Origin of the sequence: Mycobacterium sp. GA-1841 (genome assembly GCF_001954135.1) — a bacterium.
Taxonomy (GTDB): domain Bacteria; phylum Actinomycetota; class Actinomycetes; order Mycobacteriales; family Mycobacteriaceae; genus Mycobacterium.
Genome location: NZ_MBEQ01000095.1, coordinates 1 through 57,671 on the forward strand (window position 1 = coordinate 1; position 57,671 = coordinate 57,671).

At 64.2% G+C, this 57,671-nt stretch carries 27 protein-coding genes (1 of these 27 running past the window's edge); 12 read left to right on the plus strand and 15 right to left on the minus strand.

The window, feature by feature from the left end:
* Positions 1 to 352: 352 nt before the first annotated feature.
* The 3 genes from A5740_RS22460 to A5740_RS22470 all read right to left on the minus strand — a co-directional run bounded on the left by A5740_RS22460 (position 353) and on the right by A5740_RS22470 (position 3,393).
* Positions 353 to 1,558: a cytochrome P450 gene (locus tag A5740_RS22460; RefSeq protein WP_076197729.1), complete on the minus strand. Its 1,206-nt coding sequence runs from the start codon at positions 1,556 to 1,558 to the stop codon at positions 353 to 355.
* Positions 1,555 to 2,235 carry an acetoacetate decarboxylase family protein gene (locus A5740_RS22465; RefSeq protein ID WP_076197731.1) on the minus strand — a complete coding sequence of 227 codons (681 nt, stop codon included), beginning with the start codon at positions 2,233 to 2,235 and terminating at the stop codon, positions 1,555 to 1,557. Before A5740_RS22465 ends, A5740_RS22460 begins: the two co-directional genes overlap by 4 nt.
* Before the next feature lie 114 nt (positions 2,236 to 2,349).
* Positions 2,350 to 3,393, minus strand: a complete 1,044-nt coding sequence (locus A5740_RS22470) for an LLM class F420-dependent oxidoreductase (RefSeq protein ID WP_076197733.1) — start codon at positions 3,391 to 3,393, stop codon at positions 2,350 to 2,352.
* A gap of 58 nt (positions 3,394 to 3,451) precedes the next feature.
* On the opposite strand from A5740_RS22470, the gene A5740_RS22475 reads away from it, so the two are divergent.
* From A5740_RS22475 to A5740_RS22490, 4 genes are read left to right on the plus strand one after another with little or no spacing between them, the layout of a single operon-like run.
* Positions 3,452 to 4,441: a Zn-ribbon domain-containing OB-fold protein gene (locus A5740_RS22475; protein ID WP_076197735.1), complete on the plus strand. Its 990-nt coding sequence runs from the start codon at positions 3,452 to 3,454 to the stop codon at positions 4,439 to 4,441.
* A gap of 8 nt (positions 4,442 to 4,449) precedes the next feature.
* A complete protein-coding gene (locus A5740_RS22480; RefSeq protein WP_076197737.1) occupies positions 4,450 to 5,511 on the plus strand; it encodes a thiolase domain-containing protein in 1,062 nt (353 codons plus the stop codon).
* Positions 5,512 to 5,513: 2 nt separating this feature from the next.
* On the plus strand, positions 5,514 to 6,698 hold the full coding sequence (locus tag A5740_RS22485) for a thiolase domain-containing protein (protein WP_076197739.1): 1,185 nt from the start codon (positions 5,514 to 5,516) through the stop codon (positions 6,696 to 6,698).
* A gap of 10 nt (positions 6,699 to 6,708) precedes the next feature.
* Complete coding sequence (locus tag A5740_RS22490) at positions 6,709 to 7,593, plus strand: TIGR03619 family F420-dependent LLM class oxidoreductase (RefSeq protein ID WP_076197741.1); 885 nt, start codon at positions 6,709 to 6,711, stop codon at positions 7,591 to 7,593.
* Here the strand turns inward: A5740_RS22490 and A5740_RS22495 are convergent.
* Entirely contained in the window at positions 7,590 to 8,114 is a 525-nt protein-coding gene (locus A5740_RS22495; RefSeq protein WP_076197743.1) for a gamma carbonic anhydrase family protein, read from the minus strand. The two genes, A5740_RS22490 and A5740_RS22495, sit on opposite strands and share 4 nt — an antisense overlap.
* A gap of 62 nt (positions 8,115 to 8,176) precedes the next feature.
* Between A5740_RS22495 and A5740_RS22500 the strand changes: the two genes are divergently transcribed.
* The 3 genes from A5740_RS22500 (at position 8,177) to A5740_RS22510 (ending at position 10,561) form a co-directional block, all read left to right on the plus strand.
* Positions 8,177 to 8,812 (plus strand): hypothetical protein, encoded by a 636-nt coding sequence (locus tag A5740_RS22500; protein WP_076197745.1) that lies wholly within the window; start codon positions 8,177 to 8,179, stop codon positions 8,810 to 8,812.
* A gap of 118 nt (positions 8,813 to 8,930) precedes the next feature.
* A complete protein-coding gene (locus A5740_RS22505; protein ID WP_076197747.1) occupies positions 8,931 to 10,085 on the plus strand; it encodes a Rieske 2Fe-2S domain-containing protein in 1,155 nt (384 codons plus the stop codon).
* Positions 10,085 to 10,561 carry a hypothetical protein gene (locus tag A5740_RS22510; protein ID WP_076197749.1) on the plus strand — a complete coding sequence of 159 codons (477 nt, stop codon included), beginning with the start codon at positions 10,085 to 10,087 and terminating at the stop codon, positions 10,559 to 10,561. The genes A5740_RS22505 and A5740_RS22510 overlap by 1 nt, the downstream gene beginning before the upstream one ends.
* A 77-nt stretch (positions 10,562 to 10,638) precedes the next feature.
* On the opposite strand, the gene A5740_RS22515 is transcribed toward A5740_RS22510, so the two are convergent.
* The 3 genes from A5740_RS22515 to A5740_RS22525 are packed head-to-tail and all read right to left on the minus strand — an operon-like array spanning position 10,639 to position 13,702.
* Positions 10,639 to 11,796, minus strand: a complete 1,158-nt coding sequence (locus A5740_RS22515) for a sulfotransferase (protein ID WP_076197751.1) — start codon at positions 11,794 to 11,796, stop codon at positions 10,639 to 10,641.
* A complete protein-coding gene (locus A5740_RS22520; RefSeq protein WP_076197753.1) occupies positions 11,793 to 12,572 on the minus strand; it encodes an SDR family oxidoreductase in 780 nt (259 codons plus the stop codon). Before A5740_RS22520 ends, A5740_RS22515 begins: the two co-directional genes overlap by 4 nt.
* A gap of 2 nt (positions 12,573 to 12,574) precedes the next feature.
* Positions 12,575 to 13,702, minus strand: coding sequence for a hypothetical protein (locus tag A5740_RS22525; RefSeq protein WP_076197755.1), 1,128 nt, complete (start codon positions 13,700 to 13,702; stop codon positions 12,575 to 12,577).
* Positions 13,703 to 13,802: 100 nt separating this feature from the next.
* Between A5740_RS22525 and A5740_RS22530 the strand changes: the two genes are divergently transcribed.
* Positions 13,803 to 14,714 (plus strand): IclR family transcriptional regulator, encoded by a 912-nt coding sequence (locus A5740_RS22530; RefSeq protein ID WP_076197757.1) that lies wholly within the window; start codon positions 13,803 to 13,805, stop codon positions 14,712 to 14,714.
* 7 nt (positions 14,715 to 14,721) lie between these two features.
* On the opposite strand, the gene A5740_RS22535 is transcribed toward A5740_RS22530, so the two are convergent.
* The 6 genes from A5740_RS22535 to A5740_RS22560 all read right to left on the minus strand — a co-directional run bounded on the left by A5740_RS22535 (position 14,722) and on the right by A5740_RS22560 (position 24,333).
* Entirely contained in the window at positions 14,722 to 15,045 is a 324-nt protein-coding gene (locus tag A5740_RS22535; RefSeq protein ID WP_139335300.1) for a hemophore-related protein, read from the minus strand.
* Between the two features lie 147 nt (positions 15,046 to 15,192).
* Positions 15,193 to 18,072, minus strand: a complete 2,880-nt coding sequence (locus tag A5740_RS22540; protein WP_076197759.1) for an RND family transporter — start codon at positions 18,070 to 18,072, stop codon at positions 15,193 to 15,195.
* A 28-nt stretch (positions 18,073 to 18,100) separates the two neighbouring features.
* The gene (locus A5740_RS22545; protein ID WP_076197761.1) at positions 18,101 to 20,989 is read right to left on the minus strand and encodes an RND family transporter; all 2,889 of its coding nucleotides are present in this window, start codon (positions 20,987 to 20,989) and stop codon (positions 18,101 to 18,103) included.
* Positions 20,986 to 21,396 (minus strand): MmpS family protein, encoded by a 411-nt coding sequence (locus A5740_RS22550; protein WP_139335304.1) that lies wholly within the window; start codon positions 21,394 to 21,396, stop codon positions 20,986 to 20,988. The genes A5740_RS22545 and A5740_RS22550 overlap by 4 nt, the downstream gene beginning before the upstream one ends.
* Positions 21,397 to 21,763: 367 nt before the next feature.
* Entirely contained in the window at positions 21,764 to 22,555 is a 792-nt protein-coding gene (locus tag A5740_RS22555; protein WP_076197763.1) for an alpha/beta fold hydrolase, read from the minus strand.
* A 23-nt stretch (positions 22,556 to 22,578) separates the two neighbouring features.
* On the minus strand, positions 22,579 to 24,333 hold the full coding sequence (locus A5740_RS22560; RefSeq protein ID WP_076197887.1) for an AMP-binding protein: 1,755 nt from the start codon (positions 24,331 to 24,333) through the stop codon (positions 22,579 to 22,581).
* Positions 24,334 to 24,755: 422 nt separating this feature from the next.
* On the opposite strand from A5740_RS22560, the gene pks2 reads away from it, so the two are divergent.
* The 4 genes from pks2 to htpG all read left to right on the plus strand — a co-directional run bounded on the left by pks2 (position 24,756) and on the right by htpG (position 34,995).
* Complete coding sequence (pks2, locus tag A5740_RS22565; RefSeq protein WP_076197889.1) at positions 24,756 to 31,067, plus strand: type I polyketide synthase; 6,312 nt, start codon at positions 24,756 to 24,758, stop codon at positions 31,065 to 31,067.
* On the plus strand, positions 31,064 to 31,861 hold the full coding sequence (locus tag A5740_RS22570) for a class I SAM-dependent methyltransferase (protein WP_076197765.1): 798 nt from the start codon (positions 31,064 to 31,066) through the stop codon (positions 31,859 to 31,861). The genes pks2 and A5740_RS22570 overlap by 4 nt, the downstream gene beginning before the upstream one ends.
* A 283-nt stretch (positions 31,862 to 32,144) precedes the next feature.
* Positions 32,145 to 32,966, plus strand: coding sequence for a GAP family protein (locus tag A5740_RS22575; RefSeq protein ID WP_254849305.1), 822 nt, complete (start codon positions 32,145 to 32,147; stop codon positions 32,964 to 32,966).
* A gap of 85 nt (positions 32,967 to 33,051) precedes the next feature.
* The gene (gene htpG, locus A5740_RS22580; protein WP_076197767.1) at positions 33,052 to 34,995 is read left to right on the plus strand and encodes a molecular chaperone HtpG; all 1,944 of its coding nucleotides are present in this window, start codon (positions 33,052 to 33,054) and stop codon (positions 34,993 to 34,995) included.
* Positions 34,996 to 35,009: 14 nt separating this feature from the next.
* Here the strand turns inward: htpG and A5740_RS22585 are convergent, their stop codons facing one another.
* Together A5740_RS22585 and A5740_RS29230 are read right to left on the minus strand one after the other, a co-directional pair.
* Complete coding sequence (locus tag A5740_RS22585) at positions 35,010 to 48,488, minus strand: non-ribosomal peptide synthetase (protein WP_076197769.1); 13,479 nt, start codon at positions 48,486 to 48,488, stop codon at positions 35,010 to 35,012.
* Positions 48,485 to 57,671, minus strand: the end of a protein-coding gene (locus A5740_RS29230) for a non-ribosomal peptide synthetase (RefSeq protein ID WP_076197771.1). Its footprint extends 10,370 nt past the window's final position; only the last 9,187 of its 19,557 coding nucleotides appear in the window; the start codon falls outside the window, past its right edge; the stop codon is at positions 48,485 to 48,487. Before A5740_RS29230 ends, A5740_RS22585 begins: the two co-directional genes overlap by 4 nt.

Here is a 57,671-nt window from a genome sequence, read left to right on the forward strand (position 1 = left end):
CAGCAGCGCCACCACCACCGCGAGGAATCCCGCGACCACCGCACCGACCAGCGGGATGAACGCACCCAGGAACACCACCGAGGTCAAGTGCGGCCGGCACCGTACCGGCCAGCGGTTCGGCGTTGGCCTGTGTCGCCATTCCCACAGCACCGGCCAGCAGCGCCCCGCTCACCAGCATCCCGCCCAACAGCGTTCGCCCAGGTAAATGTCGTGCCATAGCGTGCGCCCTCCGATCGTCGCGTCATCCCCGATTTCGAAAGGCTATCTAATTAGACAGGCTAGGCGGAACCTGTGAACGAGCTTGCACAGCCAATACTTAAGTAAGGCATAGGCATCCACAGGTCCCCGACCGTCAGGCTCCCATCGGGGCGGTCGGGGTGAACACCACCGGCATCGATTCCGGGCCGCTGACGAAGTTCGCCGGCCGCAGCGGCAACGGCGCGTCGTCGGCGAGACGAAGATCGGGCAACCGGGTGAGAAGCCGCTCGATCATCAGCCGCAGTTCCAGCCGGGCCAGCTGATTGCCCAGACAGAAGTGCGTACCGAAGCCGAACGCCATGTGGCTGTTGGGATTCCGGTCGATTCGGAATTCGTCGGGATTCTCGAAGACGGCCTCGTCGAAGTTGGCCGATTCGAACATCAGCATGATCTTCTCGCCGGCTTTGAGCTCCGTGCCGTGGAACGTGGTGTCGGCGGTCAGCGTGCGGCACATGTTCTTCACCGGCGAGGTCCAGCGCAGCATCTCCTCGATCGCGCCGGGCAGGGCGTCGGGGTTCGCCACCACGGTCTCCCACTGGTCACGGTGCCGCAGCAGCTGTTCGGTGCCGCCGGAGAGGGTGTGGCGGGTGGTCTCGTCACCGCCGATGAGGATCAGCAGTGTCTCCATGACGATTTCGTCGTCGGACATCCGTTGCCCTTCGACTTCGGCGTTGACCAGGATCGAGAACAGATCGTCGTTGGGCTCCGCGCGTCGCTTGCCGATCACCTCCATGGTGAACGCGGTGTAGGCAGCGAAGGTCTCCATGATCTTGGTGATCGCCGTGTCGTCCAGGTGCGACGACAATCCGCACACCAGCTCATCAGACCAGCGCAGCAACATATCCCGTTCGGTGGGCAGCACCCCGAGCATGTCGCCGATCACCGCCATCGGCAGGGGCGCGGCGATGTCTCGGACGAAGTCACACTCCCCCTTCTCGCACACCGCGTCGATCAGGGTGTCGCACAAGGTGATGATGGACGGCACCTTGTCCATCACCCGCTTGCGGGTGAAGCCGGAGTTGACCAGCTTGCGCCGCAACACATGTGCCGGATCGTCCATGTCGATCATGTACGGCATACCCGGTTGGTCCGGACGGATCCCGCCTGTGCTGGAGAACAGCTCGGGATCGCGTTCGGCATCTATCACCGCGGCATAGGTCGTGGCTGCGGCCAATCCGTTGCGGTCACGGAACACCGGCTGATTCGCCCGCATCCAGCGGTAGGCCTCCCGGGCGCCGCCGTCGGCATAGAACGTGCCGTTGGTGAGATCGACATCGGGCTTGAGCAGGACTTGGGTCACGGAATCTCCTTGGCGTCGGCGAAAGTCATCTGCACGTTGCGGGCCGAGCTGGACAACATCGCCCGCTTCGGCAGGCCCAGCGCCGCGAGTTCCTTGGCGTAGGGGTGATCCCCCAGCCGGATCCGCACCCCACCCGGCCGATAGCGCACACCGGAAAGCCGCATCTGGCCTTCGGTTTCGCGCAGCACGCCGTCAAGATGCGAGAAGGTGGACTGCATCTGGGGTTTGGCGGTGAACAGCGACGGCACCGGCAGGCCGGGTTCGAATTCCATACCGACCGCGAGCCGGCCGTCGATGCTCACCTCGAAGCCGAACGGCTTGGTGTCTCGAAGAGCAAAGTCCGCCAAGACCTTCGGATAGCCCCAGATCTGTCGGCCGGCCTGCAGGGTGAACTCACCGTCGACCGGCAGATGGTGCACGAAGGCACCGGCTGAGCCGAGGCCGCGCCATCCTGATTCCTGCGATCCGGGCCGGTTGACCATGACGTTGGTGCCGTACTCGAGATACGGACCCAGATCACCGTCGATGTAGCGCATCAGCATCAGGACGACGATCGCGCGGTGCGGCCGAGGCCGGTAGACGCGCAGACCGCTGTAGTCGATCATGCGCTGCGCGGCGTCGGCGTCCACCGAGAACATCGCCATGTGCTGTTCGGCGGACCGAATCTGCACCGGCATGGTCAACACCGTGCCGGCGACAGTGTGTTGCGAGGGTCCGGAGGCGGGAGCGCTGTGACTCACGCCATAAATCTAGAACCTCGAGTAGACAGCTTGCAAGGAAGTGTCTAGTCGTCAGGCGTAATCCGCGACCAGAGCCGCAAGATCTCGGATCTGCTCGACGGAACGTGCACCGACGACCATCATCGTCACGCCGGAGGCCTCCCAGGCCTTGATCTGCTCCTTGACGTAATCGAGGTTGCCCACGATCGCGGAGTCGTCGACCAGCTCGTCCGGGATGATCTTGGCCGCTTCGTCTTTGCGGTCGCTCCGGAACAGTTTGGTCACGTCGTCGACCACCTCCGCGTAGCCCATCCGGCGGTAGACCTCGGCGTGGAAATTGGTGTCCTCGGAACCCATTCCGCCCATGTACAGCGCCAGGTGCGGCTTCATCAGCTCCATGATGGCGGGCCGGTCGTCGGTGACCACCACCTGCGCGGTGGCGCAGATCTCGAAGGTTTCCCGGGTCCGCCGGGCGCCGGGCCGGGCGAATCCCTCGTCCAGCCATTCGTTGTACATCCCGGCAATCCGCGGGGAGTAGAAGATCGGCAGCCAGCCGTCGGCGATCTCGGCGGCCAGCGCGACGTTCTTGGGACCTTCGGCGCCCAGCATCACCGGGATGTCCGCGCGTAGCGGGTGGGTGATGGGCTTGAGGTTCTTGCCCAGCCCGGTGGTGCCCTCGCCGGTCAGCGGCAGCGGGTAGTGCGGGCCGTCGCTGTGCACCGGCGCTTCGCGGGCCCAGACCTGGCGCAGGATGTCGACGTACTCGCGGGTGCGGGCCAGCGGCTTGGGGAATTTCGCGCCGTACCAGCCCTCGACCACCTGCGGACCCGAGACACCGAGGCCGAGGATGTGACGGCCGCCGGAGAGGTGATCCAGCGTCAGCGCGGCCATCGCGCAGGCCGTGGGGGTGCGGGCCGACATCTGGATGACCGAGGTCCCCAGCCGCATGCGGGTGGTTTCGCGTCCCCACCAGGCCAGCGGGGTGTAGGCATCCGAACCCCAGGCCTCTGCGGTGAAGACGGTGTCGAAGTCCGCCTCCTCGGCGGCGGCGACGAGTTCGGCGTGGTTGGTCGGGGGCTGGGCGCCCCAATAACCGAGTTGCAAACCGAGCTTCATTTAGATGACCTTCCCACACGTCCTTGCGACGATTCTTAGAACCTGTTCTACTCGATGTGTGACAGCCAGCCAAAGCCGCCCGGCCTCGACAGATCACCGCGAGCCGCCACTTTCCGCGCCACTGAAACTGTCGTTTGACTACACCCGTTCAGTGGGACCTCTGCTCAGTCAGTTCTTCACTGCCCTGCGTGAGCGCCGGATCGTCGGCGTGCGCGGGTCGGACGGACGCGTGCACGTGCCACCTGCTGAGTATGACCCGGTCACCTACGAGGCATTGACCGAGGTCGTCCCGGTGGCCAGTGTGGGCACCGTGCTGTCGTGGACATGGCAGCCCGAGCCACTGGAGGGCCAGCCGCTCGACCGGCCGTTCGCCTGGGCATTGATCCAGCTCGACGGTGCCGACACACCGTTGCTGCACGCGGTCGACGCAGCAGAAGGCGAGCTCAGCACCGGGGCCCGCGTGCATGCGCACTGGGTCGACGAGCCGGTCGGCGCGATCACCGACATCGCGTACTTCGCCCTGGGCGACACCCCCGAAGACGTCCCGGCAAGCTCCGACGACCGCGATCCGGTCACCATGCTGGTGGTGCCCTCGGCCATCGAGATCCAGCACACCGCCTCGCGGCCCGAGAGCACCTATCTGCGGGGTCTGCGCGATGGCAAGCTGCTCGGCGCACGCACCGGCGACAACGGGAAGGTGTACTTCCCGCCCAAGGAAGCCGATCCGGCCACCGGCAAGGAGCTCGACCAGTTCGTCGAGCTGGTCGACAAGGGCACGGTCACCACGTTCGCGATCATCAACATCCCGTTCGCCGGCCAGCGGATCAAACCGCCCTATGTCGCGGCCTACGTGCTGCTCGACGGCGCCGACATCCCGTTCCTGCATCTGGTCACCGACATCGAGGCGTCCGACGTGCGGATGGGCATGCGGGTGGAGGCGGTGTGGAAGCCCCAGGAGGAGTGGGGGCTCGGCATCGACAACATCTCGCACTTCCGGCCCACGGGTGAGCCCGACGCCGACTACGACAGCTACAAACACCACCTGTAAGGGCTGACATGACTTTTCGTGACGTAGCGGTGGTGGGCTTCGCCCATGCCCCGCATGTGCGCCGCACCGACGGCACCACCAACGGCGTCGAGATGCTGATGCCGTGTTTCGCCAGCCTCTACGAGGAGCTCGGCCTGCAGCAGACCGACATCGGATTCTGGTGCTCGGGCTCTTCTGATTACCTTGCCGGCCGGGCCTTCTCGTTCATCTCCGCGATCGACTCGATCGGCGCCGTGCCGCCGATCAACGAGTCCCACGTCGAGATGGACGCGGCCTGGGCGCTGTACGAGGCCTACATCAAGATCCTGACCGGCGAGGTCGACACCGCCCTGGTATACGGCTTCGGCAAGTCCTCGGCCGGGGTGCTGCGCCGCGTGCTCGCGTTGCAGACCGACCCGTATACCGTCGCGCCGCTGTGGCCGGATGCGGTGTCGTTGGCCGGACTTCAGGCCCGGTTCGGGCTGGACGCCGGCAAGTGGACAGCCGAGCAGATGGCCCAGGTGGCGTTGGATTCCTACGCCGCGGGTGGGCGCACGGACAAGGAAGAGGTCACCGGGTCCGTCGCCGACCTGTTGGATCGGCCGTTCTTCGCCGACCCGCTGCGTCGTCACGACATCGCCCCGATCGCCGACGGTGCGTCGGCCATCGTGCTGGCCGCCGATGACCGGGCCCGCGAGCTTCGCGAAAACCCGGCCTGGATCACCGGTTTCGAGCACCGCATCGAAACCCCCGTCCTGGGCGCGCGCGATCTGACCGTCTCGACGTCGACCACCGCCTCGGCCCAGGCCGCCACCGGTGGTGACGTCAGCTCGATCGAGGTGGCCGAGATCTACGCACCGTTCACCCATCAGCAGCTGATCCTCACCGAGGCGATCGGCCTGGGCGCGAACACCAAGGTCAACCCGTCCGGTGGCGCGCTGGCGGCCAATCCGATGTTCTCGGCCGGCCTGGAACGTATCGGCTTCGCTGCACAGCACATCTTCAACGGCTCGGCCGGGCGCGTGCTGGCCCACGCCACCAGTGGCGCTGCGCTGCAACAGAATCTGGTCGCGGTCTTGGAGGGTAAGTAGCAATGGCACAACTCGCTGCGGTACTGGGCACCGGGCAGACCAAGTACGTCGCCAAACGCCAGGACGTGTCGATGAACGGTCTGGTCCGTGAGGCCATCGACCGGGCGCTGGCGGACTCCGGCTCGACGATGGACGACATCGATGCCGTGGTGGTCGGCAAGGCGCCCGACTTCTTCGAGGGCGTGATGATGCCCGAGCTGTTCATGGCCGACGCCACCGGCGCCACCAACAAGCCGCTGATCCGCGTGCACACCGCCGGCTCGGTGGGCGGGTCCACCGCGATCGTGGCCGCCAGCCTGGTCAAGTCGGGCAAGTACAACCGGGTGCTGACCATGGCCTGGGAGAAGCAGTCGGAATCGAATGCCATGTGGGCGTTGAGCATTCCGGTGCCGTTCACCAAGCCGGTCGGCGCGGGCGCCGGCGGGTATTTCGCCCCGCATGTGCGCGCGTACATCCGCCGCTCCGGCGCTCCCGAGCACATCGGCGCGATGGTCGCGGTCAAGGACCGGCTCAACGGTGCCAAGAACCCCCTGGCTCATCTGCATCAGCCCGACATCACCCTGGACAAGGTGATGGCCTCGCAGATGCTGTGGGATCCGATCCGGTTCGACGAGACGTGTCCGTCCTCCGACGGCGCCGCGGCACTGGTGATCGGCAACGAAGACGCGGCCGACGCCCGAATCGCCGAGGGACATCCCGTCGCGTGGATCCACGCCACCGCGCTGCGGACCGAACCGCTGGCCTATTCGGGTCGCGACCAGGTGAATCCGCAGGCCGGCCGGAACGCGGCCGCCGCGTTGTGGCGCGACGCCGGGATCACCAGCCCGATCGACGAGATCGATGTGGCAGAGGTCTATGTGCCGTTCTCCTGGTACGAGCCCATGTGGCTGGAGAACCTCGGTTTCACCGCCGAGGGCGAGGGCTGGAAGCTCACCGAGGCCGGCGAGACGGCCATCGGCGGCAAGATCCCGTTCAACCCCTCCGGCGGGGTGTTGAGCAGCAACCCGATCGGCGCGTCCGGCATGATCCGGTTCGCCGAATCGGCGATCCAGGTGATGGGCAAGGCCGGCGACCATCAGGTCGAGGGCGCGCGCAAGGCGCTCGGCCACGCCTACGGTGGTGGCGCGCAGTACTACTCGATGTGGGTGGTCTCGTCGGACAAGCCTGCCGACAAGTCGGGCGCCTGATCCCGTGAGCATGAAGTACACGCTCAGCGTGGCCATGGGGCCACTGGAGCATCTGACCGGATTGGCCCGTACCGCAGAGGAAGTCGGGTTCGACGCGATCGCGCTGCCCGACTCGCTGTTCTACATGGAGAAGCAGGCCGCGGACTATCCGTACACCCCGGATGGTTCGCGGATGTGGAACGCCGAGACACCCTGGGTGGACCCGCTGATCGCAGCGGCCTCCATGGGTGCGGCGACCTCGACGTTGCGGTTCTACACCAACGTGATGAAACTCGGCTCGCGCAACCCACTACTGCTGGCGCGGCAGGTCGGGTCCGTGGCGAACCTGACCAACAACCGGTTCGGGTTCGGCGTCGGGATCGGCTGGGCGCCGGAGGAATTCGAGTGGTGCGGGGTGCCGTTCGCCAAGCGCGGCGCACGCGTCGACGAGATGATCGAGGTGCTCAAGCTCGTGCTGGGCGGCGGCATGGTCGAGTTCCACGGCGAGTTCTTCGATTTCGAGCGTCTGCAGATGAGCCCGGCTCCGTCGCAGCCCGTGCCGTTCTACGTCGGCGGGCACACCCCGGTGGCACTCAAGCGGGCGGCCCGGGTAGGTGACGGCTGGACGTCGGCGATGATGACCTGCGCCCAGCTGGCCGAGACGGTGGCGGCGATCAACACGCTGCGGGCCGAATACGGCCGGGCCGACGAGCCGTTCGAGTACCAGGCGGTGTGTATCGACAAGTTCGATCTCGACGGGCACCGTGAGCTGGCGGCGGCCGGCATCACCGACAACATCGTGATCCCGTGGATGTTGGAGGGTCTGGGCTTCGACGCCCCGCTGGAGAAGAAGCAGGATTCGCTCAAGCGGTTCGCCGAGACCTACATCCACTCCGGCTGGCAGGACGCCGGCTAAAGCTCGGTCAGTCCGGTCAGGTAGCGCTGCGCCAACTCTCGGTACGCCGCCGGATTCGTCTTCACCCATGTCTGCGCACCGGTTCCGGCGATCGGTCCGCGGATCTTGGCGGGCGCGCCGGTGACCAACACCTCGTCGGGGATCTTCGTCCCGCCGATCACCAGAGAATGGGCGGCGATCAGGCTGCGTCGGCCGATCACCGCGCCGTCGAGCACGGTGCAGTGGTTGGCGATCAGCGTCTCCTCGCCCACGTGGACACCGTGCACCACGCACATGTGCGCGATCGTGGCGCCCGGTCCGATGTCGACCGGCACGCCAGGCGGCGCATGCAACACCGAGCCGTCCTGGACGTTGGCCCCCTGGCGGATGACGATCGGTGCGAAGTCGGCGCGCAGCACGGCGTTGAACCACACCGAGGCACCGGCTTCGATCGTCACATCACCGATCAACGTCGCCGTCGGGGCCACGAATGCAGTGGTATCGACCACGGGCGCGCGGCCCTCGAAGGAATACAGCGGCATCGTTCAGATATACCGCAGGGAAATGGCGTCGGCGCGGCGACGCGTACCCTTGAACAGTAATTATGCCGCTCACGACTACCGCCCGCCTCAGATCACTGCTCACCATCGGTTTCGCCGCAGCCATTGTCGGCACGGCCGGGGCCTGCACCCCGTCCGCCGATTCGCCGTCGTCGCCGTGGGTGGCCACGCCGGCCCCGTCGTCGAGCGCGACGCCGACCAAGTCGCCGAAATCACAGGCTTCCGACTACAGCTACCTGCTCTTGCAGGCCGAGGACGTCAGCATCCCACCGGAGACGTTCAGCGCACGGTCCAACAAGAACAACCCCGACGGTCAGGACGGGGCCAGTGCCCTGTTCGTCAACGCCGACGACACCAGGGCCATTGCGGACACGGTCCTGATCTATCCGGATGCGGAGACCGCCTCGGCGACGCTCAAGCAGGCGTCCGCGGCGGTGAGCACCATAGTGACCGGCGGCCCGCCGCAGCCGGTACCGATCGGGTCGGGCGGCACCGTGATCTCCGGGATGGCCCCCGACAACTCCAAGGCGGTGACATTGCTGATGTACACCCAGGGCCGCGCGGTGGTGCGCCTGGAGTTCGACAGCAACCCCGATGATCCGGTGTCTCCGCAGACAGTGGCCGCCGTCGGCCGCATGCAACAGATTGCTCTGCGGAACGGTCTTCCGGAGCGGGAGTAGGCCTGAGTAAGTCTTGTCTACTACGGGTATGCCGCAGGTCACGCCCTGGTGATTGCCAGAAGGGACCGAAAAACTGTAACGTGTTCTAGTTAGAGAGCACAGATACGGGAGGCCCACCGTGACTACCGAACATGCCGGCATCAGAGAGATCGACACCGGCGCCCTGCCAGACCGCTATGCGCGGGGCTGGCACTGCCTGGGACCGGTGAAGGACTACCTGGACGGTCAGCCGCATTCGATCCAGGCATTCGGCACCAAGCTGGTCGTGTTCGCCGACTCCAAGGGCGAACTGAAGGTCCTCGACGGTTACTGCCGGCACATGGGCGGTGACCTGTCCCAAGGCACGATCAAGGGCGACGAGGTGGCGTGCCCCTTCCACGACTGGCGCTGGGGTGGCGACGGCAAGTGCAAGCTCGTTCCCTACGCCAAGCGCACCCCGCGACTGGCTCGGACCCGGGCCTGGCACACCGATGTCCGCGGTGGCCTGTTGTTCGTCTGGAACGACCATGAGGGCAACCCGCCGCAGGAAGAAGTCCGGATCCCCGAGATTCCCGAATGGGCCAGCGGAGAGTGGACCGACTGGAAGTGGAACTCGATGCTGATCGAAGGCAGCAACTGCCGCGAGATCATCGACAACGTCACCGACATGGCGCACTTCTTCTACATCCACTACGGCCTGCCGACGTACTTCAAGAACGTCTTCGAGGGCCACATCGCCTCGCAATACCTGCACAACGTCGGCCGCGCCGACATCAGCGACATGGGCACCACCTACGGCGAGGCGCACCTGGACTCCGAGGCGTCGTACTTCGGTCCGTCGTTCATGATCAACTGGCTGCACAACAACTACGGCGGCTTCAAGGCCGAGTCGATCCTGATCAACTGCCACTACCCGGTCGACCAGAATTCGTTCGTGCTGCAGTGGGGGGTGATCGTCGAGAAGCCCAAGGGCCTCGACGACAAGACCACCGAGAAGCTCGCGGTGGCGTTCACCGACGGGGTCAGCAAGGGCTTCCTGCAGGATGTCGAGATCTGGAAGCACAAGACCCGTATCGACAATCCGCTGCTGGTCGAGGAAGACGGCGCGGTTTACCAGATGCGCCGCTGGTACCAGCAGTTTTATGTAGACGTGGCGGACGTGACTTCCGATATGACCGACCGGTTCGAGATGGAGATCGACACCACGGCGGCCAACGAGAAGTGGGCCGTGGAGGTCGAGGAGAACCTCAAGATCCAGGCCGCGCAGAAGGAATCGGCGGAGCAGTCGAGCTGATGGCAGCACGCAACGAGCGGGTCGAGACCCCAAATGTGGACCAGATGGCCCGCTCGATGCTGCTGCTGCACGGCGGCCATGATGACGACGACGACCATCATGGCCACGGTGGTGGCCCGTCGGTCGGAACATGGTCCAAGGCACCGGATTTCGCATCTGACCCGGATCGCGCCGCCGCGGTCCGGGAGGCCAGCGCCCGTGATCGCGAACGTTATCTGACGTCCGGCCTGGTGTCCGTGGACTGCCGGTTCTGCCACGTCGCGGTGCAGGTGAAAAAGCTCAGCGCCGAACACACCTCGGTGCAGTGGAATTCCGAAGCGGTACAACGCTGCGCGACGTTCGAGGAGATCCGGGCCTCCGGCGGCGATCCGGCTCGGGCCCGGTCCTGTCCTCGGCTGACCGACAGCATCAAACATGCCGTCGCCGAGGGGTGTCTGGAGGAGATCTCCAGTGCCCCCTCCCCCGGCGACGGCTGACTTTCTCCGCCGAGCAGACATAAAACTGCCCTTTTCCGCACTGGAAAGGGCAGTTTTATGTCTGCTCGCGGGAAGAACTAGAGCCCCTTGAATCGCTCCTTGACGGTCTCTGTGGTCAACCCGTAGTCGGCCAGTGAGTATGTGTGCTTCGGTGCGCGCGGCCCCTGCTGACTGGCTGTGTGACTGTCGACGATCGCCTGTCGCGCGGCGTCGGTGAAATCCAGGCCGAACGTGCGGTAGATACCTTCGACCGCGCCGACCGGATCTTTGATGAACTCGAAATAGTCGACGTCGCAGAACTGGGCCGAATCGTGCTTGACCCGTTCGGCATTGAACAACTCCAACCCGCGCGACCAGGTCTCCATGGCATCTTCGCCGATCACGTTCCCGGTGAATGTGTTGGACCAGCCCTCGGTGGTGTGCTGCGACAGCGAGCACATCGAGGCCATGATGGTCTCCGCCGGGCGGTGGCACTGGACCACCAACGCGTCGGGATACGTCGCGAACAGCGCATCGAGGGCGAACAGATGGCTGGGATTCTTGAGGACCCAGCGCTTTTCGGGCTCGTTGAGTCCGATCAGCTGCAGGTTCTTGCGGTGCCGTTGATACGGCTTGGTCCAATCCTGGCGGGCCAGCCACTGCGAATAGGTTGGCACATGGGCCAGAGTCTCGTAGGACACCGAGTGCAGGGACTGGCGCAGCAACTGCCAGCACTCCTCGACCTCGTCGGCCGTCATGTAGTGCAGGCCCGTGTAATCCGGGTTCTCTTCGTGAGCCTTCTTGAACTGGGCATCGAGCGCGCTGAAGACCGGGTTGTCCGGCCAGGTCTCCCGCGGCGGCCGCGGCTGCGGGAACTCGGCCAGCCACATCTGAAGGCCCTGGTGCATCGGGTCTGCCGTCAGCAACCGGTGGATCACCGTGGTCCCGGTGCGCGGCAGACCGGTGACGAAGATCGGCCGCTCGATCGGTACGTCGACATGCTGCGGGTACTGCTTGAACGCGGCCTCCGAAACGAGCCGGGCCACCAGCGCGTTGCGGGTGAAGAAGCGCTGCATCTTGCTGCCGAGCTCGGTCAGATCCGCGTCGCGCTGGTACGAATCCAGCAGCACGCCAAGTGCTTCGAGGTAGTTGTCGTCGTCGGAGCCGAAATCCTCCAGACCGCAGGCCTTGGTGGCCGAGGCGTGCAGGTCCTCGACGGTACCCACATTGGTGCGGCCGCTGGTTCCGCTTGTCATGCCTTGAACTCCCCGCAGTTGACGTCGAGAGCCTGGCCGGTGATGCCGCTGGACAAATCACTGGCCATGAACAGGATGGCCGAGGCCACCTCGTCCTCGGTCGGCAGGCGCTTGAGGTCGGACGAGGCCGCCGTCGCCTTGTAGATCTCCTCGACCGTGGTGCCGTACTTACCGGCCTGGTGGGTGAAGTAACTTTCCAGAGTTCCGCCCCAGATATAGCCCGGCAGAACCGAGTTCACCCGGATGCCCTGATCCCCGAGCTCGGTGGCCAGCGTCTGCGACATGGCCAGCAGGGCCGACTTGGCCATCTTGTAGGCGCCGTACTTGGCCTGGGAGTGCCGCACCACCATGGAGTTCACGTTGACCACGGAACCCTTGCTCTGTGCCAGGGCCGGGGTGAAGGCCTGCACCATCCGCAGCGCACCGAACACCGTGAGCTCGATGGCATCGCGCATGTGCTCGAACGTGGTGTTGGCGAACGGTTTCATCGACGGCACCCGAAACGCGTTGTTGATCAGGACGTCGACCTTGCCGTACGCCTCCAGCGACGCGTCGACGAGGTTGTTCACCTGGGTTTCATCGGTGATGTCGGTGCTCACGGAGATGGCCCGGCGGCCCAGATCGGTCACCTGCTTGGCCACCTCGTCGAGCCGTTCCACGGTGCGCGCCGCCAGCACCAGATCGGCGCCGGCCTCGGCACAGCGCCGCGCCAGGGTGGTGCCCAATGCGGGCCCGACGCCACTGATGACGACGACCTTGTTTTCGAGAAGTGTCATGGCTACCCCAGCATCCTGTTTGCGATTTGATTCTGGCGCAGCGCTATCCGGGCCCGCCAGTCCTGTTCGGAGATCTTGTTGTGCTCGTGGTACGGCAGCGCCTTTTCGACGTCGGCCACGTCGACGATCTCGACGGTCGGCCCGTCGGCCTCGGTGAGCTCACGCGAGAGCCGCTGCCACCGGAACTGCAGGTAGCCCTTGGCATGGCCGAGCGTCTCACACCAGTTCGTCACACCAGGGTTGGCATCGGACACGACGATGCGAATCTTGCCGTCCGGATCCGCTTGCGCCTGTGTGCCGTTGAGGGAGGTCTGGTGATTGATGTAGTCCAGCGAGATGTACCACAGGCTGCCCAGCTGGAAGCCGACGTAGGGCGCGTCGCTGACCGGCAGGGTGAGGATCATGGCCTGTTCGGGCGCGAGGTCGTAGTGCCCGACCGACGAGTATTGCGTAGCCAGGCCGCCGGGGGTCAGCCGCGGCGCCACCATGGTATTGACCGGCAGGTTGTCGTAGAACCACTGCGGGAACTGCAGCCAGGTCTTGACTCGCTGGACCAGCTGCTTGGCCGCGACGGCATACCTTTTTTCGATGAGTTCTTTGGTCAGCGGCGCCGGGGCGGTCCCCGCCGTGTCGGTGCGCGCGACGCTGATATGACCGCGCTCCGCCGACCAGTCGTTGTACACCTCGCGAATCAGCAGCTGCGAGGGAGTGGTCGGAGTGAAGCGGTACTCGAAGGTGCCGTCGGCGGCGATGTCGAGCTCGCGGTCGTCGAAGGCGGCCTGGCTGGCCGGCACATTGTCGTCGGTGTACTCCCCGCCGAGAATCTGAAAGCTCAGATCGGTTGTCGTGCCCCGCTTTCCATTGACGACGTACTCGTGGCCGGGCTGCACGCGGGTGCCGAAATACAGGGTGTCCGGGTTGTCGAGAGCCATCTTCGTGAACGGGCCGGTGCCCGACTGCAGGAACGGATGATCCCGGTCGTAGTCGAAGGCCAGGTGGATGCAGCCCGAGATGCATCCGGCCAGGTACTGCAGGCCCTCGAGAAGGTCTGCCTCCGATTCGATGAACGGCGCAGTGGTGACCAGGTGTTCGGCTTCGGCGATGGCATCGGCCAGCGGCTGTGTATACATCCGGCATCTGCTCTCTCGGTCCAATATTGGACCGTAGTGGTAGAGTTTCTGACCTGAGATTAGAACGCGTTCCAATTCACGTCAACGTCCCGGAGGTCAGATGCCCGACGCCGAGCCCGCCGGCCGCACCTCACCGCCCACCGCACGGGTGGTGGCGATCCTGGAATTCCTGTCGCGCCACCCCCAGGAACGGTTCGGGCTGTCAGATCTGGCCCGTCGGGTCGGACTGAGCAAGCCGACCTGCCTGGGCATCCTCGGCACGCTCACCGAATCGGGCTATCTGATCCGCGACAGCGTCGACAAGACCTACCGCCTGGGGCCGAGCCTGATCACCCTCGGTCACACGGCACAGGAATCCATGCGCGTCAGCCCCTCCGCCCGCACCGAGTTGCGGGAACTGTCAGCGGCTTTCGACACCTCCGCCGCGCTCTCCGCAGTGGTCGACGACCGCATCACCGTGCTCGAACTGGTCGGCCCACCGGGCCGCGACCCCGGAGTGCGCGTCGGACAGAGCTATCCCTTCGCCCCACCCGTCGGTTTGATGTTCGTGTTGTGGGACGACGATGCACTGCGGGCGTGGCTCGCCAAAGCACCGACGATCCCGCTCCGCACCGAATCCGCTCGGCTACACCGCGTGATCGAAAATTGCCGCACCGATGGATATCTCGTGGAACGCCTGACCCCCGGCGGTCGCCGGCTCTACGCTCTGATGGCCGGAATGTCGACCAACCTGCCCGACGAGCTGCGTGCATTGTTGAGTGAGCTGGTGTCTGATATCGGCGAACGGGTCTACCTACGCGACGAGAACTCCCCCGTCGGTTCTCGTGCACGCTCGGACATCAGCGTCATCTCAGCGCCGGTGTACGACCACTACCAACGCCAGGTCATGGCGGCTTCACTGCACATCGGAACGGCCTTGACGGACAAGGAAATCACCGAACGAGCCCGTGCCCTGGTGGCCACCGCCGATGCGCTGACCCAACAACTGGGCGGTGTCAAACCGAAGCGCTGACCCCTGGTCAGTAGTTGTTGCAGGTGTCGAAGGCCGTTTGCAGCAGCCCCAGGTATTGCTGATTTGGCGGGTAGCTCACGATTGCCTCCGCCATCCGCTGGCGCTGAGCGGTCGGCGCGGCCAGAAACTGGCGCAATGCCGATTGCGCCGCCGGCGAATCGCTCGCGCGGGGATCCTGCGCTGTCAGCGCCGCCATCACCTGCGGATAACTACAGGTGGTGTTGACCGCGGCGTCCAGGTTGGGACTGGCGGTTGCGATACCGGTACCCGCAGTCAGCGCCCAGGCCAGGCCGCCAACGGCCACGGCCAGTCGGATCGATGGTGTTTCCATGAATTTGAACCTCCTCCCCCCGATGCCCGGACTCTACTCGTCCCGAGCCACCGCGCCGCGGTTTTCATTATTTGCTACATCTACTATCCAGCGGCTATTTGCACAGGAAAGGGAATTACGTCCCAAATGCCACGAAAGTGCTGTGCATCAGTCGTTTTCAGGCTTCAGAAACAGCGATCGCACCAGCGGCCGAGGACCGGTCGCTCGAAGTAGCCCACTGGCGGGGCGCTGGCGCACCTGTTGCGGCCACCAGAACCAACGACCCAGCAAGGCGGCAATGGACGGCGTCATCAGAGCACGTACCACGAGGGTGTCCAGCAGTAGTCCGATACCGATCGTGGAGCCGACCTGGCCGATGATCCGGAGGTCACTGGCGACCATCGACATCATCGTGAACGCGAACACCAGACCCGCAGCGGTCACGACTTTTCCGCTGCCGCCCATGGCCCGGATGATGCCGGTGTTGATTCCCGCGCCGATCTCCTCTTTCATCCGGGACACCAGCAACAGGTTGTAGTCCGAACCGACCGCCAACAAGATGATCACTGACATCGCCAGGACGAGCCAGTGCAGGTGGATGCCCAAAATATGCTGCCAAATCAACACTGACAATCCGAACGCCGCGCCCAACGACAGGGCCACCGTCCCCACGATCACCAGGGCTGCGATGAGGCTGCGCGTCATGAGCAGCATGATGATGAAAATCAGACACAGCGCGGCCACACCCGCGATCAGCAGGTCGTAGGCGGAACCGTCGCGCATGTCCTTGAACGTCGCCGAGGTCCCCGCCAAAGAGATCTTCGCGCTTTCGAGAGGCGTTACCTTGAGTGCTTCTTCGGCTGCCCGGACGATCGCGTCTGCCCGAGCAATTCCTTCGGGCGTGGCGGGGTCGCCCCGATGCGAAATGATGAACCGGACCGATTTACCGTCCGGCGAGAAGAACAGATCCATCGCCCGTTTGAAGTCCTCGTTCTCGAAGACTTCGGGTGGCAGATAGAACGTGTCGTCGTTGCGGGCCGCATCGAAGGCCTGACCCATCGCAGTGGCGTTCGCACTCATCTCGTCCATGAGGTCGAACGTGCCCATCATGGTGCTGTGCATCGTGAGGGTCATCGCCCGCATCGACCGCATGGAGGCGATCATCGGTGGAAATTGCTTGAGCAACTCGGGCATCAGGGCATCCAGCCGACCGGTTTCGGCGACCATGTCGTGCACCTGGTCGACAACCGCGTCCACCGAGTCGAGCGAATCGAACAATGACCGGAACGACCAGCAGAACGGTATGTCGAAGCAGTGCGGCTCCCAGTAGAAGTAATTGCGGACCGGTCGCCAAAAATCATCGAAATCCGCGATATGGTCGCGCAGGTCCTTGATGTCTGATTCCAACTCACGCATGATCTGCGTCATCTCATGAGTGGTAGTCACCATCTTTTGCGTCACCGCCACCATGCGATTCATCAGAACGATCAGCGTCGATATATCGTCCGCTTGCTTGAGCAGGTCACCCATCTGATTCCGCTGGAAAGGCAACAATTGCTTCTGGTTGGCATTCTGCAGGCTGAGAAGGAATGGTATCGACGTCCGGTTGATGGGGTTCCCCTCGGGCCGAGTGATGCCTTGAACGCGGGAAATCCCTGGCACAGCGAAAACCGCCTTCGCCAATTTGTTCAGAATCAACAGATCGGCCGGATTACGCATGTCATGGTCGGCCTCCACCAGCAGGATGTCCGGTGTCATCCGCGACTGCGGGAAGTGCCGTTCGGCCGCCGCATATCCCAGATTCGCCGGAATGTCTGCAGGTACGTACAGCCGATCGTTGTAACTCGTCTGATACGCCGGTAGCGCCAGCAGTCCGATCAACGCGATCACACAGGCGGTGAGCAGGATGGGCGCCGGCCAACGGACGATCGCCGTGCCCAGCCTCCGCCAGCGACGGACGATGATCCTGCGTTTGGGTTCGAACAGACCGAAACGACTGCCCACCGCGAGGACCGCCGGAATCAGCGTGAGTGCCACTGCGACCGCCGCCACCATCGCCACGGCGGTAGGAACGCCCATGGTGTGGAAGTAGGGCAGGCGCGCAAAGGTCAGACAGAAGATTGCCCCGGCAATGGTGATGCCGGAGCCCAGAACCACCTTCGCCACACTTCGATAGGTGGTGTAGAAAGCGGTTTCGCGGTCCTCGCCGGCTTGACGCGCCTCTTGGTAGCGGCCCAGGAAGAAGATGCCGTAGTCGGTCCCCACGGCAATCCCAAGGGACACCAGAAGATTGACCGCGAACGTCGAAAGCCCGATGATCGCGTGGTCGCCCAATATTGCAACCACTCCGCGAGCCACCTGCACCTGCACTCCGACCATGGCCAGCAGCAGGACTGCCGTGACGATCGATCGGTACACGATCAGCAGCATCGTCAGAATCACCGCAAGCGTGACGATGGTGATCTTGATGATGGAGTTGTCACCGGCATGGTTCATGTCCGAAACCAGCGGCGCTGGGCCGGTGACGTATGTGGTGACTCCCGGTGGCGGTGGAGTGTGGGCGACAATGTCCCGGACCGCTTGCACCGACTCGTTCGCCAGCGATTCGCCTTGGTTACCAGCCAGATTCAGCTGCACATAAACTGACTTGTTGTCCGCACTCTGTACTGCGGTCGCCGTGAGCGGGTCGCCCCAGTAGTCCTGAATGTGCTGCACGTGACGGGTATCGGCTTTCAGCTGCCGAATCAGATCGTTGTAATACCGATGAGCCGCGCCACCCAGAGGCTCTTGTCCCTCAAGGACGATCATTGCCACACTGTCGGAATCGGACTCGCCGAAGCTCGTTCCCATGCGCTGCATGGCTTCAAACGACGGAGCATCCCTGGGGACCAGCGATACCGAGTACTGGCGCCCGACTGTTTCGAGAGACGGAACTGCGAAGGTCAGGATGGCGACGATCAGCAGCCATGCCAGGATGATCAGCGCGGCGAACCGATGGATCGTCCGCGCAACCCGCGGCCGCCCGGAACTCGTCCGCTGATCGCTCATAAAGCCTCCGGCGGCACAGACATCGTCATCAAGATCCGCGTTCTTCTGGATTCAGCAGCAGGGAACGCACCAGGGGGCGTGGACCGGTGGACCGTAACAATGCGCTGGCGGGCCGCGGCCGCACCCGCAGTGGCCACCAGAACCAGCGGCCCAGTAGTGCGGCGATCGACGGGGTCATGAATGCGCGAACGATCAAAGTGTCGAACAGCAAGCCGATACCGATGGTGGATCCCACCTGGCCGATGGTGCGGACGTCGCTGGCCAGCATCGCCAACATGGTGGAGGCGAACACCAAACCGGCTGCGGTCACCACCTTTCCGCTGCCGCCCATCGCCCGGATGATGCCGGTGTTGATTCCCGCGGCGATCTCCTCTTTCATCCGCGATACCAGCAGCAGGTTGTAGTCCGAGCCGACGGCCAACAGAATGATCAGCGCAATGGCGAGCACGATCCAGTTCAACTGGATGCCGAGGATGTGTTGCCAGATCAGAACCGACAGACCGAACGCCGCCCCAAGCGAGAGTGCCACCGTACCCACGATCACCAACGAGGCCACGAAACTGCGGATCATGATCAGCATGATGATGAAAATCAGGCACAACGCGGCGATCCCGGCGATCAGGAGGTCGTAGGTCGACCCGTCTACTTGATCTTTGGCCATCGCCGCGGTGCCGGTCAGATAGATTCGGGCGTTCTCCAGCGGCGTTCCCTTGAGCGCCTCCTCTGCTGCCGTCTTTATCGGGTCGACCCGCGCAATGCCCTCGGGCGTGGCGGGATCACCTCGCTGGGAGATCAGCAAGCGCACCGACTTTCCGTCCGGTGACACGAACACGTTCATGACTCGCTTGAAGTCGGCGTTCTTGAAGACCTCCGGCGGCAGATAAAAGGAATCGTCGTTCTGAGCGGTGTCGAACGCCTGGCCCATGGCAGTGGCGTTGTCACTCATCTCCTCCATCTGGGAGAAGATCCCCGACATGGTGGTGTGCATGCCCAACAACACGCTCCGGGTGCTCTGCATGGTTGCGATCATCGCTGGGAACTGGGCCATCATCTCCGGCATCAACGCGTTCAGCTGGTCGAGGTTTCCGAGCAACTGATGCATCGTCACGGTGACCTTGTCGACTCCGTCCAGCGCTTCGAACAGGGACTTGATCGACCAACAGATGGGAATGTCGTAACAATGCGGTTCCCAGTAGAGATAGTTGCGAACCGGCCGGAAGAAGTCGTCGAAGTCGGCCATATGATCGCGCAACTCGTTCGTGGTTTCCTCCAGCTCGTGCGTCTTGCCGACCAAGTTGTTGGTGGTGGCCGCGAGCTGTTGCATCAAACCGTACATGCGCTGCATCACGCCGACGGTCTTGGTGATCTCGTCGGCTTGAGTGAGGAGATCATTCATCCGAGCCTTCTGGAACGGCAGTAGCTGGAGCTGTCCGGCGTTCGACGAGCTGATCAGGAACGGAATCGTGGTGTGCTTGAGGGGAATACCCTCAGGCCGGGTCACCGCCTGCACCCGGGAGACGCCAGGAACGGCCAGAACACCTTTGACGAGTTTGTTGAGGATCAAGAAGTCCGCCGGGTTCCGGAGATCGTGATCAGCCTCCACCAACAGGATGTCGGGCGCCATCATCAGTGACTGCGGAAAATGCCGCGCCGCAGCGTCGTATCCCGCGTTGGCCGGGATGTCTTTGGGTAGATACTTCTGGTCGTTGTAGCCGGGCTGATACGCCGGTAGCGCCAAGAGTCCGATGAGTGACACCGCACACGTCGCGACGAGAATGGGCGCGGGCCACCGCACGATAGCCGTGCCCAACCGCCGCCAGCGACGGGCAATGATCATGCGCTTCGGTTCGAACAGTCCGAATCTGCCACCCACCGCGAGTACGGCCGGAATCAGGGTCAGCGCAACACCAACCGCGACGATCATGCCGAGCGCGCAGGGAATACCAAGGGTACGGAAATAGGGTAGGCGGGTGAAACTGAGGCAGAAGACCGCCCCGGCGATGGTCAGGCCGGAGGCCAGCACCACCTTTGCGACACTGCGGTACGTGGTGTAGAACGCCGTCTCGCGGTCTTCGCCGGCCTGGCGCGCCTCCTGGTAACGACCGACATAGAAGATGCCGTAGTCCGTTCCGGCCGCGATACCCAGTGTCACAAGGAGATTGACGGCATAGGTGGACAGGCCGAGGAACCCGTGATCACCGAGCAACGCGATCACCCCACGGGCGACCTGCAATTGCACCCCGACCAACAACAGCAGTATCACGGCCGTGAAGATCGAGCGGAAGAAGAAGAGCAGCATCCCGAGGATCACCGCAAGGCTGAGCCCGGTGACCAATAGCACTGTCCGGTTACCGCTTTCGCTGAGATCGGCCACGATCGCGGCAGGTCCGGTCACATATGCTTTGACTCCCGGCGGGGCCGGAGTGCGGTTCACGATATCCCGAACCGCTTGCAGGGATTCGTCCGACAACGACTGGCCGAGGTCGCCGGACAGACTCATCTGGACGTACACCGCTTTGTTGTCGGCGCTCTGTGCAGCTCCGGCCGTGAGCGGATCGCCCCAGAAATCCTGCACATGCTGAACGTGAGCCTTGTCGGCCTTGAGTTGGCGGATCAGTTCGTTGTAGTACTCGTGCGTCTCGTCCCCGAGAGGTTGCTGACCTTCCAGCACGATCATCGCGACGCTGTTCGACTTCGACTCGCCGAAACTGTTGCCCATACGCCGCACTGCCTCGAACGACGGCGCATCGGTCGGGATGAACGAGACGGAGTGCTCTTTCTGGACCTGCTCAAGCGGCGGGACGACCGCGCTCAAGACGTACGCGATCACCAGCCACACGAGAATGATCGGCACGGCCAGCGAACGGATCACCCGGGCCACCCGCGGCGGCCGGGCTGACGGTGGCCGGCTCGTCATGCGGCCTTCAACAAGCAGTAGGTGAACGCCTTCTCGCCGCGGCCGACGCGTTCTGATTTGACCTTGTGGTCCACGGTGATCCGGCATCCGATGCGGTCACTGTCGCCTTGGGCGATGACGTTGACCATCGCCGTCGCCTCGGTCATCGGAAACTTCAATGTCCAAGGCAAGCTTGCATTTTCAACAAACTGCGGTTCGGCGTCGACATCGAAATAGCTGATGTTGGCCACCGTGCCAGGAGGGCCGAAAACCTCGTAGACCAGCTGTTTGGGGTCGTAAGGCTTACGCTCTTCAAGCTCGGTGTCGGCATAGGCCGGGCGAACTTGAGAGCCGAAAACTCCGTGCAGCCGCATCACGGTGAACCCCCCAGCGATGAGCACCACCACTATTACCAGCGGAATCCACAGCCGCTTCAGAACCCCCAATTCACGAACCCCCTGAATCCGTGGTTTCGTTCAGCCCATTCCCGCCCGCCGAGCCGACGGGGCCTGTCATCCGCTCCCTTCGAGATACCGGCGACTCGAATGCGGTGGACGCTCCAAGTCGACCATCAAAGAGAGCTACAGCAAACATGAGACAGCTCTCGGAGGATGGTCCGAACATGTCGAGTACAGCATGTGGAAGACCTCCATATCGGCCCATTCCCAAGGTGATACGGGATCGTAATGCATTGCGCTGACCAACGATGCGGAACGGAATTTACGGTTGCCAACCTCCAAGCGCCATCGCATAACAGCTGCATGACGGCTATGTGATGAGCGGACGCCGCTGGCCTCAGGCACGATAGCAAGCCTTTGCGAAAAAGTTCTCGATCGCCGCGTTCACCGCATTCGGCCGTTCCAGGAAGCCGAGGTGGCCGGCGTCGGAGATCTCCAGGTAGCGCCCATTTGGCAAAGCATCGGCCACCTCCGCGCCCAGATGCGGCGGCATCACCAGGTCGTCGGCGAAACCGATGACCAACACCTCAGCGGTGATAGACCGGTAGGCCGGCCGCCGATCCATTTTCGGGGCGACGCCATACTGAGCGCGGATACCCGGTGTCAGCTTCGCCGGCCACCTGGTGAACATGTCGATCCAATCTCGCACCGAGTTCTCGTCGTTGAGCGTCTTGGGTGAAAAGCTCTCGATCAGGCGGAGTTTCGCTTCATATGTGGCGGGAAGCTGCACACCGGCGTCGGCAAGGTCGCGTTCGGCGATACGGAAAAACTCCCGCGTCCGATCATGACGGCCCCGAGTTGCCATCAGCACGGCCTGGCTCACCAGCTCAGGCCGCGACAACATGAGTTCCTGGGCGATATAGGAGCCCATGGAGACCGCAACCAAACGAACCGGATCCAGTTCGAGTCGCTCGATCAAGGCCGCCGTGTCCGCCACCATCGTCGCGCAGGTAAAGCCGTCGCTTTCCGAAGTCGCCCCCACACCCCGGTTGTCGAACGTGATGACGCGATATCCAGCTGCGCGAAAAGCCGGAACCTGATACAGATCCCAGGTACGCCCCAGCCCGCCCTGTCCCGCGATGAACAGGATGGGCTCGCCGTCGCCGCGGTCCTCGTATGCCAGGTTCACGTGCCACCCGCCCGCACAGGCGCCTATGCGTCCAAGCGGGCGAACTCGCCCTGTCGATATTGCGTCACGCATGCCGCACGCCGAACCTTGCCGCTCGTCGTGATCGGAATCGACCCAGGCGACACCAGAACCAGATCCGCGACACCGAGACTGTGCGTGTTGAAGATCGCCGACGTCACTTCGCGTTTGACGGCGGTGAGTTGCTCGCCGGAGCCGTCTGGCGAATCTGGGTGTTTCCGTACTTCGATAATGACCACGAGCTTCTCGGTGTGCCCGTCCGGCACCGCTATGGCAGCACACCGGCTGCGGCTGATCTCCTGGATGGTCGCCTCGATGTCGTCTGGAGAGTGGTTGCGCCCGTATACGATCAGCAGATCCTTGATGCGGCCGATGACGAACAACTCACCTTCGAAGATGAACCCGGAGTCGCCGGTGCGCAGCCAGGGCCCGTCGGGGCTGCCGGACGACGCACTGTCCAGCCAGGCACCGAAGGTGGCAACGGTCTCTTTCGGACGCTGCCAGTATCCTGCCGAGACATTGTCGCCGTGCACCCAGATCTCACCGACAGTTCCGGCCGGGCACTCGGTTCGGGTCTCGGGATTCACGATCCGGATCGTCGGCGCCAGCGGCACTCCATAACTGACCAGGGGTGTACCCGCGCCGTTCGCGCAGCGCTGCGCAGTTCCGACGGTCAACGCCTCGGAATCGAATCGCACGATCGCCGGCGGCTCACCCGATTCGCGGGTGGCCACATACACGGTGGCTTCGGCAAGCCCGTAGGACGGCCGGATTGCTGTCGGGGGCAGTTGAAACCGTTCGAAACGCCGGGTGAAGCGCTCGAGCGTGGCCGGGTGCACCCGTTCGCTGCCGGTGATGATGGTGAGCACTTCCGATAGATCCAGACCGGCCATATCGCCGTCTGACGTTTTGCGCACGGCCAATTCGAACGCGAAGTTCGGTGCGGCCGTATAGGTTCGACCGTTGGTGGCCAGGTGTTGGATCCACCGAGCAGGCCTTTGCAGAAACGCCACCGGGCTCATGAGCACCGCCGGAACTCCCGCCAGCACCGGCGCGCAGACACCCAGATACAACCCCATGTCGTGATAAAACGGCAGCCAGGACACGATGGTCGAGCCCTCGGGAACCACGTTGTTGAATTCCGCGAAGTATCCCGTCGTCAGTTGTTCATAGTTGGCCAGCAGGTTGCGGTGCGACATCATCACCCCGGCCGGATTGCGCGTCGACCCCGACGTGTACTGCAAATACGCTGTATCGGTGAGGTTTTCGTGCTGAGGCAGTGCCCTCATCGGAGCATCCTGGTTCAGGGTGTCCACTTCGACGATCGCCGGGGGGGAAACGCCCGGTTGAGTATCGGCGTAGTGCGCATCGACATAATCGGTCACCGCGCCGACCACCGCCGACGTGGTCAGGATGACCGTCGGCGAGGCGTCCTGCAGCACCGAACTGACGCGTTCGTCGCTGACACCGCCGAGCGGAACGGCCAGCGGGACTGCGATCCGCCCAGCCTGCATCGCACCGAGAAATGCGACGATGTAATCGAGACCCTGCGGCGCCAGGACCAGCGCACGGTCTCCCGGCGAACCGAAATGCTCGAGTTCACGCGCGACAATCCCCGCCCGCCGATATAGCTGTGAATAGGTGAGGCTCTCGCGGACCCCGTCCCAGTTCGTTTCATAATCAACAAACGTCACTGCCGTGTCGTCGCCTTGCAGACCGGCACGTTCGGACAGCAACGTCAAAATGGACGTCTCAACCACGGGCACAGGGTAGCGCCATAAATGTCTTCATATATCCGAATAACAGCAAACTCTTGAAGAACGTCCAGAAGATAACACTCACGTCATTCATCCGAGCAACCTCCGCTGCACTTCAACCACCAACCCAGCAGTCTCACAGCATCTGATCATGTGTGAAGTCGCCGCGTACGGGGCCACTGCCGGAACTATTTGAAAGGGGAGATATCTCGTCGGCAGATTGCCCAGATTCGAGGACAGGGCATCACAGCGAACTTACCGTTGTTGGTTGTGACCGCCCGATTCGGGCGCTGAGCCTCCACGGCCGTGCGACCATGCGGCCGTGATCACGTGTCGCTCGGCGCACCAATTCAGGGCATCGAGCCTTACAGCGGTCGACCGCGGAAAGGCCTGTGGGAGGAGGGCAATTGACCGCACTCGAAAGTGTGCGCGAAGGGATTTCAGACCCGGGTGGTTCACGCCATTCTGCGCATGCCTTACCAGTTACCCCTGTTGCCGTCATCGGCATGTCCTGTCGGCTGCCCGGCGGCATCGATTCCCCTGAGCGGCTGTGGGAATCCTTGATACGAGGCGATGACCTGGTGACCGAGGTTCCACCTGACCGCTGGGACGCCGACGAGTACTACGATCCGGAGCCCGGCGTGCCGGGTCGATCGGTGTCGAAGTGGGGCGCCTTCCTCGACGACGTCGCCGGCTTCGATGCCGAGTTCTTCGGGATCAATGAACGGGAGAGTGCCGCGCTTGATCCGCAGCATCGGTTACTGCTGGAGACCTCCTGGGAAGCCATGGAGCATGCCGGTCTCACCCGGGACGCCCTCGCGGACTCGCTTACCGGGGTGTTCGTCGGTTTGACCCATGCGGACTACCAGATGCTCGCTGCCGACGCCCAGGCCTTGGAAGCGGCATACGGGTTCAGCGGCAACAACTTCAGCCTGGCATCAGGGCGAATCGCGTATGCCCTCGGCGTGCACGGTCCGGCGCTCACGGTGGACACCGCTTGTTCTTCTGGTCTCACCGCGGTGCACCTGGCGTGCCGAAGCCTGCACGAGGGAGAAAGCGACCTCGCGCTGGCCGGGGGTGCCACGTTGGCCTTGGATCCGCGAAAATTCGCATCGGGTTCAGCAGAGGGAATGCTCTCGGCGACCGGACGCTGCCACGCCTTCGATGTCGCAGCCGACGGATTCGTCGGTGGCGAGGGCTGCGTCGTCGTATTGCTCAAACGGTTGCCGGATGCACTCAGAGACGGTGACCGGATCCTGGCCGTGGTGCGCGGTACGGCCGCGAATCAGGACGGTCACACCGTCAACATCGCGACGCCCTCGGATGCTGCCCAGACTGCGGTGTACCGGGCCGCCTTGACTGCGGCCGGGGTCGACCCCGCCACCGTCGGCATGGTAGAGGCACACGGTACGGGCACACCGGTGGGCGACCCGATCGAATACTCCAGTCTCGCGAAGGTTTACGGCATCGACAGCCCCTGCGCACTCGCTTCGGTGAAGACCAACATGGGCCACGCGCAGGCAGCCTCGGGAGCCATCGGACTGATGAAGGCGGTTCTCGCGCTCCAGCATGGCCTGGTTCCGCAGAACCTGCACTTCCATCGTCTCCCGGACCAGCTCGCCGAGATTCGGACCAAACTTTTTGTCCCCCAGGAGACCACGCCCTGGTGCACCAACGGACACCATCCCCGACGGGCCGCGGTCTCGTCGTACGGATTGTCGGGAACCAATGTGCACGCCGTCTTGGAACAAGCACCACAACAACCCTCAGAATCGGCAGCTGCACATTCGCCATCCGCGCCGACGACGCCGATGCTGTTTCCCCTCTCCTCGACGTCGGCCGACGAACTTCGACGCACGGCCGGTCGCTTGGCAGATTGGATCGAGGCGCACCACGACGTCGCCCTCCCGGACCTGTCCTACACATTGGCCCGTCGACGGGTACACCGGCCGGTGCGCACCGCGGTCAGCGCAAGCAGGCGAGAAGAACTCACCGCGGCATTGCGGGAGGTCGCCGAGGGTGACACCCCATATCAGGCCGCGGTCGGCCGTGACGATCGCGGCCCGGTATGGGTGTTCTCCGGACAGGGTTCACAGTGGGCAGGTATGGGTGCCGAGCTTCTGTCGACCGAGCCGGTCTTCGCCGCAACCGTGGCACAGGCCGAGCCGATCATCGCGGCCGAATCCGGATTCTCGGTGACCGAGGCGATATCGGCGACGGAGGTGGTCACCGGTCAAGACCGGCTGCAGCCGACGTTGTTCACCATGCAGGTGGCCATGGCCGCCGCCATGAAGGCACACGGTGCACGGCCCGGTGCCGTCATCGGCCATTCTCTGGGCGAGGGTGCGGCAGCGGTCGTCGCCGGCGCACTGTCGTTGGAGGACGGGCTGCGGCTGATCTGCCGCCGGTCTCGGCTGATGTCCCGGATCGCCGGTAAAGGCGCCACGGCCGCTGTGGAACTTCCTGCGAAACAGGTACTTTCAGAGCTGACCGGCCGCGGTGTCAACGATGTCGTGGTGGCCGTCGTGGCGTCGCCGCAGTCCACCGTCATCGCCGGTACCACCGAAACGGTTCGCATTCTCGTCACAGACTGGGAACAACGCGGTGTGATGGCCCGCGAGGTGCCGGTCGACGTGGCCTTCCATTCACCCCAGGTGGAGCCGATCGTAGGCGATCTCGCCGATGCGCTCGCCGACCTCAAGCCCATGGTTCCGGAGATCCCGTTCTACTCGGCGACTTCGTTCGACCCTCGCGAGCAACCCGTCTGCGATGCCAACTACTGGGTGACGAACATGCGCCGTATGGTTCGCTTCGCCACCGCGGTACAGGCCGCGTTGGAGGACGGCTACCGAGTCTTCGCCGAACTGTCACCCCACCCCCTGCTCACGCGGGCCCTCGAACAGACCGCTTCCAGCCGTCAGACGCCGATGGCCGCCTTGGCCGCGATGCGCCGTCAGCAATCGATGCCGAATGGGCTGCGGGGCCTCTTGATCGATCTGCACAGTGCGGGTGCATCGGTCGATTTCTCCGTGCTTTGTCCGGCCGGTCAACTGGTGGAAGCGCCGCTACCAACGTGGACGCACCACCGACTGTGGCTGGCAGGGGGCGGCCAGGAAGCCCCGACCCATGGCGGTTGCACTATCGTCGTCCATCCCCTGTTGGGCGCGAACGTACGGCTGCACGAGGAGCCGGCGCGCCACGTGTGGCAGGCCGATATCGGCACCGGCGCTCAACCCTGGCTCGCCGATCACCAGATCCGCGGTGTCGCCGTCCTTCCCGGTGCGGCGTACTGCGAGATGGCGCTGGCTGCCGCGCGGGCTCTGCACGGACAGTCCTGCGAAGTCCGCGACATCCGCTTCGAACAGGCGCTGCTGGTCGACGACCACACCGTCGTCGGCGCCTCCGCCTCGATCTCCGCTCCCGGTGCCGCGACCTTCACGGTGGAAACCGACGAGGACGGACAGCAGACGCGGCACGCGTCCGCGATGCTATGCGCCGCAGCGGACGAACAACCTCCGGCTTACGACATGCCGGCAGCCCTGGCCGCCCACCCCAATGAGGAAGATGGCGCAGAGGTACGTGATCGCGTCAGCCGGCACGGCATCGAGTACGGGCCGGCGTTCACCGGCCTGATCACAGTGCGCACCAGCGATGAACCGACGCGCACGGTGCTAGCCGAAGTCGCGTTGCCCCGCTCCATCCGCTCACAGCAGGACGCCTATGGTGTGCACCCGGCCCTCTTGGACGCCTGCTTCCAATCGGTCGAGGCTCATCCCGACGTCCAGGCGCTCGGTGGCGACGTCCTGGGTTTGCCGCTCGGGGTCCGGCGCCTGCGCATCTACGGATCCGCACGCAACGCGCACTACTGCTACACACGCCTGATCAAGGCCGACTCGAGCGGCATCGAGGTAGACATCGATGTGCTCGATGAGAGTGGCACGGTCCTGCTGAGCGCGCAGGGCCTTCGACTGGGCACCGGCGCCTCCGGAAGCGGGCGGGATGATCAGGTCCTCAGTGAGAGACTGCTGACCGTCGAGTGGCGGCAACAGGAATTGCCGGAGGTCGAGTATGTCGACGCCGGATCCTGGCTGCTGATCGGCGAGTCAGATGGTCGGGATGCCAGCACCGAAGAGTTGTGCGGCATCTTGAAAGACCGCGGCGCACAATGCACGAGCATGAGTTGGCCCGACCAGAGCGACGACTCGGTGACCTGCCGGCAACTCGCCCACCATCTGCGCGCCGACCGATTCTCCGGAGTCGTGATCCTCATGTCGCCGAACAACGGGGACCACGTCGACCAGTCACCGTTGTTGGGTCGCGAATACGTGCGCCACATGGTGCATCTCACCCGTGAGTTGCCGGAGATCAACGGAGAACTACCGCGCCTGTATGTCGTGACGCGCAACGCACAGACAGTCGTGGCCGGCGATGTGGCGAATCTGGATCAGGCAGAGTTGCGTGGCCTGTTCCGAGTCATCGGCACCGAACATCCGCATCTGGCCGCCACTCAGATCGATCTCGACGAAGCCACCGACATCGAGCAGGTGGCCCGGCAATTGTTGAGCGGGACCGAAGAGGACGAAACCGCGTGGCGCAACGGCCGCTGGTATACGGCACGACTGTGCCTGGCCCCACTCCGGCCCGAGGAGCGGCAGACCACGGTCGCCCAACTCGATCGCGACAGAATGCGGTTGCAGATCCGTATGCCAGGGGACCTGGAGTCGATGGAACTCGTTGCGTGCGAGCATGTCCCGCCAGGTCCGGGTCAGATCGAGGTCGCAGTGACGGCTTCGAGCATCAATTTCGCCGATGTACTCGTTGCGTTCGGTCGTTATCCCGCGTTCGACGGACGGCTACCGCAGCTCGGCATCGACTTCGCCGGAGTGGTGACCGCGGTCGGCCCCGGAGTGACCGAGCATCGTGTCGGCGATCACGTCGGCGGTTTGTGCGCCGACGGATGCTGGGGGACGTTCGTGACCTGTGATGCCCGATTGGCGACCACGCTGCCTGCGGGCCTGACCGATCAGCAGGCGGCCGCCCTCACGATCGCCACGGCCACCGCCTACTACGGGCTTAACGACATGGCGCGAATCAAAGCCGGTGACAAGGTGTTGGTCCATTCGGCCACCGGTGGGGTGGGCCAGGCGGCGATGGCCATCGCGCAGGCGGCCGGTGCCGAGATTTTCGCCACCGCGGGCAGCGAGCGGCGCCGGCAGCTGTTGCGCGACATGGGTATCGAGCATGTTTACGACTCGCGAACCGTGGATTTCGCCGATCAGATCCGTGAAGACACCGAGGGCTACGGGGTGGACATCGTGTTGAATTCGGTGACCGGCGCAGCCCAGCGCGCCGGCCTCGAACTGCTGGCGTTCGGTGGCCGATTCGTGGAGATCGGCAAACGCGACATCTATGGCGACACTCGGTTGGGCCTGTTCCCGTTCCGCCGCAACCTCTCGTTCTATGCCGTCGATCTCGCACTGATGTCGGTCAGCCATCCCGACCGGCTTCGAGAGTTACTGGCCACGGTGTATCTGCTGACCGCCGAGGGTGATCTGCCGATGCCTGAATTCACTCAGTACCCATTGGTCGACGCCGCCAACGCGATTCGGATGATGAGCGGTGCGCAGCACACCGGGAAGCTGGTGCTCGACGTCCCACACACCGGCTCCAGCCGCCTCGTGGTTCCACCATCGGAGGTGCGGGTGTTCCGTGCCGACGGCGCTTACATCGTGACCGGCGGGCTCGGAGGCCTGGGATCGTTCCTGGCCGAGAAGATGGCAGCCAATGGGTGTGGACGTATCGTTTTGTCCTCTCGCTCGCAGCCAAGCGCAACGGCGTTGGAGACCCTCGAGCGCATCCGGTCGACCGGTGTCGACATCCTCGTCGAGTGCGGCGACATCGCCGAGGCGGGTACTGCCGAGAAGTTGGTGGCCACCGCGACTGGCAGTGGGCTTCCGCTGCGCGGCGTGTTGCACGCGGCCGGGGTGATCGAAGACGCAGCGCTGACGAACATCACCGACGACCTGATCGAACGAGACTGGGCGCCAAAGGTTTACGGCGCGTGGAACCTGCACAATGCCACCTCCGACCAGCCCTTGGACTGGTTCTGCTCGTTCTCGTCGGCGGCCGCTCTGGTCGGCTCGCCGGGACAGGGCGCCTACGCCGCGGCCAACAGTTGGCTCGACGCCTTCAGCATGTGGCGGCGAGCCCAAGGCTTGCCCGCCACCTCGATCGCCTGGGGCGCCTGGGGCCAGATCGGCCGTGGCACGGCCCTGGCGGAAGGCGCCGGAATGGCCATTGCTCCCGACGAAGGCGCCTATGCGTTCGAAGCCCTGCTGCGGCACGACCGCGCCTATACCGGGTACGCACCGATCACCGGGGCGCCGTGGTTGTCCGTGTTCGCCGAACGCAGCCCGTTCGCCGAGGCGTTCCGATCGGCCGGCCAAGGCGCGACGGGCACCAGCAAGTTGCGTGCGGAGCTCGACGAGCTACCACCGGAAGAGTGGGCCGCCAGGCTGCGCCATCTCATCTCTGACCAGGTCAGCGTGATCCTGCGGCGAAGTGTCGATCCTGACCGCTCGCTGTCCGAGTACGGGATGGATTCTTTGGGGGCACTCGAGCTGCGTACCCGCATCGAGAATGAAACGGGAATTCGCATCTCGGCCACCGGTATCACGACCATTCACGGTTTGGCAGAGTTGTTGTGCGAAAAGCTCACACCGGTCGAGGCGGCATGACCGTGGACGCCGGCACCCAGAGCATCGTGAGCATGCCAAGGGGCGGACCAGACGCGTCATGGTTGTCGCGACGGTTGCAGACCGATCGCTTGGAATATCTGGACCGCAGCGACGTCGACGACTTGAAGCAGAAAGTTGTCCGGGCACTCGATCGCGGCGGACGTCGACGGCGTTTCGGCACGTACGAGAAGTACGCGCGGATGGCGCTCGATGAAGTGGACCAACACCCGGCACCAAAAATCCTTGAACTCGGCTGTGGTCTCGGCGGATTGTCACGGAAGTTACTGGAGCTGCATCCCAGCGCTGAGGTGACCATCACCGATGTCGATCCGTCGTTCGTATCCGAGAACGCCGCCGGTGACCTGGGCGACCACCCGCGTGCCACGGTCCGCGAAATGGACGCCACCGACATCGACGCCTCGGACGGATCATTCGACCTCGCAGTGTTCGCGTTATCACTGCACCACTTGCCGCCGGAATCAGCCGCTCGAGTCTTCGCGGAAGGCACGCGCGCGGCGGCGAAGTTGATGATCATCGACGTCCACCGGCCGCCGCCGCCGCTGCACTTGGCCATGCTGGCCGCGGCGATGCCGTTCACCGGTATCCCGGTGATACACGACGCGGTGATCAGTGGCCTGCGCGCCTACAGCACCTCGGCGTTGCGCGCACTGGCTCAGTGCGCCGATTCGACCATCAGGCTCGAATTCCGTCATCGCCGAATCGGCCCGACGGTGCTCCTGGCACGTCGTTGTCAGCAAACGGATTCATGTTCACACGGAGAGCGCATCGGCTGAGGCGGACGGTCGCGCGACGAACCACCAAATACTCGCCGGTCCGTCTGCGAAAGATGGGAGCACCGGTAATGTCGTGGTGCCATGAGGCACCCTGAAAGACATTGATAGATAGTGTATTAACCGATGCAATGGTCAGATACCTCGTCGGTCGGCGGTATTCGGTCGCCTCGCACAAGTGGCCCATGCCACCTCAAGGCGAGATGCGCCACAGCCGAATGGAAAACCTGTGGGGAAATTTCCGAGAAACCAAACAGCAAACGGTTGAACCGGTAACATTCCGATTATGTGGGGGTCGTTGGCCGTACTGGCACTCTTGACGACGATCAATCCTGTCCGCCTCGGCCTCATCCTCCTGGTCTTGTCCCGGCCGCGGCCGATGAAGAACCTGCTCGCCTATTGGACCGGCGCCCTGGTGGTCGGGATGGCGACCCTCCTCATTCCGTTGATCATCCTGCACACTGCACCGTCGTCAGCCTCGTTCGCCGACAAGTTCGCCGACCCCACGTCGAGTCCGGCGGCCCAACGCAGCACGCTCGGCACGGGCGCTGTCCTGCTGCTGATCGCCGTCGCCCTGGGCGTACACGCCCTGATGCGGTCGCGAGCTTCGGAACGAAGTGTCGTCGCCGCGGTCGCGGGATCTGGAGGGACCACCAAAAGCTCGACGATGTTGATGGATTCGTCGATTCCGCCGGCACTCAGGCGTTTCCTGCACCCGTCGTCCGAGGACGGGGCCGAGAGCGGGTCGAAGGTACGGCGACTGCTGGCCAAAGCCCGCTCGGCATGGCGGGACGGCTCTCCGTGGATTTCCTTTTTCATCGGTGTCTGGTTTCTTCCACCGCTGGACGGAGTCTTCTTCGCGCTCGGCATCGTCATCGCCTCGGGGGCGTCCACCGGAGTTCAGGTCATCGCCCTCGTCGTATTCGTCTTCGGTGTGCTCACCGTGGAGGAGATCATCCTGGTCAGCAACCTCTTCGCGCCGCAGCGCACGCAGGCGGTCTTGCGCAAAGTTCACGACTGGGCGCACGTCCACCGGCGCAAATTCGTCGCCGCCATCCTGACTGTCGTCGGGCTTTCACTGATCGCCCGGGGTCTGGGCGGCCTCTGACCGGATCGGAAGTCTCTCGGCCGATCCGCTCGGTATCATTCTCGCGGCATCGGTAACGAACGTTGTTCTCCGGGAGCGGTAACACATGTGCGCACACGTCGAGCGGATGGAATTCCAAGCGGAGGCACGGCAGCTGTTGGAGCTGCTGGTGCATTCGGTCTACTCGCATAAGGACTCATTTCTTCGGGAGCTGATCTCGAACGCCTCCGACGCGCTCGACAAGCTGCGCCTCGAAACAATGCGCAACAAAGACCTGAACGCCGACGCTTCGGACCTCCATATCGAGCTCGAAGTTGGTCAGGACCCACGCACGCTGACCGTGCGGGACAATGGCATCGGGATGACCCATGACGAGGTCGTGGAGCTGATCGGCACGTTGGCCAGATCCGGAACCGGCGAGCTGCGCCAACGATTGCGAGAGAGCAAGAAGGCAGCCGATTCAGAGGAATTGATCGGCCAGTTCGGCGTCGGCTTCTACTCGACTTTCATGGTGGCCGACGAGGTCGAGCTGCTCACCCGGAAAGCGGGCGAAAGCGGTGCCACTCGTTGGGTGTCCAGCGGTGACGGCACCTACACCATCGAGTCCGTCGACGACGCGCCGCAGGGCACCTCGGTCATCCTGCGCCTCAAGCCGGCAGACGTCGAAGACCAACTGCCCGACTACACCGCCGAGTGGAAGATCCGAGAACTCGTCAAGAAGTATTCGGATTTCATCGCCTGGCCGATCCGCATGCAGGTCGCGCGCACCACCCCGTCCGCCGAAGAAAGCGGCGAGAACATCGTGACCGTCGAGACGGAGACGCTCAACTCCGGCAAGGCCCTGTGGGCCAGGCCGAAAGACGAGGTCTCCGACGAGGAATACCGGGAGTTCTACAAGCACATCGCCCACGCCTGGGACGATCCGCTGGAGATCATCACGATGAAGGGCGAGGGCACCTTCGAATACCAGGCGTTGTTGTTCATCCCGTCTCACGCCCCATTTGACTTGTTCACCCGGGACGCCAAGACCGGCGTGCAGCTCTACGTCAAACGGGTGTTCATCATGGGCGACTGTGACGAACTGATCCCGGGCTACCTGCGTTTCGTCAAAGGCGTGGTCGATGCCCAAGACATGTCGCTCAATGTCTCTCGTGAAATCTTGCAACAAGATAGACACATCACAGTCATCCGGCGGCGGCTGACCAAGAAGGTCCTCTCGACGATCGGCGATCTCCAGACCGGACGACCCGATGATTACCGCACGTTCTGGACGCAGTTCGGCGCGGTCCTCAAAGAGGGCTTGGTACACGATGCCGACAACCAGGACACCCTCCTCCGGATTTCGTCCTTCGCCTCGACTCAGAATGCCGACGACGTGACCACACTGGCCGGATATGTCGAGCGGATGAAGGACGGCCAGACGCAGATCTTCTACGCCACCGGGCCGTCGCGCGACCAGTTGCTGAAGTCGCCCCACCTCGAGGCATTCAAGGCCAGGGGCTACGAGGTGCTGTTGCTCACCGACCCGGTCGACGAGGTCTGGGTGAGTTCGGTGCGGGAGTTCGACGGCAAGCCCCTGCAATCGGTGGCCAAAGGCGAGGTGGATCTCGACTCCGATGAGGAGAAGGCGACGCAGGAAGCCGAGCGAGAAGAGCAGCAGCGCGATTTCTCGGATCTGCTCGCCTGGCTGAAAGAGACCTTGGCCGATCACGTGTCCGAGGTTCGGTTGTCCACCCGGCTGACCGAATCGCCGGCCTGCCTGATCACCCCGAGTTTCGGCATCACACCGGCGCTGGCCCGCATGTACCGCGCATCCGGGCAGGATGTCCCGGTCGGTAAACGGATTCTGGAGATCAACCCCGGACATTCACTCATCACCGCCCTGCGCCAGGCATACAAGAACCGCGGCGACGATTCCGTAGCCACTGCGCAACTCGGTGAGACAGCCGAACTGCTCTATGGCACAGCACTTCTTGCCGAAGGCGGCGAACTCGATGATCCGGCCAAGTTCGCGGCGCTGCTCGCCGATCGGCTGACCCGTACGGTGTGACCCGGACGGATGCCCTAAGCGTTCTCCAGCGAGAGCTTGAGCAGGTTACCGTACTGACTTAGCGACGCTGCGGTGAGCATCTCATAGTGGGTGCAGTCGACCGAATGCGCCGTGATGTTGCCGGTGATGAACGGCCGCCAACTCTGCAGGTGCGATCGAATGGCTGCGCGATTGCGCATTCTGCGCCACCGAGACCGGATCGTCGTGCCCGCATTATCGCCCGGTTGATGACTCGAAGCCGAGAAGATCACGACGTCGCCGTCGAAAATCTCGGGTTCATGTTCCAACAGTCGTAGCTGGTTCGCGTTGAGGCTCTTGACCATGAACTCGACCAGCGCCTTGGCCGGTGGGACGAATCCCGACTCCTTGTTTTGCTCTGCGATTTTCTCGACCCGTCGGTAACGGAGTGGCCGCCGATGCGTTGGGACGTCAATGTGGTTGGATCCCAACATATATTCCAGTACCAAGCCCTCGGCCAGCGCAGCGTTCTTCGCCACCGTGCGATAAGCGCGGGCCCGCAAACCTCGCGCTTTGTTCATGTTGAGGGCCGCATCCATCAGGATCAAGCGTTGCACCTCGCAGCCGCGGCGCTGGAGCTCGATGGCCACCTCATGTGCGACAACGCCTCCAAAGGACCAGCCGAGAATCTTGTACGGGCCCTCTGGACAGAGGGCTTGTAGCCGGTCGGCATAGCTTTCTGCCATGTTGCGGATCGTCACCGGCTCGGCCTCATGCGTTTGGGGAATCTGGTTGAGACCGGTGATCGGGCCCTCCAGATATTCACCGAGCGCTCGATAAGACCAGCTCAAGCCGAAGCCGTCGTGGATGCACCACAACGGCACGCCTGCACCGTTCTTGAGCACATCGACCGGCACCACTTCCTGCTCGCTGTCGGCTCGTCCCACCTGCCGCGCCAGGCTACGCACCGAGGGTGCGTCGAACATGACGCGCACCGCCAGCTGAGTATCCAGAGCTTTGTTGATCGCGGCGACCGCTCGCATGGCTGACAGCGAATCGCCCCCCAGGTCGAAGAAGGAATCGTCGATGCTGACGCGCTCCAACCCGAGCACCTCCGTGTAGACGCCGGCCAGGATCTGCTCTGTGGGGGTTCCCGGTGCCTGATAGGCGCCCACGCGATATTCCGGCGTGGGTAATGCCCTGGTATCGAGCTTTCCGCTAGACGTCAGCGGCAGCGCATTCACGACCACAACCGCGGCCGGAACCAGATAGGCGGGCAGGCGTTCTGCCAAGTCCGCCCTCAGTCGCTCCGGATCAACTGTGCCGCTGTTGGTTTCGGTGACATAGGCGACCAGTCGCTTGTCACCCGGCCGGTCCTCACGCACGATCACCGCAGCCTGCCCCACCCCAGCCATACCGGCCAAAACTGCTTGTATCTCCCCCAACTCGATGCGATACCCACGAATCTTGACCTGCTCATCAGCCCGACCCAGATACTGCAACTGCCCATCAGCACCCCACCGCACCACATCCCCGGTGCGATACATCCGCATCCCCGGCCCACCGAACGGACACGCCACAAACCGCGATCCCGTCAGATCCGACCGCCCGAGGTACCCACAGGCCACTCCGCGACCTGCCACGTACAACTCACCCGTCACCCCCGCAGGCACCGGACGCAACCACTGGTCCAGCACGAACAACGCCGTCGTCGACACCGGAGCACCGATCGGCACCACACCCGACGCGGGCACCAGCGGAGCGCTCATCGATGCATACACCGTCGCCTCGGTCGGCCCATAGGCGTTGATCACGACTCGGTCCGGCGCCCACCGATCCACCACGTCGGACGAGCAGGCTTCACCGCCGAGCAACAACGCGACCGACTCCAAACCTTCCGGCGCGAGCGCCGCCACCGCGGACGGGGTTTGGGTCAACACGTTGACCTGCTGCGCCACGAGGAAGTCATGGAATTCTGCGGGCGAGGTGGCCACATCTTCAGGCACCACGACCAGCCGACCACCGGTGAGGAGCGCAGCCCAGATTTCCCATACGGAGAAATCGAAGGCGTACGAATGGCACTGTGTCCAGACCTGCTTCGCCGGCAGTCCGGTCGGCATCGATGCGGCCAGATGAGCCAGGCTGTGGTGGGTTATGGCCACGCCCTTGGGTGTGCCGGTGGTGCCGGACGTATAGATCACGTAAGCGATATCCGTAGCCGACGGCGGCGGTACCGACGTGGTCGGGTAGCCGTTGATCTCCGCGCCGCAGATGTCGATGACCGGCAGATCGAATGCCGCCAGTCGGCCGGTCGATACCCCGGTGGTGATCGCCATCACCGGCGCGGAGTCGCCGATCATGAACTGCACCCGCGCCTCCGGCAGCACCGGATCGATCGCCAGATATGTCGCTCCCGTTTTGAGTACCGCCAGCATCGCAACAATCGCCTCGGCACTGCGACTGAACAGCAGTGCCACGCACATGCCCGGCCCCACACCTCGGTCAATCAGCAGGTGAGCCAAACGATTCGAAGCTTCGTCCAACTCGCCGTAGGACATCGAGCCACCCGTGAAACTCAGCGCTGTGGCCTCTCGAGAGTCAGCGACCTGCCGGGCGAACAGCGTCGGTACCGATGTCGGCGTCACCGGCTCGGTCAACGCCGTCCAATTCCCGACCGCTTCGATGAAGGCACGTTCGGAACCATTGAGCAGGTCCACCGACGACACGGAACGATTCGGATCGGCGATCAACGCCTGCACCACGCGCTGCAGCCGATCGATGAGGATCTGGATGCTGGCCGCGTCGAACACATCGGTGCGAAACTCGACCATCCCGCCGATCCCCGCAGGCTCACCGGTCCGGCTGAATCGTTCTTCGAGAGAGAATGCCAGATCCATCCGCGCGGAATGGGTATCGGACGACAACGGGCTGATTTGTACATCGCTCAGTAGCGACGTGGAAGCGGACTCAACTCCGTCCCTCACGGCGAAGTTCTGCCAGGCGAACAGCACCTGGATCAGCGGATGGTGGGAGAGGCTGCGGCTCGGGTTCAGCCGATCGACCAGGACCTCGAAGGGAACATCCTGATGCTCGTAGGCCGCCAGGCTGCGGGCGCGTACCTGTTCGAGCAACGCGGCCACGGTCGGATTACCGCCCAGATCCACCCGCAGAACCAGGGTATTGACGAAGAAGCCGACCAGATCCTCCAATGCCGGGTCTCGCCGTCCGGCGATCGGGAATCCCACTGCCACATCGCTGCTGGCACTCAGCTTCGACAACAGCATCGCCAAAGCCGCCTGCATCACCATGAAACTGGTGGCGTCATGCTGCTGAGCCAGTTGCGCTATCCCCAGTTGCAACTCCGCCGGCCAGTCCACTTCCACACTCGCGCCCTGATGGTCGGCCACCTGCGGATAGGCCCGATCCGTTGGCAATTCGAGCCGCTCGGGTAGCCCTGCCAGTGCCTTGTCCCAATACGCCAACTGCCCGGAGATGACGCTGTCGGCGTCGGCCAGGTCACCGAGATGCTCACGCTGCCAGAGGGTGTAATCGACGTACTGCACCGGCAGCGGTTCCCACTCCGGAGCCAGCCCGGCACAGCGGCTCGCGTATGCCACTCCGATATCGCGCATCAACGGCCGGATCGACGATCCGTCGGCAGCGATGTGGTGCACCACCACCGTCAGGGCATATTCGTCAGTTCCCGTGCGGAGAAGCATTGCCCGCAGCGGTATCTCGGTTGCCAGGTCGAAGCTGTGCCCAACCTCGGCACTGACCGCCGCGGTCAGCCGTTCGATCGGCCAGCCTTCGGCGTCGACAACCCGCCAGTTGAGGTCGACTCGGTCGACGGGAAGCACCACCTGTTGCGGAACACCGTCGGGCGCGGCGAACACCGTGCGCAAGCTCTCGTGACGGTTCGCCACATCAAGCAGTGCGCACCCCAACGCCTCGGTGTCCAACGCGCCCCTGATCCGGTACGCGGCGGGCATGTTGTAAACCGGTGAAGGCCCCTGCAATTGGTCCAGGAACCAGAGGCGCTGCTGGGCGTAGGACAACGGCACGACCGGCGGTCGCGCGTAGGCACGTAACGGTGGTCCGGCATGCTCCGCCGGATGAAGGCGAATCCACTCGGCCAGTGCGGCGACACTCGGCGCGTCGAACAATGCCTTGATCGGGACGTCGACGCCGAGTTCCAGTCGGGCCCGAGCGATCAGCCGGGTGGCAGACAGCGAATGCCCGCCCAGGTCGAAGAAGCTGTCATCGATTCCCACCCGGTTCATCCCGAGAACCTCACCGAACAACGACGCCAACAACCGTTCACGCTCGTCCCGCGGCGTCCGATAGGCCATCCCGCTGCTGAATTCGGGGGCCGGCAGCGCACGCCGGTCGAGTTTGCCGTTGACCGTCAGCGGCAGCGAGTCCAACACCATGATCGCCGCAGGCACCATGTAGTCGGGCAATCGGCCACTGGCGAAGGATCGCAACTCGGTCACCCGCTCGATCGCTGCCGGATCGTTGACATACCCGGCAAGCGACCCCACCGCGGACTGCGGCCGGTAGACGTCTGCCAACGTGGGTGCGTCGACGCCCGCCACGGCGCGGGTGAGGACGATATCGACCAGGCCGTCGGTCGGCGACCATGTCACAGCCGTGCGGTAGCCCAGTTCTCGGCCCAGCCGGTGGCACTCGTGCGGCAACACCGCATCATCACAAGATTGTGTGCCCGAGCGCAATTCGCCGATGGTGAGTCGTTCTCCGGTTTCGGACAGTGCCTGCGCCATCGCCACGTCTGACCAGATCCCGGCGTAGGGCACGCCCGTGACGCGTAGCTCCGGCAGCTGTTGATCGCGCAGATAACGCTCCAGCTCACCCAGGCTGCCGAAACGTTGCCAGGGTTGGGACGGCAAGTGCGCGACCGAGTACACCCGCGCAGGCGTTTTACGCAGCACCACCTCGTAGCGGTACCGACTCAGTTCGTTGACCGCACGCATCTCCTTCAGCTGGAGTTCGACCGCCGCGATGTCGGGCAGGTGTTGAGGCAGCGCCACGAAGAACTCCGGGGCCAACAGCAGTTCCTGCTCGGCGAGCATCTCCCGGCGAACTCGCTCGGCCACCGTGGCCGCGTCTTCGTCGCAGCTGCTGTCGGCGCACACGACGCCTGCGGTGAACGCGCGTAATAACGACAGGTTGCGTACGTCGCCGAGGAACAGCGCTCCACCGGGCGCCAGTGACCGCATGGCAACGGCCAGCACGTCCAACAGGTACCCGGCACTGGGAAAGTACTGGATGACCGAATTGAGCACCACCACATCGAAATACCCTGTTGGCAGACCATCAGCGACGTCGGCCGGCTGCACCCGTAGCCGCACCCGATTCCCCCAGTGCCGGCCGCTCACCCCGGCCTGCAACGACTGAATCGTCGGTGCGGAAAAGTCGGTGCCCCAGTACTCGACACATTCAGGTGCCACCTGCGTGAGGAGAAGGCCCGAGCCAACGCCGATCTCCAACACCCGTTGTGGTCGCAGGGCCAGAATCCGGTTCACCGTGTCCGAACGCCAATCGCGCATCTGGTCCAGCGGGATCGGTTCTCCGGTATAACTGCTGTTCCAACCTCCGAAATCTTCACCCAACTCGCTCGGGGCGCCCTCGGTGAAAGATTCGCCTGTGTACAGGCCGCCGTATACGCCTTGCCACTGTTCGACCAACGCCGATTCGCGCGCCGGTTCACGGACCAACATCATCTCTTTGTCCAGGACGACGTAACTCACCAAGTGCTTGTCACCGGTGCCGTCACCTGTCGTCGGTGCGGACGTGTGGGCTACGGTGACCGCCTGAGAAACCCGCGGGTCGGCAGCGAGTACGGCCGTGATTTCACCCAATTCGATGCGATAACCGCGGATCTTCACCTGCTCGTCGGCGCGCCCGCCATACCGCAACTGGCCGTCCGGACCCCACGACACCAGATCACCGGTGCGATACATGCGCCTTCCCACATTGCCGAAGGGACAGGCGACGAATCGCGAGGCGGTCAATCCCGCGCGGCGTACATAGCCCACCCCGACCCCGCGCCCGGCAACATACAACTCGCCGACGACTCCTGGCGGCACCGGACGCAGGAACCGGTCGAGCACGAACAACGCCGCACCCGGCACCGGCAGACCGATCGGCACCACCGTACTGCCGGCCTGCAACGGAACGCTCATCGTGGCGTACACCGTGGTCTCGGTCGGGCCACAACCGTTGAGCATCACGCGGTCAGGTGCCCAACGATCCACCACATCGATCGGGCAGGCCTCGGCAGACACGATCAAAGTCACCGCCTCAAGGCCGGCCGGTGAGAGCATTCCGACCGCCGATGGGGTCTGGCAAAGCACCGTGACATGCTCGTCGACCACCAACGCGTGCAGGTCCTGTGGCGAGCGTGTCACCTGCTCCGGCACCACCACCAACCGGCCTCCGTGCAACAGCGCACCCCAGATCTCCCACACCGAGTAGTCGAACGCCAAAGACGAACAGGCGGACCAGACCTGATGTGGGCCCATCTCCAAGCCCTCAAAGTGACCGTCGAAGAGCCGGGTCACATTCTGGTGCGTGACCGCAACACCTTTCGGGCGCCCAGTGGTGCCCGAGGTATAGATCACATAGGCCACATCGTCCGGCGCCGGAGGAGGCAACGCAGTCGACGGCTGCCCATCGATGCGCGGATCGTCGACGTCGACGACCGTGAGATCGCAGCCGTCGAATCGCTCGGCGTAACCGTCGGTCGTGATCGCCACGACAGGCCCGCAGTCCTCAAGCATGAATTGGACCCGAGCCTCAGGATGCGCCGGATCGATCGGCAGATAGGCGGACCCCGTTTTGAGGACCGCCAGAATCGACACGATTGCTCGGGCGGACCGGTTCAACAACAACGCCACATACTGACCGGGGCCCACGCCTTCATCGACCAACAAGTGTGCCAACCGATTCGACGCCTCATCCAATTCTCGGTACGTCCACGACCGGCCCTCGAACCGCACCGCCACGGACTCAGGGGATCGGAGCACCTGCCGGGTGAACACCTCCGGAATTGCGTACTCTGTCACCGAGTCGGTCAGACAACCGCGACGACTGAAACCGTCGATCCGGGCGGACTCTGCGACATCGAGCACATCCACCGATGAAAATGCCCGGGTTGGGTCGGCAGTCATCGCCATCAGGACCTTCTGCAGCCGTTCGACCAAGGCTTCGATGCTCGCCTCATCGAACACATCAGTACGGAACTCCACCGTTCCCCATATGCCCGCCGAGGCGCCATCCGGCGCCCAGTGTTCCCGTAGGAAGAACACCAGATCCATACGCGCAGAGCTGGTTTCCGCACTCAACGGTGTCGCTTGCACGTCTCCGAGGGCGAGCGACGCCGAGGGGTCGTTGTCCAGGCCGGGGAAGTTCTGCCAAGCGAACATTGTCTGGATCAGGGGATGATGGGTCAGACTCCGAGTCGGATTGAGCCGCTCTACCAGCACTTCGAACGGCACATCTTGATTCTCGTAGGCTTCCAAGGTGGTGGCGCGCACCTGCGCCAGCAATTCGGCGATCGTGGGATCCCCGCCCAAATCCACCCGCAGAACCAGCGTGTTGACGAAGAAGCCGACCAACTCGTCCAGTGCCGGGTCACGCCTCCCGGCAATCGGAAAGCCGACTGCCACATCGGTACTGGCGCTCAGCTGGCCCAGCATCAGCGCCAACGCAGCTTGCACCACCATGAAGCTGGTCGCGTTGTGTTCCCGCGCCACCCGAGCGATCTGCTGCTGCACCTCGGCCGGCCAATCGATGGCCACGCTCGCGCCCCGGTAATCGGCAACCGGCGGATACGGGCGGTCCGTCGGCAGCTCCAGCAGTTCGGGGAGCCCGGACAACTGCTGTTCCCAGTAAGTCACCTGGGCAGCTATCGGGCTCTCGACGTCGGTGAGGTCTCCGAGATGCGCACGCTGCCACAGCGTGTAGTCCACATATTGCACCGGCAACGGAGACCAGGCCGGGGCGTGGCCGACGCAACGGGCGGCATACGCCATTCCCAGATCACGCGCCAGCGGGCCGATCGACCAGCCGTCCGCAGCGATATGGTGCACAACGGCCACCAGCACATGCTCGTTCTCGTCCAGCCGGAACAAGGTGGCCCGCAGCGGGATCTCGACGGCCAGGTCGAAGGTGTGGCCGACCTCGGCGCTCACCGACTCGGTCAATCGTTCGACCGGCCAGTCCTGCGCGTCGATGACCCGCCAGCCGAAATCTGCGTTCTCGACATCCACCACGACCTGTCGCGGTACGCCGTCGACCGCCGGGAACCGCGTGCGCAAACTCTCATGTCGGCCGATGACGTCGACCAGCGCCGCCCGCAACGCTTCACAGTCCAACGCACCGGTAATCCGGTAGGCGGTGGGCATGTTGTATGTGGCCACCTCGCCCTCGAGGCGGTTGATGAACCACATCCGGTTCTGGGCATACGACAGCGGTACCACCGCCGGCCGCTGCTGGGCCGTCAATGCCGGCAACCCGCCCGAGCCGGTGCCGATCCGCGGTGCCAACCCGGCGACGGTGGGTGCATCGAACAGGGTGCGTACCGCCAACTCTGCATCCAGGCTGGTATTGATCGCGGCAATCAACCGCATGGCCGACAGGGAATCTCCACCCAGTTCGAAGAATGAATCGTCGATCCCGACCCGCGGCAGTCCGAGCACCTGTGCATAGATGCCGACCAGAATCTCCTCCACCGCGGTGGTCGGCGCCCGATAGCGATCACTGTCGGAGTAATCCGGTGCGGGCAATGCTTGCTTGTCCAGCTTGCCGTTCACCGTCAACGGCAACGCCTCCAACACCATCACAGCCGCAGGGACCATATAACCTGGCAACCGCTGCGCCAGGCGAGTCCGCACGTCACTGAGATCAACGGTGACGCTGGTTGTTTCGGTAACGTAACCAACCAGTCGCGTGTCGCCCGGCCGGTCCTCACGCACGATCACCGCAGCCTGGCCCACCCCAGTCATACCGGCCAAAACTGCTTGTATCTCCCCCAACTCGATGCGATACCCACGAATCTTGACCTGCTCATCAGCCCGACCCAGATACTGCAACTGCCCATCAGCACCCCACCGCACCACATCCCCGGTGCGATACATCCGCATCCCCGGCCCACCGAACGGACACGCCACAAACCGCGACGCGGTCAGAGGACTGCGACGCACATAGCCGACACCGACCCCATGGCCCGCCACATACAGTTCGCCCACCACTCCTGTCGGCACCGGACGCAACCACTGATCGAGCACGAACAACGCCGCCGTCGACACCGGCACACCGATCGGCACCACACCGGATCCGGGCACCAGCGGGGCACTCATGGTCACGCCCATAGTTGTTTCAGTCGGGCCGTAGGCGTTGACCATCACCCGGCCCGGTGCCCACCGATCCACCACCTCGGGCGCACATGCCTCACCGGCCACCATCAAAGCCGTCGACTCCAGGCCTTCGGTCGAAAGCATGGCCGCCGCCGAAGGTGTCTGGGTCAATACGCTGATTCTTTCGGCCACCAGAAGATCGTGGAAATCCTCCGCGGAGGCCACCACCGACTCGGGTACCACGACCAACCGACCACCGTGCAAGAGCGTGCCCCAGGTCTCCCACGCCGAAACATCGAACGCCAGAGAATGGCACAGGGGCCAGGCGCCGCCCAGAGGTACACGAAGTCCGGACAGCATCAGTTGGGTGATGTTGTGGTGGGTGATGGCCACTCCCTTCGGCACACCGGTGGTGCCGGAGGTGTAGATGACGTAGGCGACGTCGTCGGGTGACGGCGCCGGTAAGGTGGCGCTCGACCTCGAATCGATTCTGGGATTGTCGACGTCGATGACCGGCACGCCGTGGCCGAGCAAGCGGTCGGCCAATCCACTGTTGGTGATCACCGCAATCGGCGCAGCATCAGCGAGCACGAATTCGATGCGGGCGTCGGGATGCATCGGATCGATCGGCAGGTAGGCCGCACCAGACTTCAGCACCGCGAGGATCGACACAACCGCCTTGTCAGATCGCTCCAAGAGCACGGCTACGCAATTACCGGGCCCGGCACCGTGTTCGATCAGTTCGTGCGCCAATCGGTCTGACGCCTCATCCAGTTCCCGGTAGGTCATCGAGTGCCCGGCAAACGTCACCGCGAGCGCCCCGGGGGCCTTGGCGACCTGCCGGGCGTACACGGCTGGAACCGATGCCGGCTGCATCGGTGTCACCAGCACCGCCCGGTTACTGACCGCATCCAGCCGCACCTGATCAGACTCGTCGAGCAGGTCGACCGACGACAGCCGTCGGCCGGCATCGGCCGTCATCGCGGTAACCACCCGCTGTAGCCGTCCAACCAGCACCTCGATACCGGCCGCGTCGAACACATCGGTACGGAATTCGACCTTGCCCGCGATACCCGCAGGCTCTCCGGCCTCGTCGAAGCGCTCCCCCAAAGAGAAGACCAGATCCATTCGGGCCGTGCGGGTATCCACCGGCAGCGCCGTCACCTGTGCCTGACCTAGTGCAGCCTCGGCGGTTGCGTCCTCGGCGAAGTTCTGCCAGGCCAGCGTCACCTGGACCAACGGATGATGGGTCAGGCTACGGGTCGGGTTGATCCGATCCACCACCACCTCGAACGGCACATCCTGATGTTCATAGGCGTCCAAGGCGCGCTGACGAACCTGGCTCAACAGCTCGGCAATCGTCGGATCGCCACCGACATCCACCCGTAACACCAAGGTGTTGACGAAGAAGCCGACCAAACCGTCGAGCGCCGGATCCCCACGGCCGGCGACCGGAAAGCCCACGGCTACATCCGAACTCGCGCTCAATTTGCCCAGGAGTACGGACAAGGCGGCCTGCATCACGATGAAGCTCGTCGCATTGTGCTCCCGCGCCACCCGTGCGATCTGGCGCTGAACCTCGGCCGGCCACTGCACCTCTACGGTGGCGCCGCGGAAATCGGCCGCCGGCGGGTAGGGCCGATCCGTCGGCAGTTCCAAACGCTCGGGCAGTCCCGCCAGCTGCGTTTGCCAATACGCTGCCTGCCTGGCGATCCGGCTGTCGCTGTCGTCGAGATCGCCGAGGAAGCTGCGTTGCCACAACGCATAATCCACGTACTGGACGGGCAACGGTGCCCACTCCGGTGAATGGCCTGCGCACCGGCTGACATAGGCCGACCGCAGATCCGAGACCAACGGGGTCACCGACCAACCGTCAGCAGCGATGTGGTGCACCACGACCACCAGGACATGACTTTCCTCGGTGATGCGAAACAGCGTGGTGCGCAACGGAACGTCGGCCGCCAAGTCGAATGTGCGCGCCTGGGCGAGATCGACCGCCTCTGCCAGTTGCCCTGCAGACCAATCGCGGCCATCGACGACCTGCCAGCCGAAGTCAACCTGCTCGGCGGGTAGCACCACTTGCTGAGGTATCCCGTCGACCGCGGAGAACAAGGTACGCAGAGTTTCCTGACGCCCGACGACGTCAGCGAACGCCTGTCCGAGAGCGTCGGGATCCAGTTTCCCGTCGATACGCAGTGCTGCCGCCATGTTGTAAACGGCTGACGGGCCCTGCAATTGGTCGAGGAACCACAGCCGCTGCTGCGCATAGGACAACGGAAGTACGGCGGGGCGGTCGCCGGCAACCAACGGTTCACGCCCACCCGAACCGGCGCCGACCCGCATCGCCAACTGCGCCACCGTAGGGGACTCGAACACTGCCCGCACCGCGACGTCGGCATCCAGACTGGTGTTGATCGCGTTGACCACCCGGGTCGCCGACAGCGAGTCGCCGCCGAGGTCGAAGAACGAGTCGTCGACACCGACGCGGTTGAGCCCGAGCACCTCAGCGTAGATACCGACCAGGATCTCCTCGACGGCAGAACTGGGAGCCCGGTAGAGATCGGCATCGACATAATCGGGCGCAGGCAAAGCGCGTTTGTCCAGTTTTCCGTTGACAGTCAACGGAAGTGCATCGAGGGTCACCACAGCTGTCGGCACCATGTAGGACGGCAGCCGCTCGGCCAGCGCGGCACGGACCGCCCCACAATCGACTGCTCCGGCTGCGGTTTCGGTGACGTACCCGACCAGACGCTTGTCTCCGGGGTTGTCCTCACGAGCGATCACCGCCGCCTGACCCACACCAGGCAGACCGGCCAGGGCCGATTGCACCTCGCCGAGTTCGATGCGATACCCCCGGATCTTGACCTGTTCATCGGCCCGGCCCAGGTACTCCAACTGGCCGTCGGCACCCCATCGCACCAGGTCGCCCGTGCGGTACATACGGGCCCCAGGGCCACCGAAGGGGCAGGCCACAAAGCGCGCGGCGGACAGGCCGCTGCGGTGCACATAACCGACTCCGACGCCGCGTCCGGCGACATACAACTCGCCGACCACACCAACCGGCACCGGGGACAACCATTGGTCCAGTACGAACAGCGCTGCCCCGGGCACCGGTCCACCGATCGGGACGATGTCGGTGGCCGCGGCCCCCGTCCGGTCCAGTGGGGCACTGATGGTGGCATACACCGTGGTCTCAGTCGGCCCATAGGCGTTGATCGTCAACCGATCACCCGACCACCGGTCCACCAGCTCGGGCGGGCAAGCCTCGCCCGCCACCACCAACGCAACCGATTCCAAACCCTCCGGTGTTAGCATCCCGGCAGCCGACGGGGTCTGACTCAACACCGTGACGTGTTCGGAGACCAACAAATGGTGCAGTTCCTGGGGCGAGCGGGCCACCTGCTCGGGCACCACCACCAGCCGACCGCCGTGCAGCAGCGCACCGAAGATGTCCCACACCGAGACGTCGAACACCAGCGAGTGCCACTGCGTCCAGACATGATCTGGGCCGGCCAATGCCGGATCCACCGACTCCACCAGCTGCGTGACGTTCTGATGAGTGATCGCCACGCCTTTCGGAACGCCGGTGGTGCCCGAGGTGTAGATGACGTAGGCGAGATCATCGGGGGCTGCAACGGATATTCCACTGACCGGGTAGCTGTCGATCCGGAAATCGTCGACATCGATGACCACCAACTCGATGCTCTCCAACCGCGGCGCCAGCCCAGCAGAGGTCAATGCAACGATTGGCGCGGCATCGTCGATCATGAACGTCATGCGCGTGTCGGGCAGATTCGGGTCGATGGGCAGATAAGCCGCCCCGGACTTCAGCACCGCCAAGATCGACACGATCGCTTGTAAAGAATGTTCCAGCAACAACGCAACGAATTCGCCGGGGCCGACGCCCAGCCCGACCAGTAAGTGCGCCAACTGATTCGATGCCTCGTCAAGTTCGCGGTAGGTCATCGTCCGGCCGTCGCAGGTAACTGCAACTGCCTCCGGTGCCCGGGCCACCTGCTGGGCGAACACGGCAGGAATCGGCACGGCGGTCGCCGGCGCGGTCAGCACCGCACGATTGCCGAGCTCGAACAGCCCGGCATGCTCGTCCTCGTCCAGGAAATCCAGCGACGACAGCCGCCGACTCAGATCAGCGGTCATGACAGCCCTTCCACCTCGGCGGTCATCGCCATCAACACCCGGCGTAACCGTTCAACCAGCCGCTCAACGCTTCTCGCGTCGAACACGTCGGTACGAAACTCCACCGTCCCTCCAATCCCGGCCGGTTCACCGGTTACGCTCCACCGTTCCCCCAAGGCGAAGGTGAGATCGGTTCGCGCGGTCTGGGTTGCCGCGATCATCGGAGTGACGCGTACGTCGCCCAGGGCCAGTCCGGCGGCAGGATCGGTGCTGTGCTGCCAGGCCAGGTTCTGCCAGGACAAGATCACCTGCACCAGCGGGTGGTGGGTCAGGGACCGGGTCGGCTTGAGTCGATCGACGAGCACCTCGAACGGCACGTCCTGATGCTCCAGGCCGGCCAGCCCGCGCTGACGTACCTGTTCCAGCAGTTCGGCGACCGTCGGGTCGCCACCCAAATCGACGCGCAGGACAAGGGTGTTGACGAAGAAGCCAACCAGGTCGTCCAGTGCGGGGTCGGTACGCCCGGCGACCGTGATGCCCACTGCCACATCCGAACTGGCTCCGAGCTTCGACAACAACAGGGCCAACGCAGCCTGGACCACCATGAAGCTGGTGGCATTGTGCTCGCGCGCCACCACGGCGATCCGTTGCTGCAGTTCGGCCGGCCAGTCCACCGCCACACTGGCACCGCGGTAATCGGCCACGGTCGGGTAGGGACGGTCGGTGGGCAGCTGGAGACGCTCGGGCAGCCCGGCCAGAGCCTCTCGCCAATAGTTCAGCTGTGAGGCGATCCGGCTTTCACCGTCGGTGAGCTCACCCAGATGCTCGCGCTGCCACAGGGCGTAGTCGGCGTACTGCACCGGCAGCGGCGCCCAGCCTGGCGCCTGACCCGCACACCGGCTGGCATATGCCGCTCCCAGGTCAGCCACCAGCGGGGTGATCGACCAGCCGTCGGCGGCGATATGGTGCACCACCGCCGCCAGCACATGCTCTTCCTTGCCAACCTGGAAAAGGGTTGCTCTCAAAGGTATTTCCGCATCGAGTTGGAACGGGTGGCGCGCCACCTCGCCGATGGCCCGCTCGAGCCGTTCGGCCGGCCAACCGGCGGCGTCGACCACCTGCCAGCAAAGTTGGACCCGATCCGGTGGCACCACCGACTGGTGAGGCAGCCCGTCGCTCACGGTGAACAGCGTGCGCAGGCTTTCGTGGCGGCCGACCACGTCGGCCAGGGCGTGTCCCAGCGCAGCGGTATCGAGGTCGCCGCTCAACCGTAGCGCGACCGCCATGTTGTATACGGGTGACGGCCCCTGCAGCTGATCGAAGAACCACAGCCGCTGCTGCGCATACGACAGTGGCAGGTGCGGTGGACGTGCCATCACCCGAAGCGGAGGCCGGGCTTTGTCGCTCTGGTGCCGATCCAGGTATGCGGCGAGGGCTCCGGCGGTCGGCGCGTCGAACAGATACCGCACCGGCACCTCGCGGCCCACCGCCGACTCCAACCGCGCACTGACCCGGGTCGCAGTCAACGAATCTCCACCCAAGGCGAAGAAGTCGTCATCGAGTCCGACCTGCTCAAGGCCGAGGACATCGGCGAAGGCCTGGGCGATGGTCTTTTCGATCGGTGTCTGCGGAGCCCGGAAGGCGGTAGCGGCAAATAACGGTTCCGGCAATGCCTTACGGTCGATCTTGCCCGAGGTGGTCAGCGGGAACTCTTCGAGCACCATGATCTGGCTCGGCACCATGTACTCGGGAAGACGTTCTGCCAGCCACTGCCGTACCACGCTGACCTTGCCGTTCGCATCGGGATCGTTGGCGTAAGAGCTTCGCTGCCGGCTACCGGTCCGCGGCAGGTAGAGATCGGTGAGCACCCCGGCGGTGGCGGCGTATGCCGCTGAAATGAAAACCGCATCGACGGTGCCCGGCTCGGCACCCCAGGTCACCGCGACTCGGTACCCTGCGGCCTCGCCCAATCGGTACAGCTGCTCGGGCGTGACCGGGTCAGCAGGCGTCGTCACCTCTGCCATCGGGTGGCCGGCGGCCAAAGCCTGCTCGATCATCACATCGGTGATCACGCCGGCCCGGGGAATCTCACTGACCCGCACCATCGTCGGACGCTGCGACGTCAACTCGACATGCAGCCCGCTCAACCCCGCGCAGTCGCTCCAAGCCCAGACGGGCGCCGTGGCCGGCGAACATACCTGCGCCGGCGCCTTGTGGATGACGACGTCATAGCGGTAGTGAGTCAGCTCGTTGTCGGCATCGCCGCGCTTGACCTGGATGTCCAACCCGGTCGCCAACGGATGCTCGGCCACCCACGTGGTGAAAAACTCTGGCGCCAAGAGTAATTCCGGATCACCGAGCAACGCCCGTTGGACCCACTGACGAATCTCATCGGGATCGTCACTCGCGTTGCGGACCAGTGCAACCCCGGTCTGGAAGGCTCCCTGCAGGCTGTGGTTGCGTACGTCGCCGAGGAACAGCCGGCCACCGGGAGACAAGAGTTCGACGGCTTTGTCGATGACCTCGGCCAGATATGCGGCGTTGGGGAAGTACTGGATGACCGAGTTGAGGACGATGGTATCGAAGTGGTTCGCCCGCAGCCCGTCGACCACATGAGCAGGTTGGGCCAACAGCTGGACGCGATCCCGCCACGGAACCTGCATCTGGTCAAGAGAATTCGCCAATGTCTCCATGGCGACGGCCGACATGTCGGTGCCCACATACTGTTCGCAGTGCGGAGCCACCTGAGACAGGATCAGACCCGAGCCGGCACCGATCTCCAGCACTCGCTGCGGTTGCAGCGCCAGGATCCGGTCCACCGTGGCCGACCGCCACTCCCGCATCTGCGCCAACGGGATCGCCGCACCGGTATAACTGCTGTTCCACCCGCGGAAGTCGCTGCCGAACTCCGGCGTCTCGGTCTCTGCGTCGTACAGTTCGTCGTACATCTGCTGCCACTGATCGACGACTTCGGCATCGTGATCGGCCGTGCTGATCTGCTCCAGGGCCACATAGGCGACCAGATGATCGGCGGAGTCTCGTCGACACACCGTCGCGGCGGCCCGGCTCACCTGTGGACAGGCCAGCAGAGTGTTCTCGATCTCGCCCAATTCCAGCCGCTGCCCCCGCAGTTTGACCTGCGCATCAGCTCGACCGAGGTACTGCATCGCGCCGTTCGGGGTCCACCGCACCAGGTCACCGGTACGGTACATCCGGTCGCCCGGCCCGCCGAACGGGTTGGCCACGAACCGATCCGCAGTGAGGTGCGGCCGTCCGGCATAACCCCGCGCCAACGCCGGTCCGACCAGGTAGAGCTCACCCACCACGCCCACCGGCACCGGCTGTAGCCGAGCGTCGAGCACCAGCGCACAGACCCCGGGGATCGGCGCACCGATGTCGACCGGCCCTCCCGCCGTCAACGGTGCCGTGCAGGTCGACCAGATCGTGGCTTCGGTGGGGCCGTAGGCGTTGTACATCGACCGACCCGGTGCCCAGACGGCCACCAACTCCGGCGGGCAGGCCTCTCCGGCTGTGAGCAAAGTGTCCAGCCGTTCGCCCAACTGAGTGCGGTCCAGGGTCGCCAGCACAGTCGGGGTGATCACTCCGGCGTCGACGCGTTGGTCGTGCACCAGGGCCGTCAATGCCTCGCCGGCGTAGGAGTCGGGTGCCGCGATGACCGATGCTGCTGAGCAACCGGCCGCCCAGATCATCTCGAAGACCGAGGCGTCGAAGGTCGGTGCTGCCACCATGAGAACCCGGGACGGACGCCGCGAATCGGACAGAGCACGTTGCGCCTCGGCAACCCCCAACAAGCCGGCATGGCTGACGGCGACGCCTTTCGGCGTGCCGGTGGAGCCAGAAGTGAAGATCACATAGGCCGCGTCGTCAGCGCTCACCGGCGCCGACCGGTCAGCGTCCGTGATCGGCTCGGCCGACCAGTACGACAGATCGAACTCGTCGATGCGCAGTACGAAACGGTCGCCGGCACCGGCTACGGTGTCGGTCCCCGAGGTCAGTACGCAGGCCGCCTCAACGGTGTCGAGCACGGTGGCAACCCGGTCAGCCGGATGTGCACGATCCACGGGAACGTACACGCCACCGGCTTTGAGCACCGCCCACCAGGACACCAGCAACTCGGCAGACCGACCGATCGCCACCCCGACGGCACGCTCCGGACCCACCCCGTTGTCGATCAGCGCCCGCGCCAACCGGTTGGACGCCTCATCCAGTTCGCGGTAGGACATCTGTCGCGACCCGTCGATGACCGCCACCGCACCCGCCGCGGTCGCCACGGCGTCTTTGAGCAACTGATCGCCCAACGCCACCGGGGCGTCGATTCCCGAGCCAGACCACCCGCGCAGCACCAGTTCCCGCTCATCGTTGTCGAGCAGGCCGACCTCGCCCACCACGATCGACGGGTCGGCCACGACCGCTGCGACCATCCGCTGGAACCAGTTCACCAGCCGCTCGATGCTGGACCGCTCAAACAGATCCGTGGCATAGGTCAGCACTCCTGCCGCCATCGGTCCACCGTCGCCAGACACTTCGCGGATGTCGAAATCCAGATCGAACTTCGCGGTTCGGGTGAGTACCGATACTGGTTCGATGTCGGCGCCGTCGAGGGACACTTCCGGCAGCACGTTGTTCTGGAACACCATCGCCACCTGGAACAACGGATGATGCGACGTCGAACGCGCCGGATTGAGCTGCTCCACCAACAACTCGAACGGCATGTCTTGATTGGCATAGGCATCCAAAGCCTTCCGGCGTACCCGGTCCAGCACGTCCGTGAACCGCAAACCGGGTCTCACTTCCACCCGCAGTACCCAGGTATTGACGAAGAACCCGACCAGATCGTTCAGTGCGGCATCCGTTCGCCCGGCGATGGCCGTGCCCAACGCCACGTCGTCACCGACACCGGCTCGATTCAGTACCACCGCCGCCAGCGCCTGCAGCACCATCGACGCGGTGGCGTGATGTTCGGTCGCCACCGCCTTCAGGCCGGCCCACAGCTCCGGACTGATAGACAGCTCGATGCCCTCACCGCGATAACTGGGCACCGGCGGACGAGGCCGATCCGTCGGCAGCGACACCACCTCAGGCAGGTCGGCCAGTTCGCGGCGCCAGTACGCCAACTGCCCGGCGATGCGGCTGCGCTCGTCCGTCAAATCGCCGAGATAATCCCGCTGCCACAGCGTGTAGTCGGCATACTGCACCGGCAGCGGTGCCCAATCCGGAGAATGTCCGCCGTGACGAGCCACATATGCCTCGGCTACGTCACGCACCATCGGGGCCATGGACCAGCCGTCGAAGGCGATGTGGTGGAAGAGGATCCCGAGCACGAAGCTGTCTGGCCCGATCTTCCACAACTTGGCACGAACGGGCGGCTCGGCGGAAAGGTCGAACCGATATCCCGCCAACGACACCAGCTCGGCAGCCACCGCGTCGTCGACACCGTCGGCCGACAGCGGCACCGCCGCTGGGCCACCCCGACGCCACATCCCGGCCTGTGCCGGTATCACCTGCTGGGATGGCACTCCGTCGACGTCGACGAACACCGTGCGCAGGGACTCGTGGCGGGCGATCACATCGTCCAGCGCCGCACTCAGTGCCTCGACATCCAACGCACCGTTGATCCGGAACGCGATCGGCATGTTGTACGTCGCTGCGCCGTCTTCGAATCGGTTGAGGAACCAAAGTCGTTGCTGGGCATAGGACAACGGGATGACCGCGGGCCGACGCTGCGGGATCAACGGCTCCCGCCCGCCTGCCCCTGCGTCGACGCGGGGAGCCAGTCCGGCGACGGTGGGGGCGTCGAACAGGGTCCGGACGGCCAACTCCGTGTCCAGCGCGGTGTTCACTGCCGCGATCAACCTCATCGCAGACAACGAATCGCCGCCCAGTTCGAAGAACGAATCGTCGACGCCGACTCGATCCAGGCCGAGCACGTCTGCGAAGATACCGGCGAGGACCTCTTCCACAGCTGTGACCGGAGCCCGGTAGTGAGAGGTGTCGGCGTATTCCGGTGCCGGTAGGGCACGGTTGTCGAGTTTGCCGTTGACGGTCAGAGGCAGGCCGTCGAGCACCACCACCGCAGCAGGTACCATATAGGCCGGCAATCGCCGGCCGAGTTCGGCTCGAATCGCGGCGGAATCCACGGTGCCAGAGGCAGTCTCGGTGACATAGCCGACCATGCGCTTATCTCCGGGGCGATCCTCACGCACGGTTACCGCGACCTGGTTGATTCCCTCGATACCTGCCAGAGCCGACTGGATCTCGCCGAGTTCGATGCGGTAACCGCGGATCTTGACCTGGTCATCGGCGCGGCCGCGGTACCGCAATTGACCATCATCACCCCACGACACCAGATCCCCGGTGCGATACATCCGCGCACCAGGCGCCCCGAACGGACACGCCACAAAACGCGAGGCGGTCAATCCGGCTCGACGCACATAACCCACCCCGACCCCACGACCGGCCACATACAACTCACCGATCACCCCTAGGGGCGCCGGGCGCAGGAACCGATCCAGGACAAACAACGCCGCACCCGGAACCGGCAAACCAATCGGCACCTCAGCACATCCAGGCTGCAACGGCGCACTGACCGTGGCATACACCGTGGTCTCGGTAGGCCCGTAACCGTTGATCATCACCCGCCCCGGCGCCCACCGATCCACCACTTGGACCGGACACGCCTCGGCAGCCACCATCAACGCCGCCACCGACTCCAACCCCACCGGCGACAACATGCCCACCGCCGACGGAGTCTGACTCAACACCGTCACGCGCTCATCGACCAGCAGCGCCTGCAACTCCTGCGCCGACCGGGTGGTCTGCTCGGGCACCACCACCAACCGGCCGCCATGCAGCAGCGCCCCCCAGATCTCCCAGACCGAATAATCAAACGCCAGTGAGGAACACGCCGCCCACACCTGCTGCGGGCCCATCACCACACCGACATCCATGCCATCGAAAAGCCGGGTCACGTTCTGATGGGACACCGCCACACCCTTGGGCACCCCGGTGGTCCCCGACGTGTAGATGATGTGGGCGATATCGTCAGCAGCCGGCACCGGTAACGCCGTCGCCGGCCCATCCCCGAAACGGGAATCGTCGACCTCGATCACCGGCACACCCCAACACGCCACCCGCCCGGCCAGAGCACCGCTGCTCAGCACCGCCACCGGCGCAGCATCGGCCAGCATGAACTCCACGCGCGCATCCGGATGAGCCGGATCGATCGGCAGATAAGCCGCCCCAGTCTTCAACACCGCCAGAATCGACACGATCGCCTGCGCCGAACGCGGCAGCATCAGTGCCACACACTGTCCAGCTCCAGCACCCATACCGATGAGGTGGTGCGCCAACCGATTCGACGCCACATCCAGCTCGCGGTACGACCACGACGTGCCCTCGAACCGCACCGCCACCGCCTCCGGCGACCGATCCACCGCAACCGCGAACGACTCCGGAATCGAGGCCTCTACCACCGGCGAAGGCAACACCTGCCGATGCCCGAGACCGTCCAGGACCGCCGTCTCGGCCGCATCGACCACGTCCACCGACGACAACAACCGCGACGGGTCCGCTGTCATCGCCGCCAACACCCGCCGCAACCGCTCAACCAACACCTCGACACTGACCGCATCGAACACATCAGTACGGAACTCCACCAACCCGGTGATACCGGCGGCTGCTCCGGCTTCCGTGTAGCGCTCGGCCAATGCGAACACCAGATCCATTCGAGCGGTGCGGGTTTCGGTTGGAAGTAGAGTGGCACGGTCACCGAGTGTCATCGTCGAGGCCTGGTCGCCGCCAAAGTTCTGCCAGGACAGCATTACCTGGACCAGCGGATGATGGGTCAGGCTGCGGGTCGGGTTGAGCCGCTCGACCAACACCTCGAACGGGACATCCTGGTGTTCCAGTGCAGCGAGCCCACGCTGACGTACCTGCGTCAGTACGTCGGCGATCGTGGGATCGCCGCTCAGATCCACCCGCAGTACCAACGTGTTGACGAAGAAACCCACCAACTCGTCAAGGGCCGGATCGTTGCGTCCTGCCGTCGCGATGCCCACCGGAACATCACTGCTGCCGCTGAGTGCCGACATCAGCACCGCCAGGGCGGTCTGTACCACCATGAAGCTGGTCACGTTGTGTTCCCGCGCCACCCGAGCTATCTGCTGCTGCACATCGGCCGGCCAATCGATGGCCACACTCGATCCGCGGTAATCCGCAACCGGCGGATACGGGCGGTCCGTCGGCAGCGCCAAGATCTCGGGCAGATCAGCCAAGGCCTCCTCCCAGTAGGAGACCTGGGTGCTGATCACGCTGTCCGGATCAGTGTCCGATCCAAGCCACTCTTGTTGCCACAGCGTGTAATCCGCATACTGCACCGGCAACGGCGCCCAGTCCGGCGCTCGACCCGCACACCGATTGGCGTAGGCCGTTCCCAGATCGGCGACGAACGGGTTGATCGACCAGCCGTCGGCGGCGATGTGATGTACCACTGCAACCAACACGTACTCGTCGTCGGCAATCCGGAACAGGGTTACCCGCAAAGGGATCTCGGTGGCCAGGTCGAAGCAGTACCGGGTCGCTGCACCTACCGCCTCGTCGAGTCGATCCGGCGACCATCCGGTGGCCTCGACGATCTGCCAACCCGGATCTTCCTGTCCGGCCGGAACGATCACCTGCTGCGGTACCCCGTCGGCCACCTGGAAGACGGTGCGCAAGCTTTCATGCCGGCAGACCACGTCGGTCAGTGACCGGCGGAGGGCGTCAGTGTCCACTGCCCCGGTCAGCCGCAAGGCCACCGCCATGTTGTAAATCGGCGAGGGACCCTGCAACTGTTCCAGGAACCACAGTCGCTGTTGGGCATACGACAGCGGGAGGACCGACGGACGTTGCTGCGGGGCCAGTTCCGCCCGCCCACCCGAACCCGCATCGATGCGGGGTGCCAGCTGAGACACGGTAGGTGCATCGAACAGAGTGCGTACCGACAGGACTGTCTGAAGTGAGCTGTTGACCTCGGAGATCACCCGCATCGCCGACAGCGAGTCGCCGCCCAGATCGAAGAAGGAGTCGTCGATTCCGACCCGGTCCAAACCGAGCACTTCGGCGTAGATTCCGGCCACTACCTCTTCGATCACGGTGGTCGGGGCGCGATACTCGTCGCCGGTGTACTCCGGCTCTGGCAGGGCA

What these genes read in the sequence shown, in the direction of transcription:
- A5740_RS22465 (WP_076197731.1), bottom strand. Translation starts at nt 2,235, where the DNA reads ATGCCGGTGCAGATTCGGTCCGCCGAACAGCACATGGCGATGTTCTCG.
- A5740_RS22470 (WP_076197733.1), bottom strand. Translation starts at nt 3,393, where the DNA reads ATGAAGCTCGGTTTGCAACTCGGTTATTGGGGCGCCCAGCCCCCGACC.
- A5740_RS22480 (WP_076197737.1), top strand. Translation starts at nt 4,450, where the DNA reads ATGACTTTTCGTGACGTAGCGGTGGTGGGCTTCGCCCATGCCCCGCAT.
- A5740_RS22485 (WP_076197739.1), top strand. Translation starts at nt 5,514, where the DNA reads ATGGCACAACTCGCTGCGGTACTGGGCACCGGGCAGACCAAGTACGTC.
- A5740_RS22490 (WP_076197741.1), top strand. Translation starts at nt 6,709, where the DNA reads ATGAAGTACACGCTCAGCGTGGCCATGGGGCCACTGGAGCATCTGACC.
- A5740_RS22495 (WP_076197743.1), bottom strand. Translation starts at nt 8,114, where the DNA reads ATGCCGCTGTATTCCTTCGAGGGCCGCGCGCCCGTGGTCGATACCACT.
- A5740_RS22500 (WP_076197745.1), top strand. Translation starts at nt 8,177, where the DNA reads ATGCCGCTCACGACTACCGCCCGCCTCAGATCACTGCTCACCATCGGT.
- A5740_RS22510 (WP_076197749.1), top strand. Translation starts at nt 10,085, where the DNA reads ATGGCAGCACGCAACGAGCGGGTCGAGACCCCAAATGTGGACCAGATG.
- A5740_RS22515 (WP_076197751.1), bottom strand. Translation starts at nt 11,796, where the DNA reads ATGACAAGCGGAACCAGCGGCCGCACCAATGTGGGTACCGTCGAGGAC.
- A5740_RS22520 (WP_076197753.1), bottom strand. Translation starts at nt 12,572, where the DNA reads ATGACACTTCTCGAAAACAAGGTCGTCGTCATCAGTGGCGTCGGGCCC.
- A5740_RS22525 (WP_076197755.1), bottom strand. Translation starts at nt 13,702, where the DNA reads ATGTATACACAGCCGCTGGCCGATGCCATCGCCGAAGCCGAACACCTG.
- A5740_RS22530 (WP_076197757.1), top strand. Translation starts at nt 13,803, where the DNA reads ATGCCCGACGCCGAGCCCGCCGGCCGCACCTCACCGCCCACCGCACGG.
- A5740_RS22535 (WP_139335300.1), bottom strand. Translation starts at nt 15,045, where the DNA reads ATGGAAACACCATCGATCCGACTGGCCGTGGCCGTTGGCGGCCTGGCC.
- A5740_RS22540 (WP_076197759.1), bottom strand. Translation starts at nt 18,072, where the DNA reads ATGAGCGATCAGCGGACGAGTTCCGGGCGGCCGCGGGTTGCGCGGACG.
- A5740_RS22545 (WP_076197761.1), bottom strand. Translation starts at nt 20,989, where the DNA reads ATGACGAGCCGGCCACCGTCAGCCCGGCCGCCGCGGGTGGCCCGGGTG.
- A5740_RS22570 (WP_076197765.1), top strand. Translation starts at nt 31,064, where the DNA reads ATGACCGTGGACGCCGGCACCCAGAGCATCGTGAGCATGCCAAGGGGC.
- A5740_RS22575 (WP_254849305.1), top strand. Translation starts at nt 32,145, where the DNA reads ATGTGGGGGTCGTTGGCCGTACTGGCACTCTTGACGACGATCAATCCT.
- htpG (WP_076197767.1), top strand. Translation starts at nt 33,052, where the DNA reads ATGTGCGCACACGTCGAGCGGATGGAATTCCAAGCGGAGGCACGGCAG.
- A5740_RS22585 (WP_076197769.1), bottom strand. Translation starts at nt 48,488, where the DNA reads ATGACCGCTGATCTGAGTCGGCGGCTGTCGTCGCTGGATTTCCTGGAC.